Below are 55,742 nucleotides of genomic sequence, written 5' to 3'. Positions count from 1 at the left end.
TGCAGGAAAATCTGGCGGGGGAGCGGGGCCTTATGGCCCCGTTCAGTTGATCAGGTAGCGGGCGCCGATGCGGATCTCGTGCGCGCGCTGGTCGAAGTCGGGCAGCCCGTTGCCGAGGTCGATGCCGTCGAGCGAGAGATAGCGGTAGCCGACATCGAGCAGCCAGTTCGGCCCGAGCGAGACCGACACGCCCGCCATCACGCCCCAGGCGAGCCCCCACCCGTCGGCGTCACCGATCCGCGACCCGTTGAAATCGACATTGTCGAACGAGGCGAAGCCGGCGCCGACCCCTGCGCCGAGATAGGGCGTGAAGCCGTTCCAGGTGCCGAGGTCGATATAGGCGTTGGCGAGGAAGGTAGCGGCGCTGAAGTCGGCCGAGAGCCCGGCCGAGCCGTAATCGGCCTCGGTGCGGTAGTCGGCCGTGAGGTCGAGGCGCAGCCAGTCATTGAGCTTGAAGCCGCCGCCGATGCCGAGCAGCCACGCGTCGCCGAGGTCGGCGGCGGCGGAATCGAAGTTCAGCGACGACCAGTCCGGCGTCTCGTTGACGACATAGCCGACATCGCCGCGCAGGTACCAGCCGGTGCTGTCCTCGATCACCGGCGCATTGGCGAGCAGGTCGTCGGCGCCGTCGAGGTCGGCGGCCCTGGCCGAGGGGGCGAGAAGGCTCCCACCCATCGCCAGAAGAACCGCACCGATCCGGAAAGAGCACACGCCACGCATCGCAGAACCCGCTGAGAAACCCTCCGACGGGACGGTCGCCCGCCCCTGTCGGATTCGCAGTCTCTCAGCGATTCTTTAAGGAGCGCTTAACCTTAACGATCCGCTACCGGCCCCTCACCCCGCACGCTCAACTGCGCCCTCATCCGTCCTGTTTGGCGGCACGCGCGGCCGCCTCCAGGTGCGGCGTGAGCTGCGGGTCGAGACGCAGCGCCGTGGCCAGCCGGGCGAGGAAGGCGCGCTCGGCGCTGTTGTCGCCGTCGATCGCCAGCAGCGCGCAGATATAGACCTCGGCCGCCTGTTCCGGGCGCGTCACCGCCGCGGCGATCGCCTCCACGCTCGCCGGATTGGCGAGCTCGGCGGTAAGGAACGCTTCCGCCTCGCCGAGCGTCGCGCCGTCCGCGTCGAGCTTGGCCGAGATCGCCGTCCGTTCCTGCTCGTCGATATGCCCGTCGGCGAGCGAGGCCGCGATCATCGTGCGCAGCAGCACCACCGGCAGCTCGCTCGCGCCCGCATGCGCCGGGTGGAAGGGCGACTCCGGCGGCGGCAGCGCCGCCCCGGCCGCGGGCAGCGGCTCGGCCGCCTTATGCGGCGCCTGGCCCTGCTGGTAGTTCTGGTAGGCCTTGTAGGCGAGCGTGCCCGCGAGGGCGAGGCCGCCCAGCGCCACCACATTGCCGCCGAGCTTGCGCCCCGCCTTGCTGCCGAGCACTAGCGACATCAGCGCACCCGCCGCCGCCCCGCCCGCGAGCGCCCCGCCATTGCCGGCGAGATAGTCCTTCGCCCGCGCCATCATGTCGCCGCCGGAGGCCCCGGCGCCCGCCGGGCCGGCCCCGCCGAGGCCGCCAAGAAAGCCGCCGAGCGGATTGTCCTGCGTCGCGGGGGGCTGGCCGGCCGCTCCCTGCTGGGGCGACAGGAACATGTCGAGAAGCCGCCGGGCGTCGAAATTTCCGCTGTTCAGCATATCGGGGGTCCTTCCTTACGTATGGTCAAGTCCCCTAGGTGTGGATCATGGCCAGCGCAAGGAAACAGCAGGGCGGGCCGATCAGCATCAGGTGATGCACGGACCCGGCATCAAACGGGTGACACGGCGCCATGCGACGGCTTACCGGCGTCGCCGGCGGACAAGCCGTGTCGGATTCGTTCAACGCCGGCGCCGAAACGATGCTCGCTCCGGCCGACAGGGTGCGCGAGCATATCTCGTCATGGTCACGCGACGCTCCTTTGTCGGAGGCTCATCGTGCAGAAATTCTCCGGCTTCGAGCTGTTCCGCCGCGCCCTCTCCGGGCACAAGGGATGGCAGCCGCAATGGCGCAGCCCCGAACCCAAGCCCGAATACGACGTCGTCATCGTCGGCGCCGGCGGCCACGGCCTCGCGGCGGCCTACTACCTCGCCAAGGAGCACGGCATCACCAGGGTCGCGGTGATCGAGCGCGGCTGGCTGGGCGGCGGCAATACCGGGCGCAACACCACCATCGTGCGCTCGAACTACCTGTTCGACGAGAGCGCCGGGCTCTACGAGCACGCGGTGAAGCTGTGGGAAGGCCTCTCGGCCGACCTCAATTACAACGTCATGTATTCGGCCCGCGGCGTGCTGATGCTCGCCCACAACCATCACGACGTTCAGAGCTTCAAGCGCCACGTCCACGCGAACCGCCTCAACGGCGTCGACAATGAGTGGCTGGACGCGCAGGAGTGCAAGGCGTTCTGCCCGCCGCTCAACATCTCCAGCATGCGCTACCCGATCCTCGGCGGCGCGCTGCAGCGGCGCGGCGGCACCGCCCGGCACGACGCGGTCGCGTGGGGCTTCGCCCGCGCCGCCGACGCGCGCGGCGTCGACATCATCCAGAACTGCGAGGTCACCGCCATCCGCCGCGACGCCTCCGGCGCGGTCGAGGGCGTCGAGACCTCGAAGGGCTTCATCCGCGCGCGCAAGGTCGGCGTCTCCGCCGCCGGCCACACCTCGGTGGTGATGGCGATGGCCGGCGTGCGCATGCCGCTGGAGAGCTATCCCCTTCAGGCGCTGGTGTCGGAACCGGTCAAGCCGGCCTTCCCGACCGTGGTGATGTCCAACACCATCCACGCCTACATCTCCCAGTCCGACAAGGGCGAGATGGTGATCGGCGCCGGCACGGACGCCTATACGAGCTACTCGCAGCGCGGCGCGCTCCACATCACGACCCATACGCTCGACGCGATCTGCGAGCTGGTCCCTCAGTTCCGCCGCCTGCGCATGCTACGCAACTGGGGCGGCATCGTCGACGTGACGCCGGATCGCTCGCCGATCATCGCCAGGACCCCGGTGCCGGGGCTCTATGTGAACTGCGGCTGGGGCACCGGCGGCTTCAAGGCGACGCCGGGCTCGGGCCACGTGTTCGCCCACACCATCGCCCGCGACGAGCCGCACCCGATCAACGCCGCCTTCACGCTGGAGCGTTTCCGCGACGGCTTCCTGATCGACGAGGCGGCGGCCGCCGCCGTCGCGCATTGAGGAGACGGCCGATGCCCGCCGCCATCGATCTCGCGCAGAAGCTCTCGCTCTTCACCGAGCACTGGACGCCCAAGGTGGTGGCCGACTTCAACGGCCACGACGTCATGGTCGTGAAGGTGAAGGGGGAGTTCAACTGGCACTCCCATCCCGACACGGACGACTTCTTCCTGGTGTTGAATGGACGTCTCACCATCAGGCTGCGCGACGCGCAGGGTGCCGAGAGCGCCGTCATCCTCGGCCCGGGCGAGCTCTATGTCGTGCCCAAGGGCGTGGAGCACTGCCCCGTCGCCGAGGAGGAGACGCATCTCGTCATCATCGAGCCGGCCGGCACGCCCAACACCGGCGATCCGGCGACCGCCGTCGTCAAGACGAGGCTCTGAGCCATGCTCATCATCGATTGCCCCTGGTGCGGCGCGCGGCCCGAGGTCGAGTTCGCCTATGGCGGCGAGGCGCACATCGCCCGCCCGTCCGACCCGTCGGCGCTCTCCGACCAGGAATGGGCCGACTTCCTCTACAACCGCACCAACCCTAAGGGCCTGCACGCCGAGCGCTGGCGCCACCTCCATGGCTGCGGGCGCTATTTCAACGCCGTCCGCGACACGGTGAGCGACTTCTTCGTCGTCACCTACAAGGCCGGCGAGCCGCGCCCGGATGCCGGCACCGAAGGCGGGGACCGCTGAGATGACCAACCGCTTCCGCACCCCTTCCGGCGGGCGCATCGACCGCCGCGCCCGGGTCTCGTTCCGCTTCGACGGGCAGACCTATGACGGCTTCCGGGGTGACACGCTGGCCTCGGCGCTGATCGCCAACGGTGTCCACCTCGTCGGGCGCTCCTTCAAGTATCACCGCCCGCGCGGCTTCATCTCCGCCGGCTCGGACGAGCCCAACGCGCTGGTCGACGTGGCCCGCGACAGGGCCCGCACGGCGCCGAACCTGCGCGCCACGCAGGTCGAGCTCTATGAGGGGCTGAACGCCACCAGCCAGAACCGCTGGCCCTCGCTCGGCTTCGACGCCGGGGCGATGAACGACCTGTTCTCGCCCTTCCTGCCGGCGGGCTTCTACTACAAGACCTTCATGTGGCCGGCAGGCGCGTGGAAGCGCTTCTACGAGCCGAAGATCCGCGCCATGGCGGGCCTCGGTGTCGCCCCGACCCTGCCCGACCCGGACCGCTACACCCAGAACCACGCCTTCTGCGACGTGCTGGTCGTCGGCGCCGGCCCGGCGGGCCTCGCCGCCGCGCTGGCGGCGTCCGAGAGCGGGGCGAAGGTGGTGCTGTGCGACGAGCAGGCCGAGCTCGGCGGCTCGCTGCTGGCCGAGACCACCGCCACCATCGAGGGCCAGCCGGCCGCCGAATGGCTCTCGCAGACGCTCGCCACGCTCACCGCGCGAGACAACGTCACGCTGCTGCCGCGCACCACCGCCTTCGGCTATTTCCCGCACAATCTGATCGCGCTCGCCGAGCGCGTCACCGAGCATCTGGCGAGCCCGGACCCGAACCAGCCGCGCGAGCGGCTCTGGAAGGTCCGCGCCCGCGAGGTCGTCATCGCCGCCGGCGCGCTGGAGCGCCCGCTGGTGTTCCCGGACAACGACCGGCCGGGCGTGATGCTGGCCGATGCCGGGCGCACCTATCTCAACCGCTATGGTGCGCGCGTGGGCGAGCGGGTGGTGATCTTCACCGCCGGCGATTGCGGCTACCGCACCGCGCTCGACCTCAAGGCCGGCGGCGTCGCCGTCGTCGCCGTTGCCGACCTGCGCGCCGAGGTGACGGGCGACCTGCCCGCCCGCGCGCTCGCCGCCGGCATCGACGTGCGGCCCGCGACCGTCGTCACCGGCACCTCCGGGCGCCTGCGCATCTCCGCCGCCCATCTCGCCAAGGTGAAGGACGGCGCGGTCGGCCCCTCGGAAAAGATCGCCTGCGACGCGCTGCTGATGTCGGGCGGGCTCACGCCGAGCGTGCACCTGTTCTCCCAGTCGCGCGGCAAGCTCGTCTGGGACGAGGCGGCGGGCGCCTACCTGCCCGGCACCTCGGCGGAGCGCGAGCGTTCGGCGGGCGCATGCCGGGGCGTCTACGGCCTCGCGGCCGTGCTCGAGGACGGCTACGCGAAGGGCGAGGCCGCTGCCAGCGACGCCCGCACCCATGCCGCGCCGGGACGCGCCGCCGCCCCCGCCAGCGTCGCCAAGGGCCGAGCCTTCAACGCCGCCGGCGATCATGCGTCGGCCGATGGCTTCATCGGCGCCACGCCGCATGCCCGCAACCCGGCCTTCGTGAAGGCCTTCGTCGACTGGCAGAACGACGTCACAGTCAAGGACATCAAGCTGGCGACGCGCGAGGGCTTCCGCTCCATCGAGCATGTGAAGCGCTACACCACCACCGGCATGGCGACCGACCAGGGCAAGACCTCGAACATGAACGCCCTCGGCATCGTGTCCGAGGCGATCGGCGAGGCGGTGCCGAAGATCGGCCTCACCACCTTCCGCCCGCCCTTCACCCCGACCACCTTCGGCATCTTCGCCGGCGAGGCGCGCGGCGACCTGTTCGATCCGGTCCGCAAGACCGCGATCCACGACTGGGCCGCCGAGCACGGCGCGACCTTCGAGGACGTGTCGCTGTGGAAGCGCGCGCACTATTTCCCCAAGGCCGGGGAGGACATGCACGCGGCGGTGGCGCGCGAGTGCCGGGCGGTGCGTTCCTCGGTCGGCATGTTCGACGCCTCGACGCTCGGCAAGATCGAGATCGTCGGCCCGGACGCGGCCGAATTCATGAACCGCATGTACACCAATGCCTGGCTGAAGCTCGCCCCCGGCCGGCTGCGCTACGGCGTGATGCTGCGCGAGGACGGCTTCGTCATGGATGACGGCGTTGTCGGACGCATGGCGGAGGACCGTTTCCACGTCACCACCACCACCGGCGGCGCGCCGCGCGTGCTCGCCCATATGGAGGACTACCTCCAGACCGAATGGCCGGACCTCGACGTGTGGCTGACCTCGACCACCGAGCAGTGGGCGGTGATCGCCGTGCAGGGTCCGAAGGCGCGCGCCGTGCTGGAGCCGCTGGTGGAGGGCATCGACCTCTCGCGCGAGGCGTTCCCGCACATGAGCGTGCGCGAGGGGCGCATCTGCGGCGTGCCCACGCGGCTGTTCAGCGTCTCCTTCACCGGCGAGCTCGGCTTCGAGGTCAATGTGCCCGCGACCTACGGGCGCGCGGTGTGGGAGGCGATCTTCGCCGCCGGCGAGCCGTTCGGCATCACGCCCTACGGCACCGAGACCATGCATGTGCTGCGCGCCGAGAAGGGCTACATCATCGTCGGCCAGGAGACCGATGGCACCGCGACGCCGGACGATGTCGGCCTCGGCTGGGCGGTCGGCAAGGCGAAGAAGGACTTCGTCGGCAAGCGCTCGCTCGAGCGCGCCGCCTTCTTCCGGCCGGACCGCAAGCAGCTCGTCGGCCTGCTGACGAAGGACCCGAGGACCGTTCTGGAGGAAGGCGCGCAGGTCGTCGCCGACCCGAAGGCGCTGGTGCCGGTGCCGATGCTCGGCCACGTCACCTCGTCCTATATGAGCGCCACGCTCGAGCGCTCCATCGCCCTCGCCGTCGTCAAGGGCGGGCGCGCGCGGATCGGCCAGACGCTGGTCGTGCCGATGCCCGGCCGCATGATCGAGGTCGATGTGGTGGAGCCGGTGTTCTACGACCCCAAGGGAGAGCGCCTCGATGGCTGAGCTCATGCCGTCCCTGCCCCTCGACACGCTCGCCGCCGCGCCCCGCGACGTCGCCGTCGCCCGCCTCGTCGCGCTCGGCCCCGCCGCGCGCCTCGTCTTCCGCGGGCGCGAGGCCGCGATCGGCCCGGCGGGCGAGGCGTTCGGCGTCCCGCTGCCGCGCGAGGCCTGCCGCGTGAACGCCGCGGACGGGCGCTACGCGCTCTGGCTCGGCCCGGACGAGTGGATGCTGCTCGCCCTCGACACCGACCCGGCGCCGATCTTCGCCGCCATCGAGGCCGCGACCGCCGGCCTGCCGCACGCGCTGACGGACGTCTCCGCGCGCAGCACCGGCATCGAGATTGCCGGGCCGCAGGCCGCCTTCGTGCTGGGTCAGGGCTGTCCGCTCGACCTCTCCCCGGAAGCGTTCCCGGTCGGCATGTGCACACGCACGCTCTTCCACAAGGCCGAGATCGTGCTGGTGCGCACCGCACCCGATATCTTCCACATCGATGTCTGGCGCTCCTTCGCGCCCTATGTGTGGGAGTTGCTGGAGGAGGGCCGGCGCGAGTTCGCCTGACCGCGCCGCCTCCGAGTTACGCACCAGGGGAGCGCACCGCGCCTCTCTCGTGCACCGCCCGCGACTGCATCCGCCTGTTGCTTGTCCGCAACCGGGCAGGGATGCCAAAAACCGATCCCGTATCCGCACCGGTCCGCAAGGCCGCCGGGCGGAAGGAGGGGCGCCCCTCATTCGCAGTTGAAACGCCACGCCGGCAGCAGGGCATCCATGATCAGCGCCTTCGAGCTGTTCAAGATCGGTATCGGCCCCTCCTCGTCCCACACGGTGGGGCCGATGGTGGCGGCTTCACGTTTTGCCGCCGACCTCGCGACGCACGGCGTGCTGGCGCATGTCGCGCGCGTCGAGGTGGCGCTGTTCGGCTCGCTCGCCTGGACCGGCCGCGGCCACGGCACCGACAAGGCGGTGATCCTCGGCCTTGCCGGGGAGCGCCCCGACACGGTCGACCCCGACCATGCCGACGCGCTGGTGGCGCAGGCGGCGGGCGAGCGCCGGCTGGAGCTCGCCGGGCTGCACTTCATCGGCTTCGAGCCGGAGCGCGACATCGTGCTCGACGGCGTCTCGGCCACGCCCAAACATCCCAACACGCTCGCCTTCCGCGCCTTCACGGCCGAGGGCGCGCTGATCCGCGAGGAGCGCTGGTGCTCCATCGGCGGCGGCTTCGTGGTGCCCGAAGACGAGGTCGGCCGGCCCGTCGCCGCCGGCGACGTCGCCCTGCCCCACCCGTTCCGCAACGCCCGCCAGCTCCTCGACATGGCGGCCGCGGCCGGCCTCACCATCGCCGAGCTCGTGGCCGAGAACGAGCGCGCCGGCCGCCCGCAGGCGGAGGTGGACGCCCATCTAGACCGCGTCGCCGACGCCATGATGGCCTGCGTCGACCGCGGCCTCTCCACCACCGGCGAATTGCCCGGCGGGCTGAAGGTGAAACGCCGGGCCAAGGCGATCCGCGACAGCCTCACCGCCCGCAACGCGCCGACCCCGCACGAGGTGATGGACTGGGTCAGCCTCTACGCCATCGCCGTGAACGAGGAGAACGCGGCCGGCGGGCGGGTCGTCACCGCCCCCACCAACGGCGCGGCCGGCGTGGTGCCGGCAACGCTGCGCTACTACCGCGACCACTGCCCCGGCGCCTCGCGCGCGGGCATGCACCTGTTCCTGCTCACCGCCACCGCCATCGGCGCGCTGTTCAAGATGAACGCCTCCATCTCCGGCGCCGAGGTCGGCTGCCAGGGCGAGGTCGGCGTGGCGTGCTCGATGGCGGCGGGCGGCCTCGCCGCCGCGCTCGGCGCCAGCAACGCCCAGATCGAGAACGCCGCCGAGATCGGCATGGAGCATCATCTCGGCATGACCTGCGACCCGATCGGCGGGCTGGTGCAGGTGCCCTGCATCGAGCGCAACGCCTTCGGCGCGGTCAGCGCCATCAACGCCGCCTCGCTGGCGCTCTACGGCGACGGCACGCATGTGGTTTCGCTCGACAAGGTGATCGTCACCATGCGCGAGACCGGCCGCGACATGGCCTCCAAATACAAGGAAACCTCCCTCGGCGGCCTGGCGGTGAACCTTCCCGAATGTTGAGTGGCACGCTATCTTCGGATGAAACGGCATCATCTTTGCTACCCCAACCGGCCGATTAGGCTATGCTGTGACGAGGAAGATGACGCCATGAACGTGATGCGCACGCCCCTTCCCGGACAGGTTCCCGCCCCGGCCAACCCCGCGCCGGTGCTCAATGTCGGCTTCATCCTGACCGACAATTTCACCCTCTCCGCCTTCTCGCTGATCGTCGACCAGCTCCGCCTCGCCGCCGATGACGGCGACCGCTCGCGCCCCATCCTCGCGCGCTGGCAGGTGATGTCCTCGAAGGCCGAGCCGATCCGCGCGAGCTGCGGGGTCACGGTCTCGCCCTCCGGCCCGCTGCAGGACCCGGCGACGCTCAACTACATCGTGGTGGTCGGCGGCCTGCTGCACACCGGCCAGCAGCTCGACGACGAGACGGTCGCCTATCTCAAGCGGGCGGCGAAGGCGGGCGTGCCGCTGGTGGGCGTATGTACGGGCAGCTTCGTGCTCGCCCGCGCCGGGCTGATGACCGGGCGGCGCTGCTGCGTCTCCTGGTACCACTACCAGGACTTCCTCGAGGAGTTCCCCCACCACACCCCGGTCGCCGACCGGCTCTACGTGATCGACGGCGACCGCATCACCTGCGCCGGCGGCGGCGGGGCGGCGGACCTCGCCACCGCGCTGATCGAGAAGTTTCTCGGCCGCGCGGTGGCGCAGAAGAGCCGTCACGTGCTGCTGCTGGACCGCCAGCGCACCGGCTCGGAATCCCAGCCCCACCCGCCGATCGCCGACCTCGTCGCCGACGACCGGGTGCGCCGCGCGCTCCTGCTCATGGAGCAGCACCTCGCCGACCCGCTGCCGATCGCCAACATCGCCCGCCGGCTGCAGCTCTCCACCCGCCAGCTCGAGCGCCTGTTCCAGACCGTGATGGGCCAGCGTCCGGCCGAGTTCTACCGGCGCCTGCGCCTGCGCTATGCGCGCTTCCTGCTGGACACGACCGGGCGCTCGGTCACCGACATCGCGCTGGAATCGGGCTTTTCCGACTGCGCCCATTTCTCGCGCCAGTTCAAGGCGCAGCACGGCTTCACCCCCTCGGACGCGCGTGCACGCGCACCGGGCGCCCCGGCCCGCAACCTCGTCGGTCAGCGCCTGTTCGAGTAAGGCCGGCTACAGCCCGGTCGCGATCAGCATCGCCCCGGCACCGATCAGCGCCACGCCGAGCCATCCCGTCGCGCTCAGCCGCTCGCCGAGGAACAGCGCCGCGAACACAGCCACCAGCACCACGCTCAGCTTGTCGATGGGCGCGACGCGCGAGGCCTCGCCCAGCTTCAGCGCCCGAAAATAGCACAGCCAGGACGCGCCGGTGGCGAGGCCGGACAGCACCAGGAAGGTGCCCGAGCGCGCCGACACCGTGCCGAGGCCCTGCCAGCTCCCTGTCACGGTCAGCATCAGCGCCAGCGCGGCGAGGATGACCAGCGTGCGGATGAAGGTCGCGAAGTCCGAGCCGACATTGGCGACCCCGACCTTGGCGAAGATGGCGGTGAGCGCCGCGAAGGCGGCCGAGAGCACGGCCCAGAACTGCCAGGTCGACACAAGCGCTTTCATTCGTCATCCGCACGGCCGGAGGGTGCCCCCCGAGAGACATCGGGGTCGCGCCCATGCTGGCACGCGCGGGGCCGTCCCGCCATCGCGGTGTCCTCAGGGGTCTCGGACGCCGGCAAATGTCGTGTCCGGGAAAGCGATTGTCGCTTGCGTGAAAGTCAGGGCGCCGGTTCCGTCGAACAATTCCAGTCCAGACGACAGGCGGTCGCTCAGGTTCCGCCACGGAGACACGTCGATGCTGGACACCACCGATACCCCGCTGAAGTCGCTGATCCGTCGCCGCCAGCCCGGCTACAGCCTGGAGGCGCCGTTCTACACCAGCCCCGAGATCTTCGAGGCGGACATGGAGGTCATCTTCGCCCGGCACTGGATCTTCGTCGGCGTCGAGCCCGACATTCCCGAGCCCGGCGACGCGATGACGCTCGACATCGGCAAGTATTCGATCGCCATCGTGCGCGACGACGACATGAACGTGCGCGCGTTCCACAATGTCTGCCGCCATCGCGGCGCGCGCCTCGTGCTCGACTACAAGACCACGGTCGGCAACCTCGTCTGCCGCTACCATAGCTGGACCTACGGTCTCGACGGCAAGCTGCTCTTCGCCGAGCACATGGGCGCAGGCTTCGACCCGTCCTGCCACGGGCTGAAGCCGGTCAATTGCCGCTCGCTCGAAGGGCTGATCTTCGTGTGCCTCTCCGACGAGCCACCGGCCGATTTCGACCTCATGGCCGCGAAGATGGCGCCCTATCTCGCCCCGCACGACCTGAAGAACGCCAAGGTCGCGTTCGAGAAGGACATCATCGAGCCCGGCAACTGGAAGCTCACCATGGAGAACAACCGCGAGTGCTATCACTGCGCGGGCAACCATCCCGAGCTCACCGTGCCGCTGTTCGCCTACGGCTTCGGCTTCGCGCCGGAGGAGCTCGACGAGCACGGCCGCAAGGAGGCCGAGGACTACGCGAAGCTGGTGACGAACTCGCACCGCGAATGGGAAAGCTGCGGCTTCCCCTCCGAGATGATCGAGCATCTCGACGACATGGTCACCGGCTACCGCACCGAGCGCCTGCCGCTCGCCGGCGATGGCGAGAGCCACACCTCGGACACCAAGGCCGCGTGCAGGAAGCTGCTCGGCAAGATCAACGATCCCCGCCACGGCGCGCTGCACTTCTGGACCCAGCCCAATAGCTGGCATCATTTCATGTCCGACCATGCGGTGGTGTTCTCGGTGCTGCCGCTCGACGCCGAGCGCTCGCTGCTGCGCACCAAGTGGCTGGTGCACAAGGACGCGGTCGAGGGCGTCGACTACGACATCGAGAACCTCGTCTCGGTGTGGGACGCGACCAACGACCAGGATTCGACGCTGGTCGGCTACTGCCAGGAAGGCGCACGCAGCCCCGCCTACGAGCCCGGCCCCTACTCGCCGCACACCGAGATGCTCGTGGACAAGTTCTGCAACTGGTACATCGCCCGCATGGCCGAGCATGTGGGCCGCTGACGGGTCCTGACCCTCGCTCCCTTCCTCGTCCTCTCCCCGCCGGGGAGAGGACCGGCGCTGCCACGGCCGGACGCGGCCGGATCCCGAGAAACCGACACATGGCCTCCCTCCCCGCCGTCCCGCCCGATCCCGCCGCCGCGCGCCTTGCCGGCACGCTGCCGCCGTGGAACCCGGACCTCGACGACACGCTGATCGTGCGCGCCATCCGCGAGGAGACGCCGGACGTGAAGACCTTCGTGCTGGCGCCGGAGAAGCCCTGCACCTTCGCCTATGCGCCGGGCCAGTTCCTCACCCTCGATCTCGACATCGACGGCGAGAGCGTGAATCGCTGCTACACCATCGCCTCCACCCCCACGCGCCCGCACACGATTTCCATCACCGTCAAGCGGGTGCCGGGCGGGCCGGTGTCGAACTTCCTGCACGACCGGATATCGGTCGGCTCGATCCTGCGGGCGGTCGGGCCGATGGGCGAGTTCTCCTGCTTCATCGAAGGCCGGCCCTCGCCCGCGCCGAGCTACCTGTTCCTCTCCGGCGGCTCGGGCATCACCCCGCTGATGTCGATGGCCCGCACCTTCCACGACCTCGCCGAACCGCGCGACATCGTGTTCGTGCACGCGGCGCGTTCGCCGGTCGACATCATCTTCCGGGACGAGCTGGAGCTGATGGCGCGCAACCAGCCCGGCAATTTCCGCTTTGCGCCGATCTGCGAGGCCGACAGCCTGCGCGAGCCGTGGCACGGGCTGCGCGGCCGGCTCAATCTCGGCCTCCTCAACCACATCGCCCCGGACTTCCGTGAGCGCGAGGTGTTCGTCTGCGGGCCGGCGCCGTTCATGGCGGCGGTGCGCGAGATGCTCAAGGGCGCGGGCTTCGACATGAGCCGCCACCATGAGGAGAGCTTCGACTTCGCCACGCTGGCCGAGAACGCGCCCGAGGTTGCGGCCGAGGTCGTCTCCGCCGAGGCTCTGGCGGCGGTGCAAGAGGCGGTGGCCCCGCCCGTCACCACCTACACGGTCGAGTTCGTCCGGCAGAAGCGCAGCATCGACTGCCGCTCCGACATGTTCGTGCTCGACGCGGCGCGGCGGGCCGGGGTGCGCCTGCCCTCCTCCTGCTCGAAGGGGCTTTGCGGCACCTGCAAGTCCAAGCTGGTCTCGGGAACGGTCGACATGAAGCATGGCGGCGGCATCCGCCAGCGCGAGATCGACGCCGGCATGGCGCTGCTGTGCTGCTCGAAGCCCACCAGCAACCTGGTCGTCGACCGCTGAGCGGCCGCCGGCGGCGAGGCGGTCAGCGGAAGCGCTGGACCACCCCGCCCACGGCCTGCTTCAGCGTGTCGTAGACCGCGCTCGTGCCTTCCACCGCGCGGTCATAGACCTCGCCCGGCGCGGGCAGCGACGGCAGGTCGAACAGCCCGTCGTCGTCCGCCTCGGCCGGCCGGGCGGCTTGCGGTGCGGCTTGCGTGGTGGCGAACTCGGCCGGCGCGACCTGCGCCGGCGCCACCCGGACCGGATAGGACGAATGCAGCACCAGCGGATCGCGCGAATCGCAGCCGGGCCCGCAGGTGTCGAAGCGCTCGACCCCCGCCGGTATGGTCATGTCCTCGCCGGCATGGGTGGCCGTCCGCGCCGCGCCGGCGGCATGCTCGGCGCGGGGCCGGTACACCGCCCCGGGGTCGATCGCCATCACCAGGCTCGGCGCGGGGGCGTCATCCTTCTGGTGGCCCGCCCGCGCCGGGGCGGGCGTGTCGTCGGAAGCGGCGCTGATCACCCGCACTACGTCGCTCGGGGGCGCGGCCTGCGCCGTCTCCCCCTCCGCGCCGTGCCGGCCGGTGCCGACCGCGTAGACGCCAAGGGCGAGGATCGCGGCGAAGCCCACCGGCAGCATGACGCGGCCGGGAAGCCAGCCCTGGAACCGGGCGAGGCTCGTCGTCGGCACGGGCGCAAGTCGCATGTCGTCTCTCCACGGGGAATCCGCAATGTGCAGCGACCATTTCGCGGAGGAGCCGCGACCTTTTTGCGGCGGCAATCGTGCCGGCCGGTGACGAAGCCCGGGTAATTCTGCGTGACTTTTTCCCAATGTGGATGCTTCTTCTGAAGAAGGAGCGCTGCAACCTTCGGCAACGTCCACCCTTGAGATCGCCGCCGTGATCGACCCCGCCTCGCTGACGCGCATCGGCTTCCTCACCCTCGCCAACCACTCGATGATCGCCTGCGCCAACGCGCTGGAGGCGCTGCGCATGGCGAACTACGTGGCGGAGGCGCCGCTCTACTCCTGGCACGTGGTGACGCTGGACGGCACCATGGCCACCGCCAGCAACGGGCTCGGCTTCACGCCGACGCTCGCGCTGCACGAGGCCGGGCCGCTCGACCTGCTGCTGGTGTGCGGGGGCGTCGACGTGCGCCACGCGGCGACCCCGATCATCGCCGACGCGCTCCGCCGGCTGGCGCGCCGGGGCGTCGCGCTCGGCGCGCTGTGCACCGGCAGCTTCGTGCTCGCCGATGCCGGCCTGCTCGATTTCTACCGCTGCGCCGTGCACTGGGAGAACCTGTCCTCGATCCGCGAGGAATTCCCCGAGATCCACTTCGTGGAAGAGCCCTTCGTCATCGACCGCGACCGGCTCACCTGCACCGGCGGCATCGCCCCGCTCGACATGATGCTGGAGCTGATCGCCGCCCGCGGCGGGCGCAGCCTCGCCGACAAGGTGTCCGAGCAGTTCATCGTCGACCGCGCGCCGCGCGCACCGCAGGCGAAGGCGTCGGCACGCCCGCGGCCCGCCCTCCCCGACCCGACGCTCGCCCGCGCGGTGCGGCTGATGGAGGGCACCATCGAGCACCCGCTCGGCGTCGCCGGCATCGCCCGCCGCCTCGACGTCTCCCCCCGTCACCTCGAGCGGCTTTTTCGGCGCCACCTCGGCACCGGGCCGGCCAGCTACCAGCTCGGCCTGCGGCTGGAGCGGGCGCGCGAGCTGCTGCGCCTGTCCGTGCTGCCGATCACCGATGTCGGCCTCGCCTGCGGATTCCAGTCGGCGGCGCACTTCTCGACCGCCTATGCGCGCCGCTTCGGCCGCCCGCCCAGCACCGAGCGGCGCACCGCAGCACCGCCGAAGGCGAATGGCTGATACGCGTTAATCCGCTTGCAGCCGGGACGCCGAAGGCGCAAAATTTTCTATCAGTTCCCGCCCCACGATCGATATTTTCAATGACCACGCTGACACGCCCGCACGCGCCGAGCTTCGCCGACCTGTTCACTCCCAAGCTGATAACGGTGCTGCGCGAGGGCTACGGCCTTGCCGGCCTGCGCGCCGACTTCGTGTCCGGCCTCACGGTCGCGATCGTCGCCCTGCCGCTTTCCATGGCCATCGCCATGGCGTCGGGCACCACGCCGGAGCGCGGGCTCTACACCGCCATCGTCGGCGGCTTCTTCGTCTCCGCGCTCGGCGGCAGCCGGTACCAGATCGGCGGTCCGGCCGGCGCCTTCATCGTGCTGGTGGCGATGACGGCGGAGCAGCACGGGCTCAGCGGGCTGCTGCTCGCCACCTTCCTGTCCGGCATCTTCCTCGCCGCCATCGGGCTGCTGCGGCTCGGCACCTATGTGAAGTTCATCCCCTATCCGGTCACGGTCGGCTTCACCGCCGGCATCGGCGTCATCATCTTCTCGAGCCAGATCACCGACCTGCTGGGCCTTACCCTGACGGTGAAGGAGCCGGCGGCGCTGATCCCCAAGCTCCAGGTGCTGACCGGCGCGCTGTCGACCATCAGCCCCTCGGCCTTCGGCGTCTCGCTGCTGACCATCGTCACCATCGTCGGCATCAAGAAGGTCGCCCCGGCCTGGCCGAACCTGCTCATCGCGGTGGCGCTCGCCAGCGTCGCGGTGCTGGTGCTCGGCCTGCCGGTCGAGACCATCGGCACCCGCTTCGGCGGCATTCCTTCCAGCCTGCCGGCGCCGGTGCTGCCGGACCTCTCGCCCGCCAAGGTGATGGCGGTGCTGCCGAACGCCGCCGCCTTCGCCATGCTGGGCGCGATCGAATCCCTGCTCTCCGCCGTGGTGGCGGACGGCATGACCGGGCGCCGCCACCGCTCCAATTGCGAGCTGGTGGCGCAGGGCGTCGCCAACATGGCCTCCGCCATCTTCGGCGGCATCTGCGTCACCGGCACCATCGCCCGCACCGCGACCAATGTGCGCGCCGGCGCGCGCAGCCCGGTCTCGGGCATGCTGCACTCGCTGTTCGTGCTGCTGTTCATCGTCGTCGCCGCGCCGCTGGCCAGCTACATCCCGCTCGCGGCGCTGGCCGGCCTGCTGGCGGTCGTGTCCTGGAACATGGTGGAGAAGCACGCCATCGGCGCGCTGCTGCGCTCGGGCTGGGGCGATGCGCTGGTGCTGCTCTCCACCCTGCTGCTCACCATCTTCCGCGACCTCACCGAGGGCATCGTGGTCGGCTTCACCCTCGGCACGCTGCTGTTCCTGCACCGCATGTCGCAGGCGGTCGGGGTCGAGGCCGCCCCGCTCGCGGTCGAGGACGAGGCGGATGCCGACGTTCCCGCGCCGACCGGCCCGCAGGCCGATTCCGACACGCTGATCTACCGCCTGTCCGGCGCCTTCTTCTTCGGCGCCGCCTCGACCGTCGGCGCGGTGCTGGACAGCATCTCGCGGCTGCCGAAGCGCTTCGTGCTCGACTTCTCGGCGGTGCCGTTCGTGGATTCGACCGCCGCCGCCATGCTGGAGAGCTTCGCCCACAAGATGCAGCGGGCGGGCGTCCGCGTGATCGTCACCGGCACCACGCCGGCGATCCGCCGGGTGCTATGGAGCCACGGCCTGCGCTCGCCGCTGGTGCGCTATCGCCGCACGGTGGACGGCCCCTCGCGCACCGGCGGCTGAGGGCGGAAGACGCGCGCGCCGCGAACGGGTTGCGGCCGGGTCGCAACCCTACCGGCCCGATGGCGCAAATCTTCTGTTCGCCATAGGCGCATGCGACCTATCGTGCGACCATCCCGAAGGATAGGCCGGGCGAAGGAGCGCGCGCGACCCCCATGATCGCCAATGCCGAGGCACTGCTCAAACCGCTGACCATCAAGGGGCTCACCATCCGCAACCGGGTGATGTCGACCTCGCACGCGCCCGGCTACGGCAAGGACGGCAAGCCGCAGGAGCGCTACCAGCTCTACCACATGGAGAAGGCCAAGGGCGGCATCGGCCTCACCATGTTCGGCGGCTCCTCCTCGGTCGCCATCGACAGCCCGGCCGCGCCCTGGGCGCAGATCTCGGTCGCTGACGACAGCGTCATCCCCTATTTCCAGCAATTCGCCGAGCGGGTGCACGCCCACGGCGCCAAGCTGATGATCCAGCTCACCCATATGGGCCGGCGCACCAAGTGGGACACGGAGAACTGGTTCCCCACCCTCTCCGCCTCGGTGCGGCGCGAGCCGGCCTCGCGCACCATCCCGCGCGCCATGGACAGGAACGACATCCGCCGCGTGGTGAAGTCCTTCGCCGAGGCGGTGAAGCGCTGCAAGGAAGGCGGGCTCGACGGCTGCGAGATTTCCGCCGCCCACGGCCATCTCGTCGACCAGTTCTGGTCGCCGAGCGTGAACCAGCGCAGCGACGAATATGGCGGCTCGCTGGAGAACCGCATGCGCTTCGGCATCGAGGTGCTGGAGGCGATGCGCGAGGCGGTGGGCGAGGACTACGTCATCGGCATGCGCATGTCCGGCGACGAGATGATCGCCGACGGCCTCAGCCATGAGGAATGCGTCGCCATCGCCTCCGAATATGCGCGGCGCGGGCTGGTCGACTTCCTGAACATCCTCGGCGGGCAAGCCCGCGACCACATCGCCCACGCCATCTCGCTGCCGAACATGTCGTTCCCGGTGGCGCCGTTCCTGTTCCTGCCCAGCGCCATCAAGCGCGAGGTCGACGTGCCGATCTTCCACGCCCAGCGCGTGACCGACCTCGCCACCGGTGCGCGGGCGGTGGCGGAGGGCCATGTCGACATGATCGCCATGACCCGCGCCCACATCGCCGACCCGCACCTCGTGAAGAAGCTGACCGAGGGCCGCGAGGACGACATCCGCCAGTGCGTCGGCGCGGGCTACTGCATCGACCGCATCTATGTCGGCGGCGACGCCTTGTGCATCCAGAACGCGGCGACGGGGCGCGAGGCGACCATGCCGCACGTCATCCCGAAGGCGGAGACGCTGCGCAAGGTGGTCGTCATCGGCGCCGGCCCGGGCGGGCTCGAGGCGGCGCGCGTCAGCGCTGAGCGCGGGCACAAGGTGGTGCTGTTCGAGAAGGAGAAGGTGGTCGGCGGCCAGATCAACATCGCCGCCAGGGCGACCTGGCGCGAGGCGCTCTCCGGCATTCCGCGCTGGCTCCACGGCCAGGTCGCGAAGAAGGGCGTCGACATCCGGCTCGGCACCGAGGCGACGCCCGAGGCGGTGCTGGCGGAGGCGCCGGAGGTCGTCATCATGGCGACCGGCGGCCTGCCCAATGCCGGCCATGCAAAGGGCCACGAGCACGCCGTCACCACCTGGGACGTGCTGACCGGCCGGGTCGAGCCCACCGGCTCGGTGCTGGTCTATGACGAGATCGGCGGCCACAACGCCGCCTCGACCGCCGAGGTGCTGGCGCGCAGCGGCTGCCTCGTCGAGGTGGCGACCCACGACCGCATGGTGGCCGAGGAGGTCGGCACCACCAACCAGCCGATCCACCTGCGCGAGCTCTACCGGCTGGGCGTCGTCATGACGCCGAACATGGAGCTGATCGAGATCTACCCGGAAGGCAACCGCCTCGTCGCCGCGCTGCGCAACACCATGACCGACGCCGAGGAGGAGCGCGTCGTCGACCGCGTGGTCGTCGACTACGGCACGCTGCCGGTCGAGGGCCTGTTCGAGGCACTGCGCGGGAAATCGGTGAATGACGGCGAGACCGACCTCGACGCGCTGGTCGCCGGCCGCCCGCAGCGCTGGACCGGACAGCCCGGCTTCGCGCTCTACCGCGTGGGCGACGCCTGGGCGGGGCGCAACATCCACGCGGCGATCTACGATGCGCTGCGCCTGTGCAAGGACCTGTGAGGCGGCCATGGGCGCCGCGCGGACAGGGGCCGGAGCCATGGACACCCCCCCCTCCCGCACGCCCGTGCACGCCGGGATAGCATTCCGGCAGGGCCCCCTCGGGAGGCGCCGATGACGGAGGCCGCCTTCAGCCTTTCGCTGGCGATCCTCGCCCTCGCGGCGATCGCCGCCGTCATGGCCGGTGGACGGGCCCGGCTGTGGCGCGCGGGCCGGCCGGCGAAGGTCGACTGGATGCGCGGCCTGATGGCGCTGCCCAAGCGCTACCTCGTCGACGTCCACCACGTCGTCGGCCGCGACCCCTATGCCGCGCGCATGCACGCGCTCGCCGCCGGCGGCCTGCTGGGCGGCTCGGCCCTCGCGCTGCTGGCGCTGCTCCCCCCGCTCGGCGGCTCGCGGCTGTTCTGGGCACTGGTCGCGCTCGCCTTCGCGGTGGCGCTCGCCGGCGGCTTCATGGTCGGGCGGCGGCGCTATCCGGAAAGGCCGGCACGGCTGTCGGGCGGAAAATTCCAGCGCCTGCCGTTCCTGCTCGCCGCCTATGCCGGCGGCGCCTTCCTGGTCGCGCTCGACGCGGCGCTGGCGGGATCGGTCTGGCCGCTCGCCTGGCCGGGCCTGTGGCTCGCCGCCGCGGGCGGGCTCGGCCTCGCCATGCAGCTCGACCGCGGGCCGATGCGCCACGCCTTCGCCGGCGCGCTGCATCTCGTCGCCCATCCGCGCGCGGCGCGCTTCGAGGGGCGGCGCGAGACGGCGCTCGCCCCGCTGAACCTCGAGGCGCCGCGCCTCGGCGTCGCCACCCCGGCCGACTTCGCCTGGAACCGGCTCGCCGGCTTCGATGCCTGCATCCAGTGCGGACGCTGCGAGGTCGCCTGCCCGGCCTTCGCCGCCGGCCAGCCGCTGAACCCCAAGCGGTTGATCCAGGACCTCGCCACCTCCATGGTGCCGGGCGCGACCAACGTGGCCTATGCCGGCAGCCCCTACCCGCATGCGCGCGAGGTCGCCGGCATCGGCGGGCCGGACCTGCCGATCGTCGGCGCCGGCGCGATGATCCACCCGGACACGCTGTGGTCCTGCACCACCTGCCGCGCCTGCGTCGAGGAATGCCCGATGATGATCGAGCATGTCGATGCCATCGTCGCGCTGCGCCGCTTCCAGACGCTGGAGCTCGGCGCGCTGCCCGAAAAGGCCGCCGCCCCGCTCGCCGAGCTGCGCTATGCCGACGAGCCGCAGGGCCGCCCGCTTGCCGCCCGCACCGACTTCGCCGCCGGGCTCGACCTGCCGCTCATATCCGCCAGGGCCGGCGCCGAGGTGCTGCTCTGGCTCGGCGAGGGCGCCTATGACCTTCGCTACGGCCGCACGCTGCGCGCGCTGGTGCGGCTGCTGCACCTCGCCGGCGTCGACTTCGCCGTGCTGGGCGAGGAGGAGCGCGACTGCGGCGACATCGCCCGGCGCCTCGGCGACGAGGCGACCTTCCAGCGCCTCGCCCGCGCGAACATCGCGACGCTGGCGCGCCATTCCTTCCGCCGCATCCTCACGCCCGACCCGCATGCGCTGCACGTGCTGCGCAACGAATATCCCGCCCTGGGCGGCATCTACGAGGTGGTGCACCACAGCGCGTTCCTCGACGAGCTGGTTGCGGAAGGCCGGCTCGGCGTGGCGCCGCTGAAGGCGAGCGTGACCTATCACGACCCCTGCTATCTCGGCCGCTACAATGGCGAGATCGACGCGCCGCGCCGCCTCCTCGACCGGCTCGGCCTCGCGCGCCTGGAGATGGAGCGCTCGGGCCGGCGCTCCATGTGCTGCGGCGGGGGCGGCGGCGCGCCGCTGAGCGACATCGAGGGCGAGCGGCGCATTCCCGACATCCGCATGGACCAGGCGGCGCAGACCGGCGCCGGCATCGTCGCCGTCGCCTGCCCGCAATGCACGGCGATGCTCGAAGGCGTCACCGGCACCCGGCCCGAGGTGCGCGACATCGCCGAGCTGGTGCTGGAGGCGGTGGAGGCGATGCCCGCCCGCGCCCGGGAGCCGGCCACGTGAGCCGGCTCCGGCGCGATCCGCGCAGCGAGCGCTCCCGCCACCGGGTCGAGGGCGCGGCGCGCCCGCGCTTCGACCTCGCTGCCGCGCCGTCCGGCCTGCACGGACGGGCGCGCCGCGACCCGCGCGCGGAGTTCCGGCTGGCTCAGGTGCCCGGCACCGCGCGGCTCCGGCTCGACCGCACCCAGCGCGTCGCCGCCCTCGACCTCGCCCCGGCCGCCCGCGCGCCGGAGCCGCAGGCAGGCCCCCGCCTCGTCGCCATTCCCGAGCCCGCCTTCCTCGTCGCCGCCGTGCCCGACGCGCCCGGCGGACGTCTCACCCCGCACGACCGCCAGCTCCTCGGCGCCGCGCGCCTCTTGGCCGATGCCGGCGGCGGCGCGGTGCTGGTGCTTGCCGGCGCGCCGGCGGACGAGCTCGCCCGCGCCGGCGCCGACCGCGTGCTGGCCCTGCCCGTCACCGGCTACGATCCGGAAGCCCGGGCGATGGCGCTGCAGGCCGTGCTGGCCGGCCTCGACATCCGCCACGTGCTGCTGCCCGAGAGCCCGGAAGGCGGCGATCTCGCCCGCCGCCTCGCCGCGCTCACCGGCGAGCCGCTCTTCGCCGGCGCCGAGAGCCTGACCGCGCGCGCCGTTACCCGCCCCGCCGCCGGCCGGCGCACCGAGCAGCGCATGGTGCCGCCGCGCCTCCTCACCCTCGCCGCCGATGCTGCCGCGGCCCATGCCGGCACGCTGCACGAGGCGCTCGAGGTCGCCTTCGCCTTTCCCCCGCTGCCGCCCGGGGCGATCCTTTCGGCCGACGACGTGCCGGCCGACCCGTCGCGCGTGCCGCTCGCCGAGGCCGATTTCGTGGTCTCGGCCGGCAACGGCATCACCGACTTCGCCAGCTTCCACGACCTCGTCGAGGCGCTCCACGCCACCCCCGGCGCCAGCCGCGTGGTGTGCGACGCCGGGCTGATGCCGCGCGCCGCGCAGGTCGGTGCGTCCGGCACGGTGCTGGAGGCGCGCTGCTATTTCGCGCTCGGCATCGCCGGCGCGCCGCAGCACCTGCAGGGCGTGGCACGCTGCGAGCATGTGGTCGCGGTAAACACCGACCTGCATGCGGCGATGATCGAGCGGGCCGGGCTCGCCGTCGTCGCCGACGCGCAGAAGGTGATGCCGGCGCTGCTGAGCCTGCTCGCCGAGAAGGCCGCCGACGCGGAGACGCACGACGCGGGCGCGGGCGAAAGCGAAGCGGAGGCGGTCGATGCGTGAGCCGATGAACGTGGCCGTGCTGCTTTCCGCCGGGCACCATCCGGTCTCGGGCCGAGCGTGCCCGGTGCCAGTGGAAATGCAGGCGATCGGGCTCGGCAACGCGCTCGGCGCCGAGATGACCGGCCTTCATGCCGGCCCGGCATCCGAGACGATAGCGGACGCGCTCGGCCACGGGCTGGCGCGGCTCGTCCATCTCAAAATCGGCGAGGCGGACGACCCGCTGGCGAGCCTCATCGCGGCGCTAGGGACGGAAAAGTCCGCGCTCGTCCTCGCCGGCCGCGTCGGACAGGGCGGCGAGGACAGCGGCCTCCTGCCCTATGCGCTCGCCCGCGCGCTCGGCCTGCCTGTCGTCCCCGATGCGAGCGCGCTGCGCGAGGGGCCGGAGCCCAGCACGCTGCTGGTCGAACAGGCGCTGCCCAGGGGCGCGCGCCGCCGGCTCATGGTGCGCCTGCCCGCGCTCGTCACCGTTCATCCCGCCGCGCCCGCGCCGCTTCCCTTCGCCTATGCCGCGCGGCGCAGGGGCGTGGTGGAGGAGCGGGCGGGCATCGCCTCCCCGCGCGGCGAGCGGGCGATCGAGGAGCGCGCCTATCGCCCGCGCCCGAAGCTGATCGCGAAGAGCGCGGCCGGCGCCAGCGCGGCGGAACGGTTGAAGGCCGCGACCGAAGCCGCCAGCGGCGGCGGCCGGGTGCTGGTCGACCCGCCGCCCGAGGAGGCGGCGCGCGAAATCCTCGCCCATCTGCGCGATATCGGCGTGCTGCGCGGCTGAACGCGCGGGGCCGTCAGCGCTGCGCGGTCCGCCAGTTCGGCGCGGTGTAATAGGGCGCGTTGGACGGCGCCAGCAGCGACCGGCCGAGAATGTGGTCCGCCCCCTTCTCGCCGATCATGATGGTCGGCGCGTTGAGGTTGGCGTTGGTGATGGAAGGCATCACCGACGAATCCACCACGCGCAGCCCCTCCACCCCGATCACCCGGAGCTGCGGGTCGACCACCGCCATCGGGTCGGCGGGCGCCCCGATCTTGCAGGTGCAGGAGGGGTGATAGGCGCTCTCGCTGTGCGCGCGGACGAAGGCGTCGATGTCCTCGTCCGAGGTGCAGTCGGCACCGGGCTGGATCTCGCGCCCGCGATAGGGATCGAAGGCGGGCTGGGCGAAGATCTCGCGGGTGAGCCGCACGCTGGCGCGCATCTCCTCCATGTCGTCGGGATGGGAGAGATAGTTGAACCGGATTCGCGGCACCTCGAACGGGTCGGCGGATTTCAGCCGCACCCAGCCCCGGCTCTTCGAGCGCATCGGCCCGACATGGGCCTGGAAGCCGTGCTCGTTCGCCATGCCCTTGCCGTCATAGGTGACGGCGAGCGGGAGGAAGTGGAACTGGATGTCGGGCGAGGCGATGCCCGGGCGCGAGCGGATGAAGCCGCAGGTCTCGAAATGATTGGTGGCGCCGAGCCCCTGCCCGGTCAGCAGCCAGCGCGCGCCGATCAGCCCGCGCGCGAACAGCCCCATATGCGCATAGAGCGAGATCGGCTGCGTGCAGGCGAACTGGAAGTAATATTCGAGATGGTCCTGCAGGTTCTCGCCGACGCCGGGCCGGTGCGCCACCACCTCGATGCCGTGCGCCTTCAACTCGTCCGCCGGGCCGACGCCGGAAAGCTTGAGCAATTGCGGCGAGTTGATCGGCCCGCCTGCGAGGATGACCTCGCGCGCGGCGCGCACGGTGAAGCTCTGGCTGCCGCGCGCATAGGCGACGCCGACCGCGCGGCGCCCCTCGAACAGGATGCGCTGCACCCGCGCGCCGGTCTCGACCTTGAGGTTGGGGCGCTTGAGCGCCGGCTTGAGATAGGCATTGGCCGCCGACCAGCGCACGCCGTTCTTCACGGTCATGTCCATCCGGCCGAAGCCTTCCTGCCGGTAGCCGTTGACGTCCTCGCTCGCCGGATAGCCGGCCTGTCGCGCCGCCTCGACGAAGGCGCCGTAGAGCGGGTTCTTCAGCGTGCCGTAGCTGGTGCCGAGCGGGCCCTCGCCGCCGCGATACTCGTCGCCGCCCTCGCGCCGTCCCTCGGCGCGGCGGAAATAGGGGAGCACGTCGGCATAGGACCAGCCCTGCGCCCCCTCCTCCTGCCAGCGGTCGAAATCCTGCGGCGCGCCGCGCATGTAGACCATGCCGTTGATCGACGAGGAGCCGCCGAGCACCTTGCCGCGCGGGCAGTGCAGCCGGCGCCCGCCGAGCCCCGGCTCCGGCTCGGTCTCGTACATCCAGTTGTACTTCTTCATGTTCATCGGGATGGAGAGCGCGCTCGGCATCTGGATGAAGATGGAGCGGTCCGAACCGCCATATTCCAGCACCAGAACGCGGCGGCTGCCGTCCGCGCTCAGCCGGTCGGCCAGCACGCAGCCCGCCGAGCCGGCGCCGATGATCACATAGTCGAAGCTCTCGGCGGCGGCGCTCATCAGTAGGGCGCCTCGACGCGGCCGAGATTGACGTACACGCTCTTGAGCTGCGTGTAGTGCTCGATCGCGGCCCGTCCGTTCTCGCGGCCGAGGCCCGACTGCTTCACCCCGCCGAAGGGCAATTCGATCGGCGTGACGTTGTAGTGGTTGATCCAGCAGGTGCCGGCCTGGAGCTGCGCGATGACGCGGTGCCCGCGCGCCAGGTCGCGCGTGAACACGCCGGCCGCGAGGCCGAACTCGGTGTCGTTGGCGCGCGCGATCACCTCGTCCTCTTCCGCGAAGGAGAGCACGGCCATGACCGGGCCGAAGATCTCCTCGCGCACGATGCCCATCTCGTCCGCGCAGCCGTCGAACACGGTCGGCGCGACGAAGCAGCCCCTGTCGAGCCCGTTGGCGGTGACGCGCGCGCCGCCGGCGAGCAGCTTGGCGCCCTCCGCCCGACCGCGGGCGATGTAGGACAGCACCTTCTCCATGTGCTCGGGCGAGATCAGCGCACCGACCTGCGTCGCCGGGTCGAGCGGATCGCCGACCACCATCTTCCCGACGCGGGCGACCAGCTTTTCGAGGAAGGCCTCGCGCACGCGCTCATGGACGAAGACGCGGGTGCCGTTCGAGCAGACTTCGCCCGCCGAATAGAAGTTCGCCAGCAGAGCGCCGGAGACGGCGTCGTCGAGATCGGCATCATCGAACACGATCAGCGGCGACTTCCCCCCGAGCTCCAGCGTGACGTATTTCAGCGTGCCGGCCGCGTCCGCCATCACCTTCTTGCCGGTGCCGACCTCGCCGGTGAGCGAGACCTTGGCGATGGCGGGATGGCGGGTGATGAGGCGTCCGGTGTCGGCGAAGCCGTTCACCACGTTGAACACGCCGTCCGGCACCCCCGCCTCGGCCATGATCTCGGCGAGCTTCAGCGCGGTGAGTGGGGTCAGCTCGGCGGGCTTGAAGATCATGGCGTTGCCGCAGGCGAGCGCGGGCGCCGACTTCCAGCAGGCGATCTGCAGCGGATAGTTCCACGCGCCGATGCCAGCGACGATGCCGAGCGGCTCGCGGCGCGTATAGCCGAAGGCGGACGGGCCGAGATCGACATGCTCGCCCGAGAGCGAGGCGGCGAGGCCGGCATAGTATTCGATGCACTCGGCGCCCGAGAGCACGTCGACCACGCTGGTCTCCTGGATCGGCTTGCCGGTGTCGAGCGTCTCGAGCCGCGCCAGCTCGTCATTGCGCGCGCGAAGGATATCGGCGACCCGCTTGAGGATGCGCCCACGCTCGGCCCCGGTCATCGCCTCCCACAGCTTCTGGCCCTTGCGCGCCGCCTCGACCGCCGCGTCGATCTCGGCCTCGCCCGCGATCTCGATCGCGGCGAGCACCTCGCCGGTGGCGGGATTGCGGGTCTCGAAGGTCTCGCCGCCGGTCGGGCGGTAGCGCCCGCCGATATGGCCGGCGTGGATCTGAAGGGGCATGCTCATTCTGGGTCCATCAACTGGCGCGGCCGGCGCGGCGGCGGCGATCTGGGCGTCGACGAAGGCGCTCGCGACCTGCCGCGCGCTCACCGAATCGGTCTCGCCGGCGGCGGAAAGGCTGGAGCGCAGCCACAGCCCGTCGATCACCGCGGCGATGGTGATGGCGAGGCGGTGCACCTCGCCGGCGACGACGAGCTCGCGCAGATCGTGGCGCAGATTGGCGAGCATGCGCGCCTGATAGACGCGCTGGACCCGGCGCAGGCGCTCGGAATGCAGCACCTGCCCCCAGAAGGCGAGCCAGACGCTGGAGGTGCGCTGGTCAAACTCCTCGGGCGCCAGATTGGCGTCGATCAGCGCCTGGACGCGGGCGCGCGGGCCATGCGCGACACGCAGCCGGCTGGCGGTCGCACGGTAGAGGCGCAGCGAAAGCGAGCGCAGCGTCGCCTCCAGCAGCCCGTCCTTGTCGCCGAAATAATGCGCCACGAGGCCCGGCGAGACGCCGGCGCGGCGCGCGATCTGCGCCAGCGTCGAGGCGTTGAAGCCGATCTCGGCCAGCGAATCGATGGTCGCCTCGATCAGCTGGCGCCGGCGCACGTCCTCCGGCTCGCGCCGGCGCATCTCCTCGGCGCCGGACGCGAGGTAGCGCGGGCCCGACGGCTCGCTCGCGCGGGCGGGGTGATGGGTGGAGGGGTGAGTGGGCGAATGCGCATCGGTCGAGGCCACCATCGTCTCCCTGATCGGGCGGTCGCACCGCTGAATGGGCATTATTGAATGTCTGAACAATACATCGATTGCCCGAGGGCGCAAAGTCCCCTCATGTAGCCTCGCTCCTTGTGTCGCAAAGGTTCAAGCGCGCCGGCGCATCGGACCAAAATGCCCGGAATGAGCGCATGAATCAGCGGGTACGTGGGTAAAAATTACGCGTGACAAATGCGGAATAGGCGTATTGAATACTTATTCAAAAGAAGCCTCCAGAGGCCGCATCCGGTATCGGGCTGGTGCTCGCATCAGCCCTGCGATGCTGCCAGAGTCGTTCGCGTTCGCGTGCCGTCGGGGCCCGTCGCGGCGCCGCCCGGCGGAGCGGTTACCCCGCTCGACGCGACCGGCGTGCGGACTCCGACTTGTCGAGACGGGTCGTGGCGGGCTTGGCGTGATGGCCGCCCGGATCCAGGATCCCGCCAGGATGCAAACGGGAACAGCAACGATGCGCAGCTTGAAATTCGTATCCGCGGGACTCATGGCCGCCGCCGCCCTCAGTCTCACCCTCGCCCTTCCCACGCCCCGCGCCGCGGCCGCCGAGCCCGCGGCCTGCAAGACGGTGCGCTTCGCCGATGTCGGCTGGACCGACATCACCGCCACCACCGCCGTCACCTCGGCGATCCTCGAGGCGCTGGGCTACACGACCAAGACCCAGGTCCTTTCGGTGCCGGTGACCTACAAGTCCATGCAGACCAAGGACATCGACGTGTTCCTCGGCAACTGGATGCCGACCATGGAGGCCGACCTCGCCCCCTATCGCGAGGACAAGAGCGTCGACATCATCGGCGTGAACCTCGAAGGCGCCAAGTACACGCTCGCCGTGCCGACTTATCTCTATGACGAGGGGCTGAAGTCCTTCGCCGACATCGCCAAGTTCCGCGACAAGCTCGACGGCAAGATCTACGGCATCGAGCCGGGCAATGACGGCAACCGGCTGATCCTTGACATGATCAAGGACGACAAGTTCGGCCTGAAGGGCTTCGACCTCGTCGAATCCAGCGAGCAGGGCATGCTGGCCCAGGTCGAGCGCGCCACCAAGCGCAAGGAGGCCATCGTCTTCCTCGGCTGGGAGCCGCACCCGATGAACTCCAAGTACAAGATGAGCTACCTGTCGGGCGGCGACGACGTGTTCGGCCCCAACTATGGCGGCGCCACGGTCTACACCAACACCCGCGCGGGCTATGTCAGCGAGTGCCCCAATGTCGGCGCGCTGATCAAGAACCTGAAGTTCTCGCTCGACGCCGAGAACGTGGTGATGGGCTACATCCTGTTCGACGGCATGGAGCCGTCCAAGGCGGCGGCGAAGTGGCTGAAGGCCAACCCGACGGTGTGGGAGCCCTGGCTCGCCGGCGTGACCACGATCGACGGCAAGCCCGCGGTTCCCGCGGTGAAGGCCAGCGTCGGCCTCTGAACGCCGGCGCCCCCGTCCCCGGCGGGAGTGGCCCGCTTCGGGCCCGGCGCAGGCGCCGCGTACACGGTCGGGCACCCGGGCGGGCGCAGGCCACCTTGCGTTGACCCGTTCCGCCGGCGCTGCCGGCGGGCGGGCGGCTCCCGCGGTGACGGCCGAGCGGCCGCGCCCTTCGCTTCAACCCGCATTCGAGGCCGGACCCCATGTATGACTGGCTGACCGATCACAAGATCCCGCTGGGGCTCTGGCTGAGGGACTTCGTCGACCTGCTGACGACCCACGGGCAGAACGTCTTCGACTTCATCTCGCTGGTGCTCGGCGGGCTCATCGGCGGCTTCACCGCCGTGCTGCTCTGGGTGCCGCCGCTGCTGCTGATCGCGCTGTTCGCCCTCGCCGCGTGGCTGGTGCACCGCTCGATCGGGCTCACCGTCTTCATCCTCGCCGCGCTGCTGCTGGTGGCCAATCTCGGCTACTGGGAGGCGACGATGGAGACGCTCTCGCTCGTCATCTGCGCGACCCTCGTCTGCGTCATCGTCGGCGTGCCGATCGGCATCGCTGCAGCCCACCGCCCCTGGCTCTACACCGCCATCCGGCCGATCCTCGACCTGATGCAGACCATCCCCACCTTCGTCTACCTGATCCCGACGCTGGTGCTGTTCGGGCTGGGCGCGGTGCCGGGGCTGATCTCGACCGTCATCTTCTCCATCCCCGCCCCGATCCGCCTCACGCATCTCGGCATCTCCTCGGTGCCGCCAGCGCTGCACGAGGCGGGCAAGGCGTTCGGCGCCACCCCGACGCAGCTCCTGTTCAAGGTGGAGTTGCCCCATGCGCTGCCCACCATCATGGCCGGCGTGACCCAGTGCATCATGCTCAGCCTTTCCATGGTGGTGATCGCGGCGCTGGTCGGCGCCGACGGGCTCGGCAAGCCGGTGGTGCGCGCGCTCAATTCCGTCAACATCGCTATGGGCTTCGAGGCCGGGCTCGCCATCGTCGTGCTGGCGATCGTGCTCGACCGCGTGTGCAAGCGGCCTGAGCGCCGCTCGCGCAAGAACTGAGCGGGGAGGCATCCATGCCGGCCGTCGAATTCCGCAACATCGACATCGTCTTCGGCAACGACCAGAAGGGCGCGCTGAAGCTGATCGACGAAGGCCGCTCGCGCGAGGAGATCCTCAGCGCCACCGGCTCCGTGCTCGGCGCGGCCGGGGTGAGCCTCGCCGTCGAGCGCGGTGAGATCTGCGTGCTGATGGGCCTGTCGGGCTCGGGCAAGTCCACCATTCTGCGCGCCATCAACAGGCTGAACGAGGTGGCGCGCGGCGAGGTGCTGGTGGAGCACAAGGGCACGGCGATCGACGTCGCCCATTGCAACGAGGCGACGCTGCGCGACATCCGCATGCACACCGTCTCCATGGTTTTCCAGCAGTTCGGCCTGCTGCCCTGGCGCACGGTGCGCGACAACGTCGGCTTCGGGCTGGAGCTGCGCGGCACGCCGGCCGCCGAGCGCGCGCGCATCGTCGACGAGAAGCTCGCCATGGTCGGCCTCACCAACTGGGCCGAGAAATACACCAACGAGCTCTCCGGCGGCATGCAGCAGCGCGTGGGCCTCGCCCGCGCCTTCGCCACCGACGCCGAGATCCTGCTCATGGACGAGCCCTTCTCCGCGCTCGACCCGCTGATCCGCGACAAGCTGCAGGACGAGTTGCTGGACCTGCAGCGGCGCATCCACAAGACCATCGTCTTCGTCAGCCACGACCTCGACGAGGCGCTCAAGCTCGGCAACAAGATCGCCATCATGGAGGGCGGGCGCATCGTGCAGGCGGGCACAGCGGAGGACATCCTGCTGCGCCCGGCCAACGACTACGTGGCCGAATTCGTCAAGCACATGAACCCGCTCAACGTGCTGCGCGGCACGGCGGTGATGCGCCCGGCCGCGGGCCTGCCGCGCGAGGGCGACGCCGTGGTGCTGGACAAGGCCGGACGGGTGAAGGTGAAGGTCGATCCGGAAGGCCGGCCGATCGCCATCGACCTCGACGGCCGCGCCGGGCTGCTGGCGGTCGCCGACGGCGAGGCCGGGGCGATCGACGACAAGCTGGCCATCGCCAGCGACTGCATCATCGCGCCGGTCGATCTGAGGCTGAAGGCGGCGATCGAGCTGAAGCGCCACACCGACCTGCCGATCCTGCTGGTGGACGACCTCGGCCGGCTCGCCGGCCTGTGCGACGACGACGAGATCTATCGCGGCCTGCTCAGGCGGCTGGAGGGTTAGGCAGGTCCGCGACTGCGGGCTACCTCCCCGGCAGAACGGCGGCCGCGCCGCCGTCAGATCGCGGCGACGCCGACCGCCTCGACCACGTCCGCCACCACGGCCTCCACCAGGTCGCGGTCGTCGCCCTCGCCCATGATGCGGATCACCGGCTCGGTGCCCGAGGGACGGATCAGCAGCCGGCCATGGCTGTTGAGCTTGAGCTCGGCGGCGGCGATGGCCCGGATCACGCCGTCATCGTCGAGCGGGCGGCCCTTCTTGTAGCGCACATTCTTGAGGATCTGCGGCAGCGCGTCGAAGCGGTGGCACACCTCCGACACCGGACGCTGGTGGCGCTGCACCACGGCCAGCACCTGCAGCGCCGCCACGAGGCCGTCGCCCGTGGTCGAATAGTCGGACAGGATGATGTGGCCGGACTGCTCGCCTCCGACGTTGAAGCCCTCGGAGCGCATGCGCTCCAGCACGTAACGGTCGCCGACCGGCGTGCGCACCAGCGACAAGCCGAGCCCGGCCAGATGCCGCTCGAGGCCCAGATTCGACATCACGGTGGCGACGATGCCCTCGCGCGAGAGCCGCCCCTCCTCCTTGAAGCTTTCCGCCACCACGGCCATGAGCTGGTCGCCGTCGACCAGATGGCCCTTCTCGTCGACGATCAGCACCCGGTCGGCGTCGCCGTCGAGCGCGATGCCGATATCGGCCCGCACCTCGCGCACCTTGGCCATCAGGGCCTCGGGCGCGGTCGAGCCGACCTCGCGGTTGATGTTGAAGCCATCCGGCTTGTCGCCGATGGCGATCACCTCGCAGCCGAGCTCCCACAGCGCTTCCGGCGCGACGCGGTAGGCGGCGCCGTGGGCGCAGTCCACCACCACCCGCATGCCCTCGAAGGACTGGTTGCGCGGCAGGGTGCGCTTGGCGAACTCGATATAGCGCGCATGCACGCTCTCCAGCCGCTTGGCGCGGCCCATCTGCGCCGGCTCGACGAGCTGGGCCGACATGTTCTCCGCGCCGATCAGTTCCTCGATCTCGCTTTCGATGGCGTCGGACAGCTTGTAGCCGTCCGGCCCGAACAGCTTGATGCCGTTGTCGTCGAACGGGTTGTGCGAGGCGGAGATCATGACGCCGAGATCGGCGCGCATGGAACGGGTGAGCATCGCCACGGCCGGGGTCGGCATCGGCCCGAGCAGCAGCACGTCCATGCCCACCGAGGTGAAGCCCGCGACCAGCGCGTTCTCGATCATGTAGCCGGACAGGCGCGTGTCCTTGCCGATGACCACGCGGTGGCGATGGTCGCCGCGGTGGAAGACATAGCCCGCCGCCATGCCGACGCGCAGCGCCAGCTCGGGCGTAATGGCCCCGTTGGCCCGGCCGCGAATGCCGTCCGTACCGAAATAACTGCGTCCCATCTTCAGCCCCTCACGGATCGGCGGCCTCTGGGGGCGCCGACCATCGAACGAGGGCGGCCGCGCGGGGGGACCGCGCGCCGCCATGTCATCTGTCTAGCACCGACATTGAACGAAAGGGTTTCACAAAGTGTAAGCGCACCTTGCAATGCAACTCAGCCGTGCTCTGCGGCAGCCGCCGCCGCGGCCACCTCGCGCTCCGCCTCCTCGGCGCTGCGCACGCCGTTGAAGAAGGCATTCAGCAGCACCGCCGAGATCGCCGCCAGCAGGATGCCGGATTCGAGCAGCGGATGCAGGGCGTGCGGCAGGTTCCGGAAGAAGTTCGGCGCGACCTGCGGGATCATGCCGAAGCCGACCGAAACGGCGACGACGTAGAGGTTGAACCGGTTGTCGCGGAAATCGACCGCGGTGAGGATGCGCGCGCCGGTGGCGGCGACCATGCCGAACATCACCAACCCCGCCCCGCCGAGCACCACCTGCGGCACCGCCTCGACGATGGCGGCCATCTTCGGCAGCAGCCCGAGCGCGAGCATGATGACCCCGCCCGCCGCCGTCACATAGCGCGAGCGTACGCCCGTGACGCCGACCAGGCCGACATTCTGCGAGAACGAGGTGTAGGGGAAGGTGTTGAAGATGCCGCCGAACAGCGTGCCGACGCCGTCCGCGCGCAGGCCCGCCGTGAGGGCGGCGCGGTCGATGTGCCGGCCGGTCATCTCCCCGAGCGCGAGGAACATGCCGAGCGATTCGATCATCACCACGATCATGACGAGGCACATGGTCAGCGCCGGCACGAGATGGAATTCCGGCACGCCGAAATGGAACGGCACCACGACGCCGAACCAGGGCGCTGCGGCCACCTTGTCGAAGTGCATCACGCCGATGGCGCTCGCCAGCACGCAGCCGGCGACGATGCCGAGCAGCACCGCGACATTGGCGACGAAGCCCCTTCCCCACCGGGTCAGGGCGAGGATGGCGAGAAGCACGAACAGCGCGATGGCGAGCCCGCCGAGCTGGCCGTAGGCCGGATTGGGAAAGGCGCCGCGCTCGCCGTCCACCACCCGCGTCAGCGTTGGCAGCCCGCCGCCGGCCCAGTTGATGCCCACCCGCATCAGCGAAATGCCGATCACCATGATGATGGTGCCCGTCACCACCGGCGGGAACAGCGGCAGCAGCCGCGAGACGAAGGGCGCGATGACGATGCCGAAGATGCCGGCCGCGATGACCGCCCCGTAGATGCCGAGAATGCCGATGTCGCCGGTGGTGGCGATGGAGAGCATCGGCCCGACCGAAGCGAAGGTGACACCCATCATCACCGGCAGGCGGATGCCCACGCCCGGGAAGCCGATGCTCTGGATCAGCGTGGCGATGCCGCAGGTGAACAGGTCCGCGCTGATGAGGAAGGCGACGTCCTCCGGCGCCAGCTTCAGCGCGCGCCCGACGATGAGCGGCACCGCCACCGCGCCGGCATACATGACCAGCACATGCTGGAGACCGAGCGTGGTCAGCCGCGGCCAGGGGAGCCGCTCGTCCACCGGGTGCACTTTCGCCGTCATGCCGAACTCCTCCGCTGCTGTGACAGGGCGCGATGCCCGTTCCCGCTGCGGAAGCCATTCAACGATCATGCCATGGTGCTCCAGCACCCTTCAGACTGTCGGCGGGAGGTCAGGATTCAGGCGAATGAAGGGGCGTGTGTGCAAGCGCGAGGCACCGGCCTAGCTAGCCGGACCGCGTCCCATGGGTTGCGACCGGTGCATGTGCCCGATGTCGCCCGTGGAACTCTCCCGGCAGTGTCCGACAGCTTGGCCCGCTGGCGGCTGAGATAAGGAGAGCGGCATATCCGCTGCCGGATCCGCCCCTCGCCGCTCTCCCCCGCCCGCCAGCTCAAACGAAAAGAGCCCCGGACCGAGGCCGGGGCTCTTCAACTCGTTCGCTGCCGCCGGCTCAGGCCTGCGGCTGCGGCTCCATGCCGGCATCGGGGCGCGGCGGGCGGTTCTTGCCCGCGGTGGGCACCACCGAGCCGCGCGTATGGGCGGGCTCTATCGTGGTGTCGCGCACCGGCGGCTGGCCGTCGAGCAGGTTGACGATCTCGTCGCCCGAGAGCGTCTCGTACTCCAGCAGGCCGCGGGCCAGCGTCTCGAGCTGGTCCTTGTGCTCGGTGAGGATGCGGTTGGCCTCCCCATAGCCCTCGTCGACAAGGCGGCGCACTTCGCTGTCGATGGTCTGCGCCGTCGCCTCGGAGACGTTCTGCTGGCGCTGCATCGACATGCCGAGGAACACCTCGTCCTGGTTCTCGCCATAGGCGACCTGGCCGAGCTTGTCGGAGAAGCCCCAGCGCGTGACCATCATGCGGGCGAGGCGGGTGGCCTGCTCGATGTCGGAGGCGGCGCCCGAGGTGACCTTGTCGTGGCCGAAGATCAGCTCCTCGGCCACGCGCCCGCCCATCATGATGGCGAGGCGCGAGGTCATCTGCTCGTAGCTCATGGACAGCTTGTCCCGCTCGGGAAGCTGCATGACCATGCCAAGCGCCCGCCCGCGCGGGATGATGGTCGCCTTGTGCACCGGGTCGGTGGCCGGGACGTTGAGGGCGACGATCGCATGCCCGCCTTCGTGATAGGCGGTCAGCATCTTCTCGTCCTCGGTCATGACGAGCGAGCGGCGTTCCGCGCCCATCATCACCTTGTCCTTGGCGTCCTCGAAGTCACTCATCGTCACCATGCGCTTGTTGCGCCGGGCGGCCATGAGGGCGGCCTCGTTGCAGAGATTTGCGAGGTCGGCGCCGGAGAAGCCGGGCGTGCCGCGCGCGATGACCTTCAGGTTCACGTCCGGCGCGATCGGCACCTTGCGGGCGTGGACCTTGAGGATCTGCTCGCGGCCGACGACGTCCGGGTTCGGCACGATGACCTGGCGGTCGAAGCGGCCGGGACGCAGCAGCGCGGGGTCGAGCACGTCGGGACGGTTGGTCGCGGCGATGAGGATGATGCCCTCATTGGCCTCGAAGCCATCCATCTCGACCAGGAGCTGGTTCAGCGTCTGCTCGCGCTCGTCATTGCCGCCGCCGAGGCCGGCGCCGCGATGGCGGCCGACCGCGTCGATTTCGTCGATGAAGATGATGCACGGCGCGTTCTTCTTCGCCTGCTCGAACATGTCGCGCACGCGGCTGGCGCCGACGCCGACGAACATCTCGACGAAGTCCGAGCCGGAAATGGTGAAGAACGGCACGTTGGCCTCGCCGGCGATGGCGCGCGCCAGCAGCGTCTTGCCGGTGCCGGGCGGGCCGACCAGCAGCACGCCGCGCGGGATGCGCCCGCCGAGGCGCTGGAACTTCTGCGGGTCACGCAGGAATTCCACGATCTCAGTGAGATCGCTCTTGGCCTCGTCGATGCCCGCCACGTCCTCGAAGGTGACGCGCCCATGCGCCTCGGTCAGCAGCTTTGCGCGGCTCTTGCCGAATCCCATGGCCTTGCCGCCCGCGCCCTGCATCTGGCGCGAGAGGAAGATCCACACGCCGATCAGCGCGATGAAGGGCAGCCAGGAGATGAGCAGGCTGACGAACCACGGGACATTGTCCTGCTGCGGCTTGGCGGTGATCGACACCCCCTTGCCGTAGAGCCGCTGCACCAGCGAGGGATCGTTCGGCGCGTAGGTCTGGAAGGCGCGGCCGTCGGTGAAGGAGCCGGTGATTTCCGGGCCCTGGATCACCACGTCGCGCACGCGGCCCTGATCGACCTCATTGAGGAGCTGCGAGAAGCTGATGTCGTTTGCCGTCTGACGCTGCGCCGGGTTCTGGAACAGCGAGAAAAGCGCCAGAAGCAGCAGAACGATGATCACCCACAGGGCGAAATTCCGGATATTGGCGTTCATCTCGTTCCTTTCGGCGTCGGATAAGCCCGACGCTCGGGTTCCGCCGGCGCTGGCGGACCTCCCTTGTCGCACCGTAATTTAGGTCCGCCATTGATCGTTGCCAAGATGCAGCAAAAAAAGCGGCTAACGGCAAGGCGCACATTCACGTCAGCGGGCGTTCTCCCGGGCGCCTGACGACGCCCCGCCGGGACGCCCGGTTCCCGGCCGGCGCGCCGGCGCCTGCCGCACCGTCACTCGCACCTGCCCGGCCCGGATCAGCGCGCCCGCGAGGGTGCGCGCTCCGCCCGTGCCGGCCGGCAAAGCGGAAAGCCAGGCCTGCACCGCCTCCAGCTTGGCGAGCTCGGGCGCCCGCCCGCCCGCCCGCTCGACCGCCCGGCCAATGAGTCGCAGGCCGATCTCCGCCGGCTGGGCGAGCAGGCCCGCGCGGTCGAAGGTGATTCCCTCCCCCTGCTCGCGCCACAGCGCGGCGGCAGCCTCATCGGTCGCCGCCTCCAGCGCGGCATCGGCCCGCGCCATCCGCGCCGCGAGACGGGCGAGCCGGGCGGCGTCGAGCCCCTCGTGCGCCAGCTCGGGCATCAGCGCGCGAAGGCGCGCGCGAGCGAAGCGTGGATCGGCATTGGAGGGATCACGGGCGAAATCGACCCCGGCCGCGGCGCAGACGGCGATCAATTCGTCCTTGGCCCAGCCGAGCAGCGGGCGCAGCAGGACGATGCCCTCGAGGTCGCGCTCGGCGGGAATCGCGGCGAGGCCGGACAGGCCGGAACCCCGCATCAGCCGGAACAGCACCGTCTCGGCCTGGTCGTCGCCGGTATGGGCGGTGGCGATGGCGTCGGCCCCGATCGCCCGGGCATGGGCGAGGAGCACGTCGTAGCGGGCGTTGCGGGCCATCTCCTGCACGCCGGTCGCCGGCAGGCGGCGCGGCAGGCCGAGCACGGCATGGTCGAGCCCGAGCGCACCGGCCAGGCGGCCGACCGCCTCGGCCTCGGCCCGCGCATCGGGCCGCAGCCCGTGGTCGACCGTAGCGACGGCAAGCTCCGGCACCTTCGCCGACGCCTCGGCCATGGCCGCGCGCCAGCGGCTGGCGAGCAGCATCAGCGCGGTGGAATCGGGGCCGCCGGAGACCGCGAGGAGTACCTTGCGGTGCCGCTCGAAGGGCGCGAAGGAAGTTGCGAGCGCGGCGTCGCCGGGCCCGCGGGAGCGTGGGGCTGCCTCAGCAGCCGGCACGCTTCTGCTCCTGCGCCACACCCTGCTTGATGGTGGTGGAGGCGCGCGGATACTTGTTGTTGACGGCGTTGAGCGTGGCGCAGGCCGCGTCCTTCTCGCCGATCGCGGCGAGCGACTGGCCGAGCCGCAGCAGCGCGTCCGGCGCCTTCACGGCGTTGGGATAGTCGGTCGAGACCTTGAGGAAGCTCTGCGCCGCCTCCTTGTAGGACTTGCGCAGGAACTGCGTCTCGCCGAGCCAGTAATAGGCGTCCGGCGCGGCCCGGTCGTTGGGATAGAGCTGGATGAACTGCTCGAAGGCCTGGCCCGACTGGCTGTAATCCTGCTGCAGCATGTAGCCATAGGCGCGGTCGTACAGGTCCTTCGGGCTCTCCGAGCTCGGCGCCGGGGCCGCCGCGACGGAGCCCGACAGGGCGCCGAGGTCCATCGGCGCGCCGGGCGGGGTGCCGGCCGAGGCGCCCGGAGGCGGGCCGGAGGGCGCGGTGGTGCCGAGCGGGCGCGGCGCGCCGGCGGCGCCCGGCTGGCTCGACGGGTCGAACGCGTCCGAGCCGCGGCCGGCGCCGGGCGCGGCCGGCGGCATGCCGGCCGGCGCCGCGCCGCCCTGCACGCCGCGGAGCTGGTTCTCGAGCTGCTGGTTGCGGTACTGAAGCTGCTCGATCTGACCGGTCATCATCCGCATCTGGTTCTCGAGCCGGTCCATCCGCGCCGACAGCGAGTCGGGTGAATCGCCCTCATTGGCGTTATTGCCCTGGCGCACCTGGCCCGGCGGCTTGAACAGGTTGCCGAAGAAATCGTTGTTCGCCTGCGCCTGCGCGCCCTGCCAGGCAGCGGGCACCGCCGCAGTGAGACCGGCGAGCAGCAGAAGGGCGGAAAATCGCGAGATACGGAACATCATGACAACTGGGGCAGGCTTCGGCGCGAGCGGCAGCGCAAGCTTGGATGGGATTGAGGCGGCCCGGAACGGGCGGCCGGCTTCAGGCGGCGACGGGAGCCGCAGCATGATAGCCGAACATACCGGGCCGATCGCGTCCAAAGTGTGGCCCGCCGGTCCCGGCACGCCGGACATGGCAAGGCCCGGCCCGCCGTGAAGCGGACCGGGCCCCGAAGCTGCCCCAGCGTGCGTCAGGAGTTGGTGGCGTTCAGCACCGTCACCGCGCGCCGGTTCTGCGACCAGCAGGAAATGTCGTTGCACACCGCGACCGGGCGCTCCTTGCCGTAGGAGATGGTCCGCATGCGGTTGGCGTCGACACCGCGCGCGACCAGATAGTCGCGCACGCTCTGGGCGCGACGGGCGCCGAGCGCGATGTTGTATTCGCGTGTGCCGCGTTCGTCGGCATGGCCCTCGATGGTGAAGGTGTACTGCCGGTAGTGGTTCAGCCACTGCGCCTGCTTGTCCAGCGTCGCCTGCGCCTGCGCCGACAGGTCGGACTGGTCGCTTTCGAAGAACACGCGGTCGCCGACCGAGACGATGAACTCCTGAGGGCTGCCGGGAGGGGCCGAGCCAAGCTGCTGGCCTGCACCATCCATCGGGTTCTTCGCGCAGGCTGCCGCGAGCATGGCAAAACCGATGATGAAGGCGGCGCGCGCTCCGCCCAGATGGCGCAACATACCGATCATAACCGCTGACTCCTGATTCCCCTGACCGGGCGCCCCGATCTAGCGTGATGACGTTTATGGATGGTCCGTCAACCTTTACGGAACCTTGCTCAAATGCGTCGATTCCAAGACCATCGCCTCAACGATCTCTTATGGTTAACCGTTCCCTACCGGCTCACGAACGCAGCGGCGACCATGCCGGGTCCGACGCGTAGCTCGGCGTCGGCACCCGCTGCTCGTTATAGCCGGTGATGTCCACGGTATAGAGCTGGGGCCCCGATTCGCCGCCCGGATCGCGGAAGAACATGATCACGCGTCCGTTCGGGGCGAAGGTCGGCCCCTCATTGTGGTAGCCCTCGGTCAGGATGCGCTCGCCCGAACCGTCCGGGTTCATCAGCCCGATGGCGAAGCGCCCCTGCGCCTGCCGGGTGAAGGCGATGACGTCGCCGCGCGGCGACCAGACCGGGGTCGAATAACGCCCTTCCCCGAACGAGATGCGGTGCGGGTTCGAGCCGTCGGGATTCATGACGTAGATCTGCGAGGAGCCGCCGCGGTCGCTCTCGAAGCAGATCTGCGAGCCGTCCGGCGAATAGCACGGCGCGGTGTCGATCGCCGCCGTGTCGGTCAGCCGCGTCGTCGCCTTGGAGCGCAGGTCCATGACGAAGATGTTGGAATCCCCGCCCTGCTGGAGCGAGAGGATCACCCGCTGCCCGTCGGGGGCGAAGCGCGGCGAGAAGCTCATGTTCGGGAAGTTGCCGACCACCTCGCGCTGGCCGTTCTCGATGTTGAGCAGGTAGACGCGCGGCTCGCCCTGCCCGTAGCTCATATAGGTGATTTCCTGGCTGGTCGGCGAGAAGCGCGGCGTCAGCACGAGGTCGTCGCCGCGCGTGAGATAGGTCACGTTGGCGCCGTCCTGGTCCATGATGGCGAGGCGCTTGACCCGCTTCTCCTTCGGCCCGCTCTCGTCGACGAACACGATGCGGGTGTCGAAATAGCCCTTCTCGCCGGTGAGCCGCTCGTAGATCGCGTCGGCGATGATGTGGGCGACGCGGCGCCAGTTCTCCGGCTGGGTGAAATATTGCTGGCCGATGAGCTGCTGGCCGGCGAACACGTCCCACAGGCGGAACTCGGCCTTCACCCGCCCGTCGGGCTGGCGGGTCATGCGGCCGGTCACCAGCGCCTGCGCGTTGATCACGCGCCAGTCCTGGAAACGGGGCGAGGTGTCGGGGTTGGTGATCTTCTCGACGAAGGCGGCCGGGTCGATCGGCGCGAACAGGCCGGAGCGGCGCAGGTCGGCGGTGATGATCTGCGTCACCCCCTTGCCCGCTTCCACGTCCTGCGGGCTGCCGCCGCCGACGAAATCGGTGATGGCGATGGGCAGCGGCTGCACCGTGCCGCCGGTCACGTCGAGCTTGAGCACCGCCTCGGCCGGGCGCGAGAGCAGGCTGAGGCCGGTGAGGGCGCCGGCCCCTGCAATGAGACTGCGGCGACCGATGAGGAGGCCGGAACGGCCCGGACGGACAATGTGACTCATAATATCGATCTCGAATCTAATCCCTGATGGCGAATGCCCGCCCCAATTGTCTTTTGTCGAATCACATCACGCATAGGTTCCGCAAGGTCATACTCCGCCATCGGCCTCCCGCCCGTCCTGCCGGCGCCGTGCATTGTCAGTTGATCCATGAGGGATCGAAGGTGAGCTGCATCTCCCGCCAGACGTCGTATTTCTCGGCCGACAGCATCGGGAACGGGTTGGGCTGCTGCGCCGCAGCGTAGATGGCGCGCAGCACGCTCTCCCTCATCTGCGGCGCGTAGGGGTTCGACGCGTTCTCCATCCCCACGACCTCCGGCCGGCCGATCAGGGTGCGGTTCGGGCTGAGCCGCAGTACCACCATCACCTTCACCCGGCCGACGTCGGCGGCGCCGGTCGGCATGTGCCAGAAGCGGGCGAGATAGGCCCGCAGCGCGTCGAGCTCGGTCAGCGAGAGCGTCGGGGCGTAGCCGGTCGAGGCGCCGAGCGAGCTGGTGTTGTTGATGGTGTCGCCGATCGAGGCCATGCGGCGCGCGTCCTGCTTGTTCAGCAGCGCGGCGATGTCGTTCGGGTTGAACTCCTTCTGGTCCTTCGGCGGCGCCTGCACCACCTTGGGCGGGATGTTCTTCGGCTTGCTCGGCGGCACCGGCGCGGGGGCCGCCTGCGCGGTCTCCTCGGGCTTGGGCTGCTGCTCCTGCTTGGGCTCGGGCGGCTTGGCGGCGAGCGATTCCGCGTCCTTCGGCGGCGCCGGCTCGGGCTTGGCCTCGGCCTTCTCGGCCGGGGGCTTCTGCTCGGCGGGCTTGGCCTGCTCCTGCGGCGGGGGCGGCGGGGCGGCGGCCTCGCGGCTCGCCTTGATCTCCGGCTTGTCCTCGACCTTGGCCTCGAGATTCTCGGCCGGCTTCGGCTTGTCCTCGACCTTCTCGACCACCGGCTTGGGGTTTTCCTTGCGCGGCGCGTCCTTCTTGCCGGCCATCATCTGGCTCATCTCCGCGTCGGAGATGATGTCGATCGGCATGGCCTCGCTCGGCGGCACCTCGAAGGGCGAGGGCGAGGCGAACGAGATCACCATGAAGCCGATGATGCCGAGATGAAGGGCGGTCGAAGAGACGATGCCGACGCGCATGGCTCAGCTCCCCTGCTCGACTTCGGAAACCAGGGCGACGTGCTTGAAGCCGGCACCGGACAGGCGGCCCATGACGCGCATCACGGTGCCGTAGTCGAGGCTCTTGTCGGCGCGCACGAAGATGCGCTCCTCATAGCCCGCCTTGCCGATGGCCTGCAGCTTGGGAACCAGCTCGTCGACCGCGATCTCCGTGTCCTGGAGATAGACCTTGCCGTCCTTGGTGATGTTGACCACCAGCGGCTCGTTGTCCTGGGGCACCGCCTGCGCCTGCGTCTGCGGCAGGTCGAGCGGCACGCCCACGGTGAGCATGGGCGCCGCCACCATGAAGATGATGAGCAGCACCAGCATCACGTCGACCATGGGCGTGACGTTGATCTCGGACATGACGCCGCCGCCGCCGCGCCGGCGCGAGCGCCGCGACGTCCAGCCGCCTCCGCCTCCTGCGGACATCCCCATTCGTCAGCCCCGCTCGTCGATCTGCCGGGACAGGATGGCCGAGAACTCGTCCGCGAAACCTTCCAGCCTCAGCGCCTGTCGATTAACCTGGGAAACGAACTTGTTATAGAAAATCGTCGCCGGGATGGCGGCGAAAAGGCCGATCGCTGTCGCAAACAGGGCTTCTGCGATGCCCGGCGCCACCACCGCGAGGCTGGTGTTCTTCGACGCGGCGATCGACTGGAAGCTGGTCATGATGCCGACCACCGTGCCGAACAGGCCGATGAACGGACCCGCCGAACCGACCGTCGCCAGCACCAGCAGCCCGCGCTCCAGCCGCTCGACCTCGCGGGTGATGGTCACGTCCATCACCTTGTCGAGACGCTGGGTGAGCCCGGAGAAGGAGCGCGCCCCGCCTTCATAGGAGCGTTTCCACTCCCGCATCGCGGCGACGAAGATGGCGGCCATGGCGTGGTTCGGCCGCGAGGCGAGCGATCGGTAGAGCTCCTCGAGGCTCTGGCCGGACCAGAAGGTCGACTCGAAACGGTCCATCTGGCGCTTCATGCGGCCGAACAGGATCGTCTTGTCGATGATGATCGCCCACACCCAGACCGAGGCGAGGATCAGCCCGACCATGATGATCTTCACGACGATGCTGGCCTGGAGGAACAGCCCGATCAGCGTCAGATCCGCGGTTGGGGCTGCCATGGCGGTCTGCGCCACATCGGCAGGATTCATGTGTGTGTTAACCTCAGCACGATAGGCCGGCCACGCCCGGATGGACGGCCGGAAAGCACGACGCGGCAACGCCCTGCGGCAATTTCCAGCAGGGCGAACCGGCCCGGACGCGGTGTCCTGGGTCCATGCCGCCCTCTTTCCGTCCGCCCGTGTTCGACGGCGAATCCGACGAAACTAGGGCGTGCAAAGGGTTGCGCCGACCCGATTAAGCAATCGACAAGGTTAATGCACCGTTAGCGTGACCGCCTCGCAACAGCGGCGGGCCCGCGCCGGTGCTCCCTAGCCGCGCGGAGCCCCGTCCGTTGCGGCGCCGTCCCTCGGCGCCTCCTCCTGCGCCGCCTTCATGGCGAGGCGCAGCGCGTCGGGGATGCGCCGGGCCCGGCCCTGGGAGACGAAGGCGACCTTCACCTTGCCCTCGACCAGCAATTCCGTGCCGCGCATCACCTTCTGCTGCAGCGTGATCGAGGCGCCCGCCACCTCGAGCGGGGCGGTGTGGATCTCCAGCACGTCGTCGATGCGGGCCGGGCGCACGAACTGGAGATCCATCGAGCGCACCACGAAGGCGAAGCCCGGCGCCTCGGCCAGCGCCTCGCCGAACAGATCGCCCTGCACCACGCCGATCAGCCGCAGATGGTCGGAGCGGGCGCGTTCCATGAACTTCAGGTAGTTGGCGTGGTAGACGATGCCGGAGAAATCCGTGTCCTCGTAATAGACGCGGACCGGCAGCACATGCCCGCCCGGCACCAGCCGGCCGGCGAGGTGCAGGAACGGATCGGCCTTCAGGACGTCCGGCGACAGCGGTTCGGGGCGCTCGTTCATAGTCGCCCTCATAGCCGAGCGCGGCCGCGTTGTGAACAAAGCCCGCGCGGGTCCCGTCCCGCCGTGGCGACAAAGAAAACGGCCCGGCGCAGGGCCGGGCCGTCTCGATCAGGCGTGGAGGTCAGCGCCGGATGGTCAGCCCCCGTTCTGGGGCTGGTTCCAGGGCTGGGACGGGGGCACGTCCGAGGGGGGCGGCGTGGGACGGTCGCGGCGCTCGGTCATGAACTGGTCGAACTCGGCCTTGTCCTTGGCCTGGCGCAGACGGTCCAGGAAGTCCCGGAAGTCCTTCTGTTCGTCCTCGAGGCGGCGCAGCGTCTCCTCGCGATACTCGTCGAAGGCGCGATTGCCGCTCGAGGCGAAGCCGCCGCGCCGGCCGCAGCGGCCGCCAAATGCGCTGCGCATCATCTCCGCGCCGTCTTCCTGCCAGCGGCCGAAGCCGCGCCTGCCGCCACAAAACATCCGTCCACTCCCTATGGTGAAAGCCAGGATCGCCAGACCCAGGGGCCACCAGGCCATGAAGCCGAGGACCGTGAGTGCGATCCAGGCGGGCTTGCCGTAGTAGTCGAGCTTCTGTGCGAGCTCCATGGCATCCGTTCCTGGGTTAATGTTAATCACATTTACATAGGTAGAGACGGCCCGGCTCGTTGTCAAGGATCGCCCCTTCCGATTTCGCGGACGGCTCAGTTTGTCGGGGCGCCGAGGCCCTTCAGATAGACCAGGAAGGCCGCTTCCAGCAGCTCTTCGGGCGACATGGGCAGCTTGCGCCGCGCCCCGTCCGCGCGACCGAACAGCGAGGCGACGCCATGGGCGAGCGCCCAGGTGTGCAGCGCCACCATCAGCGCCGGCGGGCGCCCCTGCCCCGGCATCGAGGCGACCAGCACGTCGGCCGCCGCGCGCAGCACCCCGAACGCGTCCTGGCTCGCCTGCGCCAGCGCCGGATGCGCCTCGGCCGACAGGCCGGATTCGAACATGGCGACGTAGTCGGCAGGGTGGGTGCGGGCGAAGTCGAGATAGGCCCGGCCCATGCGCTCATAGGCTTCGACCGGGGTCGGCCGGCCCTCGCCCCACGACGCCTGCAACGCCGCGGCGAAGCGCTCGAAGCCTTCCGTCGCCACCGCCGCCAGCAATTCGTCGCGGTCGCGGAAATGGCGGTAGGGCGCGGCGGGGCTGACGCCGGCGCGCCGCGCCGCCTCGGCGAAGGTGGCGCCTGCCGTGCCTTTCTCCGCGATCAGCTCGAGCGCCGCCTTCATCAGGGCTTCCCGCAGGTTGCCGTGATGATAGCCGCGGGATTCGCCGTTTCTCGACCAGCTCATGTGAATGGCACTTACATCACCGCGCGATCCGCGTCGATTGCGCCGATGCACGCCGCCCCGTGCGCGTCATTCGTCGCCGTCGTCGAAGAGCGGCATCTGGTTGGTGCTGGTCGGCACGGCGAGGCCGAGATGCTTGAACGCATGGGCCGTCAGCATGCGCCCGCGCGGGGTGCGCTGGATGAAGCCCTGCTGCACCAGATAGGGCTCGATGATCTCCTCGATCGCGTCGCGCGGCTCGGACAGCGCCGCCGCGATGGTCTCGACCCCGACCGGCCCGCCGCCATAGTTCACCGCGACCACGGTGAGGTAGCGCCTATCCATCTGGTCGAGCCCGGCGGCGTCGACCTCGAGATGCCCGAGCGCATGGTCCGCGGCGGCGCGGTCGATCACCTCGCGGCCGGCGACCAGCGCGAAGTCACGCACCCGGCGCAGCAGCCGCCCGGCGATGCGCGGCGTGCCGCGCGCACGGCGGGCGATCTCGCGCGCGCCGTCCTTCGAGATCGGGATGCCGAATACCCGCGCACCGCGCGAGACCACCAGCTCCAATTCGTCCACGGTGTAAAAATTGAGCCGCACCGGGATTCCGAAGCGGTCGCGCAGCGGCGTGGTCAGCAGCCCCGAGCGCGTGGTGGCGCCGACCAGCGTGAATTTGGAGAGCTGGATCTTCACCGAGCGCGCCGCCGGCCCCTCGCCGATGATGAGGTCGAGCTCATAGTCCTCCATCGCCGGATAGAGGATTTCCTCCACCGCCGGGTTGAGGCGGTGAATCTCGTCGATGAAGAGGACGTCGCCCTCCTCGAGATTGGTCAGCAGCGCCGCGAGGTCGCCCGCCTTGGCGATCACCGGGCCGGAGGTGGAGCGGAAGCCGACGCCCAACTCGCGCGCCACGATCTGCGCCAGCGTCGTCTTGCCGAGCCCGGGCGGGCCGACGAACAGTACGTGGTCGAGCGCCTCGCCGCGCGCCTTCGCCGCCTTGATGAACACGTCGAGATTGGCGCGCGCCTGCTCCTGCCCGACGAAATCGGCCAGCGTCTGCGGGCGCAGCGTCGCCTCCGCGAGATCCTCCTCGCGCTTGTCGGGCGTGATGAGGCGCTTGGTGTTCATGCCGGCGGGCTCCCGCGACGCGAGGGAAACACGCCGCCGACGATCAGCGCGCCGGTGACGATCACGATCGTCGCCGCGAAGATCGGCGCGAGGATGATGGCGCGGTGTTCGAACAGCGCTTCGTATTCCTTGAAATCGATCGACAGGAAGACCACGGCGAGCGGCAGCAGCGACACCACGAGCACGGCCACGAGCACGAACAGCCGCGAGCGCGGCGTGAAGGACAGCGCGAAGGCGCAGATCCCCGCCGCCAGCCCGCCCGGCACCACCGCGATGGCGGCGTAGTTGGCCGACATGAGGCTGTGCATCAGGCGCTCGATCATCAGAACGGCGATGATCGCGCCGCCATAGGCGAAGATCATGGCCGGGATACGCGACGGCCACGGCCAAACGGCCGGCTCGCGCCGGTCGGCGCCGCGCAGGCGCGAGAGCAGGCGCAGCATCATCGCGCCAGCTCCTTCAGCCCGAGCCGGATCAGCCGGGCGGCGTCGGCCCCCTCCCCCGCCTCGCGCAGCGCGGCCGCCACGGCGGCGCTGGCCTGGATCTGCGCGTAGCCGAGATTGACCAGCGCCGAGACCGCGTCGCTCACCGGCGCGGGGGCGCTACGCTCCTCGATCTGCCCGGCGAGCTGGGCCAGCGCGGGGTCGACGTCGGCAAAGCCCGGCGCCTTGTCCTTGAGCTCGGCGACGATGCGCGCGGCGACCTTCGGCCCGACGCCGTTGGCACGCGCCACCATCGCCCGGTCGCCCATCGCCACCGCATTGGCGAGCTCGGAGGGCGAGAGGGTGGAGAGCACGTTGAGCGCCACCTTGGAGCCGACCCCCTGCACGTTCTGAAGCAGGATGAACCAGGATTTCTCGGCCTTGGAGATGAAGCCGTAGAGCCGGATCATGTCCTCGCGCACGAAGGTCTCGATGAACAGCGTCGCCGCCTCGCCCGCCGGCGGCAGCGCCTGCAGCGTGCGCCCGGAGCAGTGCACGAGATAGCCCACCCCATGCACGTCGAGGATGACGTGATCCTCGCCATAGGTATCGACCACGCCCTTCAGCTTGCCGATCATCGCGCCGCCATCCGGGCCTTCATCTGCGCCATGCCCCTATGCTGGGCGTGGGTGACCGCCACCGCAAGCGCGTCGGCGGCGTCGTCGGTCTCGAAATCGGCCTGCGGCAGCAGCACCTTCATCATCATGCGGATCTGCGCCTTCTCGGCCCGGCCGGCGCCGACCACGGTCTTCTTCACCAGCAACGCGGCATATTCCGACACCGGCACGCCGGCAAGGGCCGGGGTGAGCATCACCACGCCGCGCGCCTGGCCGAGCTTCAGCGTCGAGGCCGGGTTGACGTTGACGAAGGTCTCCTCCACCGCCGCCTCGTCCGGGCGATAGGCGGAGAGCACGCGCGCGAGCTCGGTATGGAGCGCGGCGAGGCGGTCCGCGAGCCCGCCCTCCTCCGGCGGCAGCACCGTGCCGCAGGCGACGAAGGTCAATCGAGTCCCGGCGGCCTCGATCACCCCCCATCCGGTGCGGCGGAGGCCGGGGTCGAGCCCGAGGATGCGAATCGCAGGTGGCGCCATATCATCGGCGTACCCGAACAAAGGACGAACGTGAAGGCCGCGGGCGCCGCCGGCCCGCCCGCCGGCCGGTTATGGTTAACGCAAGGTTGATATCGCCGACGCCCGTTGACGCCGGTCAAGACCGTGACGCTGCGCCGGGCGCATGCTGGCGCCTCCGGTCCCTCGGGGGTGACGGCGATGAACGCGACGACCGACGGCGGGAAGATCGACCCGCTTCTGCGCGAGAAGATCCTGAAGGTGCTGGACACGCACCGCATCTGCACCGTCGCCACGCTGCGGCCGGACGGCTGGCCGCAGGCGACGACGGTCGGCTATGTGCATGTCGGGCTGGCGATCTACTTCCTGTGCGCGCTCGATAGCCAGAAGGCGGCCAACATCGCCCGCGACGACCGCGTCTCGCTCACCATCGACCACGACACGGCCGACATCATGGCCATCAGCGCGCTGTCGCTGGCCGGCCATGCGCACACCGTCGAGGACCGCGCCGAGGCCGAGCGGGTGATCACGGCGATGATCGCCGCCTATGCCGACGCGCCAGCCCCGGTGCCGATCGTCCGCCCGAGCCCGGACGACATCCGCATCTTCCGCGTCACGCCGAGCGTGATCTCGCTGCTCGACTACTCGAAGGGCTTCGGCCACACCGACCTGGTGCGGCTGTAGCGCCTCAGCGCGCCTTGCGCTCGCTGTCGAGATCGGCCATCGCCATGGCCGGATAGCGCTCGCCGGCCGCGGCGCCCTTCGGCACCGCCGTCTCGATCGCGGCGAGATCGTCGGGCGAGAGGCGGATATCCGCCGCGCCCAGCGCCTCGGCGAGGCGGTCGCGCCGGCGCGCGCCGACCAGCGGCACGATGTCCGCGCCCTGCGCGTCCACCCAGGCGATCGCCGCCTGCGCCACCGAGATGCCGCGCGCCTCGGCGACCTTTCTCAGCGCCTCGACCAGCGCGAGGTTGGCGGCGGCGTTCTCGCCCTGGAAGCGTGGGCTGGCGCCGCGGAAATCGCCCGCGCCCTGCGTGCCCTGCCAGTGGCCGCTGATGAGCCCGCGCGAGAGCACGCCATAGGCAGTGACGCCGATGCCGAGCTCGCGCAGCGCCGGCAGGATCTCGTCCTCGATGCCGCGCGAGACCAGCGAATACTCGATCTGCAGGTCGCAGACCGGGTGCACGGCGGCGGCGCGGCGGATGGTCTCGGCCCCGACCTCGGACAGGCCGATATGGCGCACATAGCCGGCCTTCACCATGTCGGCGAGCGTGCCGACCACCTCCTCCACATCGGTGCCCGCCGGCAGGCGCGCGGGGCGGTAGATGTCGATGTAGTCCACCCGCAGCTTGCTGAGCGACTGGGCGAGCGCGTTGCGGATCGCCGCCGGGCGCAGATCGTAGCCGCCCCAGCCGCCGGCCGGGTCGCGCAGCGCGCCGAACTTGACGCTGAGCTGGTAGGCCTCGCGCGGCACGCCCGTGAGCGCCTCGCCGATCAGCACCTCGTTGTGGCCCATGCCGTAGAAGTCGCCGGTGTCGATCAGCGTCATGCCGGCGTCGAGCGCGGCGTGCAGCGTGGCGAGGCTCTCCTCGCGGTCGGAAGGCCCGTACATGCCGGACATGCCCATGGCGCCGAGGCCGAAGGTGGAAACCTCCGGGCCGGTGGCGCCGAGCTTGGTGCGGGAAAGGGTCATGATGCGTCTCCATCGCGGCCGCCGGCAGTCCCGGCGGGATGGGACAGATATGGCGCGGGGGAACCTGTTCGATAATCTATTCTTATCTGAATGAACCGTTCGGAAATCCGCACAATGCATTCTGCCGATCTCGCATTGCTGGACGCCTTCGCCGCCGTCGCGCGCCACCGCAGCTTCCGCCGCGCCGCCAAGGAGCGGGGCGTCTCGGCCTCGACCTTGAGCGAATCCATGAAGCGGTTGGAGCACCAGCTTGGCGTGCGCCTTCTCAACCGCACCACCCGCAGCGTCACGCTGACCGAGCCGGGCCGGCGGCTCTATGAGCGGCTGAACCCGATGCTGGACGAACTCGGCGAGGCGCTGGACGAGGTGAACAGCTTCCGCGACAGCCCGGGCGGCCTGTTGCGGCTCAACGTCCCCGGGCCGGTGGCGCGGCTGGTGCTGGCGCCGATGCTGGCGGAATTCCTCGCCGCCTATCCCGACCTCACTCTGGAAGTGCATCTGGAGGAGCGCCTCGTCGACGTGATCGAGGCCGGCTTCGACGCCGGCGCGCGCTATGGGGAAAGCCTGGCGCAGGACATGATCGCGGTGCCGCTCGGCCCGCCGCAGCGCTATGGCGTCTATGCCTCGCCCTCGTATCTGGAGCGCCACGGCGTGCCCTCGACGCCGCACGACCTGCTCGCGCACCGCTGCATCCTGCTGCGCTTCGCCGGCGGCGCGGTGCGGCCCTGGGAATTCGAGAAGGACGGCCGCACGCTGATGATCGAGCCGCGCGGGCCGTTCATTAGCAACAATTCGGACATGATGATCCGCGCCACCATCGACGGCATCGGCATCGGCATGAATTTCAGCGAGTTCGCCGCCCCCGCCGTCGCGCGCGGCGAACTGGTCTCGCTGCTGGAGGACTGGTGCCCGCCCTTCGAGGGACCGTTCCTCTACTATCCGAGCCGGCGCCACATGCCGGTCGCGCTGCGGGTCTTCCTCGACTTCGTGCGCGCCCGCAACGCACGGAGCGGGAATGCCGGCGCCGTCTAGCGGGACCGGCTGAACGCCCCGCTCGCCAGCGCCACCCCGACCCCGGTGCCTATGACGCCGATGATCGCCGCCGTGTCGGGATGCTCGCCCAGTACCGGCACCGCGATGAGCGCGGCGAGCGCGGGCACGAGGCCGGTGAACGCCGCCGCGCGCGAGGAGCCGAGCCGCTCGATGGCGATGCCGAAGGCGACCAGCGCCACCACGCCCGAGAGCAGGCCCTGCATCAGCAACTGGAACAGCACCTCGGCGCCGTAGCCCTCGCGCACCGCCGTCACCACGCCGGGCAGGCCGGTGGGGGTGAGGATCAGCACCGACCACAGGCCGATCAGCCCCACCACCTCGGTCGCCTTCATTCCGGTGCGGCGGAAGGCGAGCGTGTAGCCCGCCCACATCGTCGCCCCGCACAGCAGCAGCAGATGGCCGCGCCAGGCACCGTCCTCGGGCTCGAACAGGCCGCGCCCGCTCAGCGTCACCACGCCGAGCGCGATGCAGATGAAGCCGACCGCCCGCGCCGTGCCGAGCCATTCGCGGAACACCAGCACCGAGATCACCGCCACCACGAGCGGCATGGTGCCCGGCAGCAGCGGGCCGACATCGGCCGCCGGCACGAAGCGCATCGCATTGGCGACGACGAGGAAGAAGATGCCGCCGGCGCCGAAGAAGCAGAAAAGAAACGGCACCAGGCCGCGCTTGGGCCACGGGCCGACCCTCAGCCAGGCTGGGGCGAGCATGGTGGCCGGCACGATGAAGCGCAGCCAGCCGACCGTGGCCGGCGGCAGGTGGCCATGCACGGCGTGGCGGGTCGAGACGATCCACGCGCCCCAGATGGTGACGGCAAGGAGCGCGCAGCCATAGCCGACGAGGCGCCCGTTGAGAGGCGCGGCGTCGGCGGCGCCGGTCGCGCGCGGAGCAAGAGGCTTCTGCATTGATCACATCCGGCCGCTCGGCGGCCAATTCGAAGGGTGGTGCCGCAGCGGCGGCAAAGTTGAGACGAATGTGGCGCGAGCGATCTTTGTTCGCAAACGAGTTTTGCCGATAAGCCCGTTCACGAAAGCCGATGGAAGCTCGCATTGACGCGCCGGACCGGCGGGACTACCACCTGACGGCACCGCGCCCTGCGGGCATGCGCCTTTACATCGGTCTTCCCATGAGCTTCGATCCGGTTCTCGCCGGAGCCCTTCTTACCGCGCTGGTCGCGGGAACGACACGTGGCTTTGCCGGCTTCGGCGGCGCGCTGATCTTCGTGCCGCTGATCAGTGCCGCCTACGGGCCGCGGGTCTCGGCGCCGACGCTGCTCATCGTCGACACCGCGCTCACCCTGCCCTTCGTCATCCGGGCGTTCCGTGACTGCGTGTGGCGCCAGGTCGCCCCGCTCGCCATCGGCGCGGTCGTCGCCGTGCCGGCCGGCGTCGCCATCCTCAGGCATGCCGACCCGCTGGCGCTGCGCTGGGCGCTGGCCGGGCTCGGCCTTGCCATGCTGGCGCCGGTGATGGCCGGATGGCGCCATTCGGGGCAGCAGCGGCTGCCCTCCAAGCTGGCGCTCGGCGCCTTCGCCGGCGTGCTCGGCGGTGCGGCGCAGATGTCCGGCCCTCCCCTCGTCGCCTACTGGCTCGGCAGCAACCAGCCGCCGGCGCTGGTGCGGGCGAACATGTTCGGCTTCTTTGCGCTGGTCACGGTCGCCAGCGCCACCGCCTATGCCGCCAACGGAATGCTGACGCGCGAGGTCGGCTGGCTGGTGCTGGTGCTCGGGCCGGCCTATGCCGCCGGCCTGTTCCTCGGCGCCCGGGCCTTTCGCGGCACCTCGGACCGGAACTTCCGCTTCATCGCCTACTGGATCATCACCCTCGCGCTGCTACTCAGCCTGCCGGTGTTCGACACGCTACTGGGACGCTGAAGGCGACGCTCAGGGTCCTCGCGGAAGGAGGAGCGCTCACGCGCTCGGATGTCCTCGCTGACGATGAGCGCTCAGGCGCTCAGAATGTCTTCGCTGAAGATGAGCGCTCAGGCGCTCATCTTGGCGATCATCTCGTCCGAGATCTCGAAATTGGCGTAGACGTTCTGCACGTCGTCATTGTCGTTGAGGTTGTCGACGAGCCGGATCAGCTTCTCCGCCACCTCGTCGTCCACCGCCACCGTATTCTGCGGACGCCAGACCAGCGCCGACTTGCGCGGCTCGCCGAACTTGGCTTCCAGCGCGCCGGCGACCTCGTGCAGATTCTCCATCGAGCACACCACCTCGTGGCCGTCCTCACTCGAGGAGACGTCGTCGGCGCCCGCCTCGATGGCCGCTTCCAGCATGTCGTCGGCGGAAGCCTTGTCGGCGTCGAACTCCACCACGCCGACACGGTCGAACATGAAGGCGACGGCGCCCGTCTCCGCCAGCGAGCCGCCGGACTTGGTGAAGTAGGAGCGCACCTCCGAGGCGGTGCGGTTGCGGTTGTCGGTCAGCGCCTCGACGATGACGGCGACGCCGCCCGGCCCGTAGCCCTCGTAGCGGATCTCGTCATAGGTCTCCGCGTCGCCGCCGGCCGCCTTCTTGATGGCGCGGTCGATATTGTCCTTGGGCATGTTCTCGGCGCGGGCCGCCAGCACCGCCGCGCGCAGGCGCGGGTTCATCGCCGGGTCCGGCATGCCGAGCTTCGCCGCGACCGTGATCTCGCGCGCGAGCTTGGAGAACAGCTTGGAGCGCACCGCGTCCTGCTTGCCCTTGCGGTGCATGATGTTCTTGAACTGCGAATGCCCGGCCATGGCCGCCTCCACGTCGCGCGGCCGGGCGCCCTGGCCTGCCGCGTCTGAATTCCGGAAAACTGAGTGCCGGCTTATAGGCGACAGGGCGTGCGCGCGTAAAGCCGGGCCGCGTGCGTCGCCCCTCAGGGCGCGCCCGCCCCGCGCGCCAGCCCCTCTTCGATCCGCGCGGCGATCTCCGCCTGGAGAACGGCGCGCGGCCGGGCGCCTTCGCGGCAGATCGCCTCGTCCTCGCCCTCCTGCTTCAGGATCGCCGCCGCCCGCCCGGTGCAGGCGCCGAAGGCGGTGAAGGCGTCGGCATCCGCGATCGTCTCCGCGTGGGCGCCGGGGATGAGCGCCGGCTGCGGCGACGGGCTATCCGCGGCGAGACGCAGCAGCGTCACCGGAACGGCGATCGCCGCAAGGCTCGCCGGGTCGAAGGCGTCCATCAACTCGGGATCGACCGCGACCATGGCGCCGATGCGCGGGTCAGTCCGGTCCGTCCCGAAAGCCTCGTCCACCGCCCGGTGCAGGTCGATGCCCGAGGCCGCGAACCAGCGGCAGTCCGGCCCGCGCGCCGGCGTATCGCAGGCGGCACGAAGGTGACCGACGTCGAAACGCGCGCCGGCGAGCGCCAGCACCGAGGTGCCGCCGAGAAAGAAGCCGACCGCCCCCACCTTGCCCGGTACGCGATGGGCGGCGACTTCCGGCAGCGCCTCGGCGGCGGAGAGTGCCGCGCGCAGATCCGCCGGCCGCAGCCGGAACTCGTCGACCGCCTCGCCCGCCTGCCGCGGCCCGAGCGCGGGAGGGTGCACGCTGACGACGATGCGCCCCGCACCGGCGAGACGCGCAGCAATCCAGCCGGCGAGAGAAGGGTTCGAGCGCAGCCCGCCATGCGCCAGCAGCACGAGCGGAAAGCGCCCCGCCGCGACCGGCGCATCGCGCACGGCCTTCACCCCGACGAAGAGCGGCGACGCGCCATAGGCCTCGATCGTCCCGCCCGGCGCGGCCGGATACCACAGCTCCACCGTCACCGGCGCGCCGCGCTCGGGCACCCCGACGTCGAAGCTTCTCACCCCGACGGGAACGTCGTCAGCGGCGCGCGCCGCCAGCGCGCCCGCAACCGTGAGGAGCGCGGCCAGAAGGATGGCGAGCGGAATTCGGCCGGTCGGCATCATCACGGCACCCAGCATTCGCGACGCCCTGCCCGCCGGTGGCGGCAAGGGTCACCAGAAATCCGGCAGCGCCGGCTGCAGCGAACCGCCGATGCGCACCGGCGCGATCTTGATCGCTTGGCCCGCCCCGTCCGTCTCCACCGCGAGGCCCGACAGCGTGCCCTCGCCCATCGCCGGCTCGAAGCGCGAGGAGCCGATCTTGCGGGTGAAGCGGCGCAGCGGCTCCTCCTTGTCCATGCCGATGACCCCGTCATAGCAGCCGCACATGCCGACATCGGTCATGAATGCGGTGCCGCCCGGCAGGATGCGGTGGTCGGAGGTCGGGACATGGGTATGGGTGCCGATGACGAGGCTGGCGCGCCCGTCGCACCAATGGCCGAAGGCCTGTTTCTCGCTGGTGGTCTCGGCGTGGAAGTCGACGATCACCGCGTCCGCGACGAGGCCGAGCGGACCGGCCTCCAGCTCGCGGTCGATGGCGGCGAAGGGATCGTCCATCGGGTCCATGAAGGCGCGGCCCATCATGTTGACGACCAGCACCCGCTCGCCGCCGCGCGCCTCCACCAGCGCCGCCCCGCGCCCCGGCGTGCCGGCGGGATAGTTGGCGGGGCGGATCAGCCGTGGTGCGCGCTCGATGAAGACGAGCGCCTCGCGCTGATCGAAGGAATGGTTGCCGAGCGTGACGACGTCGGCGCCCGCCTCGACCAGGTCGTCATGGATCGCCTCGGTGATGCCGAAGCCGCCGGCCGCGTTCTCGCCGTTCACCACCACGAAATCGAGCGTCCATGCCTCGCGCAGGCGCGGCAGGTGGTCGAGCACGACCTGCCGTCCCGGCCGGCCGACGACATCGCCGAGAAAAAGCAGGCGCATGCACTAATCCTCCGCCGGGCAGATGATGCCGGCATCGGTAGCGATGGCATCGAGGCGTTCGTCATGGGGTTCCGCCGGCACGGCGGGAAGCTGCTGCACCGAGAAGGCATAGCCGATCGCCTCGATGCGCTTGGCCCGCCGCAGCCCGGCGAGGGTGCGGTCGTAGAAGCCGGCGCCGTAGCCCAGCCGGTGCCCGTGCGCGTCGAAGGCCGCGAGCGGAACGACCAGCACGTCCGGCTCGACGATCCGCGCGCCGTCCGGCGGGGCGGGAATGACGATCAACCCGGGCCCCGCGCTCGGCACCAGCTCGACGCCCTCCTCCCACAGCCGGAAGGAGAGCGGCTTGTTCTTGGCGATCACCACCGGCAGCGCGATGGCGGCGCCCGCGGCGCGCAGGCCGCGCACCAGCGGGTCGGTCGAGATTTCGGTGCCGATGGGGGTGAAGACGGAGACCGTCTCGCCGGAGACGTCGCCCAGCCATTTCAGGGCGAAGCGGGCGGCGGCCGCAGCCGCGACCTCGCGCGCCGACGGGTCGAGCGCCGCCCGCCGTCCCAGGGCGACGGAGCGGAGGCTGGCCTTGTCGGTGAGCGCGTTACTTTCGGACATAATGAATGAACTGTGCGGAGCCGCGATGGCCGTTGGATGATCGATCCCGGGAACCTACAACGTAGGTGGGCGCCGTTTATCCGGACCCAGGGGTCCAGTCAGGGACAGCTCCCTTTGAGATCGATAAGGCCCCGGGGAATATGTTCTCCTG

General features: G+C 70.2%; 50 protein-coding genes and 1 other RNA gene (1 of these 51 running past the window's edge). 21 read left to right on the top strand and 30 right to left on the bottom strand.

Annotated features, from left to right (window positions below; genetic code table 11):
* Positions 1 to 42 precede the first annotated feature (42 nt).
* Both NVS89_RS21320 and NVS89_RS21315 read right to left on the bottom strand, forming a co-directional pair.
* The gene (locus NVS89_RS21320) at positions 43 to 675 is read right to left on the bottom strand and encodes an outer membrane protein (RefSeq protein ID WP_258734780.1); all 633 of its coding nucleotides are present in this window, start codon (positions 673 to 675) and stop codon (positions 43 to 45) included.
* A 184-nt stretch (positions 676 to 859) separates the two neighbouring features.
* A complete protein-coding gene (locus NVS89_RS21315) occupies positions 860 to 1,678 on the bottom strand; it encodes a tellurite resistance TerB family protein (RefSeq protein WP_258734779.1) in 819 nt (272 codons plus the stop codon).
* A 276-nt stretch (positions 1,679 to 1,954) separates the two neighbouring features.
* Between NVS89_RS21315 and NVS89_RS21310 the strand changes: the two genes are divergently transcribed.
* The 7 genes from NVS89_RS21310 (at position 1,955) to NVS89_RS21280 (ending at position 10,193) form a co-directional block, all read left to right on the top strand.
* Positions 1,955 to 3,205, top strand: a complete 1,251-nt coding sequence (locus NVS89_RS21310; protein ID WP_258734778.1) for a sarcosine oxidase subunit beta family protein — start codon at positions 1,955 to 1,957, stop codon at positions 3,203 to 3,205.
* Positions 3,206 to 3,216: 11 nt separating this feature from the next.
* The gene (locus NVS89_RS21305) at positions 3,217 to 3,585 is read left to right on the top strand and encodes a cupin domain-containing protein (RefSeq protein WP_258734777.1); all 369 of its coding nucleotides are present in this window, start codon (positions 3,217 to 3,219) and stop codon (positions 3,583 to 3,585) included.
* A 3-nt stretch (positions 3,586 to 3,588) separates the two neighbouring features.
* Positions 3,589 to 3,885, top strand: a complete 297-nt coding sequence (locus NVS89_RS21300) for a sarcosine oxidase subunit delta (RefSeq protein WP_258734776.1) — start codon at positions 3,589 to 3,591, stop codon at positions 3,883 to 3,885.
* Between the two features lies 1 nt (position 3,886).
* A complete protein-coding gene (locus NVS89_RS21295) occupies positions 3,887 to 6,922 on the top strand; it encodes a sarcosine oxidase subunit alpha (RefSeq protein WP_258734775.1) in 3,036 nt (1,011 codons plus the stop codon).
* Positions 6,915 to 7,478, top strand: a complete 564-nt coding sequence (locus NVS89_RS21290; protein WP_258734774.1) for a sarcosine oxidase subunit gamma — start codon at positions 6,915 to 6,917, stop codon at positions 7,476 to 7,478. Before NVS89_RS21295 ends, NVS89_RS21290 begins: the two co-directional genes overlap by 8 nt.
* Positions 7,479 to 7,685: 207 nt before the next feature.
* Positions 7,686 to 9,050, top strand: a complete 1,365-nt coding sequence (locus tag NVS89_RS21285) for an L-serine ammonia-lyase (protein ID WP_258734773.1) — start codon at positions 7,686 to 7,688, stop codon at positions 9,048 to 9,050.
* 87 nt (positions 9,051 to 9,137) lie between these two features.
* On the top strand, positions 9,138 to 10,193 hold the full coding sequence (locus tag NVS89_RS21280) for a GlxA family transcriptional regulator (RefSeq protein ID WP_258734772.1): 1,056 nt from the start codon (positions 9,138 to 9,140) through the stop codon (positions 10,191 to 10,193).
* Positions 10,194 to 10,199: 6 nt separating this feature from the next.
* Here NVS89_RS21280 and NVS89_RS21275 read toward each other — a convergent pair whose 3' ends face one another.
* Entirely contained in the window at positions 10,200 to 10,637 is a 438-nt protein-coding gene (locus tag NVS89_RS21275) for an EamA family transporter (protein ID WP_258734771.1), read from the bottom strand.
* A 232-nt stretch (positions 10,638 to 10,869) separates the two neighbouring features.
* On the opposite strand from NVS89_RS21275, the gene NVS89_RS21270 reads away from it, so the two are divergent.
* Together NVS89_RS21270 and NVS89_RS21265 are read left to right on the top strand one after the other, a co-directional pair.
* Positions 10,870 to 12,129, top strand: a complete 1,260-nt coding sequence (locus NVS89_RS21270) for an aromatic ring-hydroxylating oxygenase subunit alpha (RefSeq protein WP_258734770.1) — start codon at positions 10,870 to 10,872, stop codon at positions 12,127 to 12,129.
* A 98-nt stretch (positions 12,130 to 12,227) separates the two neighbouring features.
* A complete protein-coding gene (locus NVS89_RS21265; protein WP_258734769.1) occupies positions 12,228 to 13,391 on the top strand; it encodes an FAD-binding oxidoreductase in 1,164 nt (387 codons plus the stop codon).
* A gap of 22 nt (positions 13,392 to 13,413) precedes the next feature.
* Here the strand turns inward: NVS89_RS21265 and NVS89_RS21260 are convergent, their stop codons facing one another.
* Positions 13,414 to 14,076, bottom strand: a complete 663-nt coding sequence (locus NVS89_RS21260; RefSeq protein WP_258734768.1) for a hypothetical protein — start codon at positions 14,074 to 14,076, stop codon at positions 13,414 to 13,416.
* Positions 14,077 to 14,269: 193 nt separating this feature from the next.
* On the opposite strand from NVS89_RS21260, the gene NVS89_RS21255 reads away from it, so the two are divergent.
* The 6 genes from NVS89_RS21255 (at position 14,270) to NVS89_RS21230 (ending at position 23,237) form a co-directional block, all read left to right on the top strand.
* A complete protein-coding gene (locus tag NVS89_RS21255; protein WP_258734767.1) occupies positions 14,270 to 15,244 on the top strand; it encodes a GlxA family transcriptional regulator in 975 nt (324 codons plus the stop codon).
* An 80-nt stretch (positions 15,245 to 15,324) separates the two neighbouring features.
* Complete coding sequence (locus tag NVS89_RS21250; protein WP_258734766.1) at positions 15,325 to 17,001, top strand: SulP family inorganic anion transporter; 1,677 nt, start codon at positions 15,325 to 15,327, stop codon at positions 16,999 to 17,001.
* A gap of 152 nt (positions 17,002 to 17,153) precedes the next feature.
* A complete protein-coding gene (locus tag NVS89_RS21245) occupies positions 17,154 to 19,193 on the top strand; it encodes an NADH:flavin oxidoreductase (RefSeq protein ID WP_258734765.1) in 2,040 nt (679 codons plus the stop codon).
* Positions 19,194 to 19,304: 111 nt separating this feature from the next.
* Complete coding sequence (locus NVS89_RS21240; RefSeq protein ID WP_258734764.1) at positions 19,305 to 21,224, top strand: DUF3483 domain-containing protein; 1,920 nt, start codon at positions 19,305 to 19,307, stop codon at positions 21,222 to 21,224.
* On the top strand, positions 21,221 to 22,471 hold the full coding sequence (locus NVS89_RS21235; protein ID WP_258734763.1) for an electron transfer flavoprotein subunit alpha/FixB family protein: 1,251 nt from the start codon (positions 21,221 to 21,223) through the stop codon (positions 22,469 to 22,471). Before NVS89_RS21240 ends, NVS89_RS21235 begins: the two co-directional genes overlap by 4 nt.
* A 4-nt stretch (positions 22,472 to 22,475) precedes the next feature.
* The gene (locus NVS89_RS21230; protein ID WP_258734809.1) at positions 22,476 to 23,237 is read left to right on the top strand and encodes an adenine nucleotide alpha hydrolase family protein; all 762 of its coding nucleotides are present in this window, start codon (positions 22,476 to 22,478) and stop codon (positions 23,235 to 23,237) included.
* A 13-nt stretch (positions 23,238 to 23,250) separates the two neighbouring features.
* Here NVS89_RS21230 and betA read toward each other — a convergent pair whose 3' ends face one another.
* On the bottom strand, positions 23,251 to 24,918 hold the full coding sequence (betA, locus tag NVS89_RS21225; protein WP_258734762.1) for a choline dehydrogenase: 1,668 nt from the start codon (positions 24,916 to 24,918) through the stop codon (positions 23,251 to 23,253).
* Complete coding sequence (gene betB / locus NVS89_RS21220; RefSeq protein ID WP_258734808.1) at positions 24,918 to 26,996, bottom strand: betaine-aldehyde dehydrogenase; 2,079 nt, start codon at positions 26,994 to 26,996, stop codon at positions 24,918 to 24,920. Before betB ends, betA begins: the two co-directional genes overlap by 1 nt.
* 619 nt (positions 26,997 to 27,615) lie before the next feature.
* Here betB and NVS89_RS21215 point away from each other — a divergent pair.
* The 3 genes from NVS89_RS21215 (at position 27,616) to choV (ending at position 30,808) form a co-directional block, all read left to right on the top strand.
* On the top strand, positions 27,616 to 28,548 hold the full coding sequence (locus NVS89_RS21215) for a choline ABC transporter substrate-binding protein (RefSeq protein ID WP_258734761.1): 933 nt from the start codon (positions 27,616 to 27,618) through the stop codon (positions 28,546 to 28,548).
* 200 nt (positions 28,549 to 28,748) lie between these two features.
* Positions 28,749 to 29,600, top strand: a complete 852-nt coding sequence (gene choW, locus NVS89_RS21210; protein WP_258734760.1) for a choline ABC transporter permease subunit — start codon at positions 28,749 to 28,751, stop codon at positions 29,598 to 29,600.
* Positions 29,601 to 29,614: 14 nt separating this feature from the next.
* Positions 29,615 to 30,808 carry a choline ABC transporter ATP-binding protein gene (gene choV, locus NVS89_RS21205; RefSeq protein WP_258734759.1) on the top strand — a complete coding sequence of 398 codons (1,194 nt, stop codon included), beginning with the start codon at positions 29,615 to 29,617 and terminating at the stop codon, positions 30,806 to 30,808.
* A gap of 53 nt (positions 30,809 to 30,861) precedes the next feature.
* Here choV and glmM read toward each other — a convergent pair whose 3' ends face one another.
* The 17 genes from glmM to ruvC all read right to left on the bottom strand — a co-directional run bounded on the left by glmM (position 30,862) and on the right by ruvC (position 47,518).
* Positions 30,862 to 32,208, bottom strand: a complete 1,347-nt coding sequence (gene glmM, locus NVS89_RS21200; protein ID WP_258734758.1) for a phosphoglucosamine mutase — start codon at positions 32,206 to 32,208, stop codon at positions 30,862 to 30,864.
* Between the two features lie 152 nt (positions 32,209 to 32,360).
* Positions 32,361 to 33,758: a nucleobase:cation symporter-2 family protein gene (locus NVS89_RS21195; RefSeq protein WP_258734757.1), complete on the bottom strand. Its 1,398-nt coding sequence runs from the start codon at positions 33,756 to 33,758 to the stop codon at positions 32,361 to 32,363.
* A 388-nt stretch (positions 33,759 to 34,146) separates the two neighbouring features.
* Positions 34,147 to 36,066, bottom strand: coding sequence for an ATP-dependent zinc metalloprotease FtsH (gene ftsH / locus NVS89_RS21190; protein ID WP_258734756.1), 1,920 nt, complete (start codon positions 36,064 to 36,066; stop codon positions 34,147 to 34,149).
* 147 nt (positions 36,067 to 36,213) lie between these two features.
* Complete coding sequence (gene tilS / locus NVS89_RS21185; RefSeq protein ID WP_258734755.1) at positions 36,214 to 37,290, bottom strand: tRNA lysidine(34) synthetase TilS; 1,077 nt, start codon at positions 37,288 to 37,290, stop codon at positions 36,214 to 36,216.
* On the bottom strand, positions 37,277 to 38,182 hold the full coding sequence (ybgF, locus tag NVS89_RS21180) for a tol-pal system protein YbgF (protein WP_258734754.1): 906 nt from the start codon (positions 38,180 to 38,182) through the stop codon (positions 37,277 to 37,279). Before ybgF ends, tilS begins: the two co-directional genes overlap by 14 nt.
* Positions 38,183 to 38,409: 227 nt before the next feature.
* Positions 38,410 to 38,895 carry a peptidoglycan-associated lipoprotein Pal gene (gene pal / locus NVS89_RS21175; RefSeq protein WP_374114619.1) on the bottom strand — a complete coding sequence of 162 codons (486 nt, stop codon included), beginning with the start codon at positions 38,893 to 38,895 and terminating at the stop codon, positions 38,410 to 38,412.
* A 163-nt stretch (positions 38,896 to 39,058) separates the two neighbouring features.
* On the bottom strand, positions 39,059 to 40,417 hold the full coding sequence (gene tolB / locus NVS89_RS21170) for a Tol-Pal system beta propeller repeat protein TolB (protein WP_258734752.1): 1,359 nt from the start codon (positions 40,415 to 40,417) through the stop codon (positions 39,059 to 39,061).
* A gap of 136 nt (positions 40,418 to 40,553) precedes the next feature.
* The gene (tolA, locus tag NVS89_RS21165; RefSeq protein WP_258734751.1) at positions 40,554 to 41,537 is read right to left on the bottom strand and encodes a cell envelope integrity protein TolA; all 984 of its coding nucleotides are present in this window, start codon (positions 41,535 to 41,537) and stop codon (positions 40,554 to 40,556) included.
* Between the two features lie 3 nt (positions 41,538 to 41,540).
* Positions 41,541 to 41,993 (bottom strand): protein TolR, encoded by a 453-nt coding sequence (gene tolR / locus NVS89_RS21160; RefSeq protein ID WP_258734750.1) that lies wholly within the window; start codon positions 41,991 to 41,993, stop codon positions 41,541 to 41,543.
* A 3-nt stretch (positions 41,994 to 41,996) separates the two neighbouring features.
* The gene (tolQ, locus tag NVS89_RS21155; protein ID WP_258734749.1) at positions 41,997 to 42,710 is read right to left on the bottom strand and encodes a protein TolQ; all 714 of its coding nucleotides are present in this window, start codon (positions 42,708 to 42,710) and stop codon (positions 41,997 to 41,999) included.
* A 279-nt stretch (positions 42,711 to 42,989) separates the two neighbouring features.
* Positions 42,990 to 43,529: a tol-pal system-associated acyl-CoA thioesterase gene (gene ybgC / locus NVS89_RS21150; RefSeq protein ID WP_258734748.1), complete on the bottom strand. Its 540-nt coding sequence runs from the start codon at positions 43,527 to 43,529 to the stop codon at positions 42,990 to 42,992.
* Positions 43,530 to 43,664: 135 nt separating this feature from the next.
* A complete protein-coding gene (locus NVS89_RS21145) occupies positions 43,665 to 44,114 on the bottom strand; it encodes a DUF2852 domain-containing protein (protein ID WP_258734747.1) in 450 nt (149 codons plus the stop codon).
* Between the two features lie 95 nt (positions 44,115 to 44,209).
* Positions 44,210 to 44,842 (bottom strand): TetR/AcrR family transcriptional regulator, encoded by a 633-nt coding sequence (locus NVS89_RS21140; protein ID WP_258734746.1) that lies wholly within the window; start codon positions 44,840 to 44,842, stop codon positions 44,210 to 44,212.
* A 66-nt stretch (positions 44,843 to 44,908) separates the two neighbouring features.
* On the bottom strand, positions 44,909 to 45,946 hold the full coding sequence (ruvB, locus tag NVS89_RS21135; RefSeq protein ID WP_258734745.1) for a Holliday junction branch migration DNA helicase RuvB: 1,038 nt from the start codon (positions 45,944 to 45,946) through the stop codon (positions 44,909 to 44,911).
* Positions 45,943 to 46,392, bottom strand: a complete 450-nt coding sequence (locus tag NVS89_RS21130; protein ID WP_258734744.1) for a hypothetical protein — start codon at positions 46,390 to 46,392, stop codon at positions 45,943 to 45,945. Before NVS89_RS21130 ends, ruvB begins: the two co-directional genes overlap by 4 nt.
* Positions 46,389 to 47,006: a Holliday junction branch migration protein RuvA gene (gene ruvA, locus NVS89_RS21125; protein ID WP_258734743.1), complete on the bottom strand. Its 618-nt coding sequence runs from the start codon at positions 47,004 to 47,006 to the stop codon at positions 46,389 to 46,391. Before ruvA ends, NVS89_RS21130 begins: the two co-directional genes overlap by 4 nt.
* Positions 47,003 to 47,518 carry a crossover junction endodeoxyribonuclease RuvC gene (ruvC, locus tag NVS89_RS21120; protein ID WP_258734742.1) on the bottom strand — a complete coding sequence of 172 codons (516 nt, stop codon included), beginning with the start codon at positions 47,516 to 47,518 and terminating at the stop codon, positions 47,003 to 47,005. Before ruvC ends, ruvA begins: the two co-directional genes overlap by 4 nt.
* A gap of 177 nt (positions 47,519 to 47,695) precedes the next feature.
* Between ruvC and NVS89_RS21115 the strand changes: the two genes are divergently transcribed.
* Positions 47,696 to 48,178: a pyridoxamine 5'-phosphate oxidase family protein gene (locus NVS89_RS21115; RefSeq protein ID WP_309486576.1), complete on the top strand. Its 483-nt coding sequence runs from the start codon at positions 47,696 to 47,698 to the stop codon at positions 48,176 to 48,178.
* Positions 48,179 to 48,182: 4 nt separating this feature from the next.
* Here the strand turns inward: NVS89_RS21115 and NVS89_RS21110 are convergent, their stop codons facing one another.
* On the bottom strand, positions 48,183 to 49,187 hold the full coding sequence (locus NVS89_RS21110; RefSeq protein ID WP_258734741.1) for an aldo/keto reductase: 1,005 nt from the start codon (positions 49,185 to 49,187) through the stop codon (positions 48,183 to 48,185).
* A gap of 114 nt (positions 49,188 to 49,301) precedes the next feature.
* On the opposite strand from NVS89_RS21110, the gene NVS89_RS21105 reads away from it, so the two are divergent.
* Positions 49,302 to 50,219: a LysR family transcriptional regulator gene (locus NVS89_RS21105; RefSeq protein WP_258734740.1), complete on the top strand. Its 918-nt coding sequence runs from the start codon at positions 49,302 to 49,304 to the stop codon at positions 50,217 to 50,219.
* On the opposite strand, the gene NVS89_RS21100 is transcribed toward NVS89_RS21105, so the two are convergent.
* Positions 50,216 to 51,145, bottom strand: a complete 930-nt coding sequence (locus tag NVS89_RS21100) for a DMT family transporter (protein ID WP_258734739.1) — start codon at positions 51,143 to 51,145, stop codon at positions 50,216 to 50,218. The genes NVS89_RS21105 and NVS89_RS21100 overlap by 4 nt on opposite strands.
* A 131-nt stretch (positions 51,146 to 51,276) precedes the next feature.
* Between NVS89_RS21100 and NVS89_RS21095 the strand changes: the two genes are divergently transcribed.
* On the top strand, positions 51,277 to 52,113 hold the full coding sequence (locus NVS89_RS21095) for a sulfite exporter TauE/SafE family protein (RefSeq protein ID WP_258734738.1): 837 nt from the start codon (positions 51,277 to 51,279) through the stop codon (positions 52,111 to 52,113).
* Positions 52,114 to 52,220: 107 nt separating this feature from the next.
* Here the strand turns inward: NVS89_RS21095 and NVS89_RS21090 are convergent, their stop codons facing one another.
* The 5 genes from NVS89_RS21090 to ssrS form a co-directional block, all read right to left on the bottom strand.
* A complete protein-coding gene (locus tag NVS89_RS21090) occupies positions 52,221 to 52,967 on the bottom strand; it encodes a YebC/PmpR family DNA-binding transcriptional regulator (protein ID WP_258734737.1) in 747 nt (248 codons plus the stop codon).
* Positions 52,968 to 53,089: 122 nt separating this feature from the next.
* A complete protein-coding gene (locus NVS89_RS21085) occupies positions 53,090 to 54,136 on the bottom strand; it encodes an alpha/beta hydrolase family protein (protein WP_258734736.1) in 1,047 nt (348 codons plus the stop codon).
* 33 nt (positions 54,137 to 54,169) lie between these two features.
* Positions 54,170 to 54,985 (bottom strand): TIGR00282 family metallophosphoesterase, encoded by an 816-nt coding sequence (locus NVS89_RS21080; protein ID WP_258734735.1) that lies wholly within the window; start codon positions 54,983 to 54,985, stop codon positions 54,170 to 54,172.
* A gap of 3 nt (positions 54,986 to 54,988) precedes the next feature.
* Positions 54,989 to 55,591: a 5-formyltetrahydrofolate cyclo-ligase gene (locus NVS89_RS21075; RefSeq protein WP_258734734.1), complete on the bottom strand. Its 603-nt coding sequence runs from the start codon at positions 55,589 to 55,591 to the stop codon at positions 54,989 to 54,991.
* 13 nt (positions 55,592 to 55,604) lie between these two features.
* Positions 55,605 to 55,742, bottom strand: a non-coding RNA gene (gene ssrS / locus NVS89_RS21070) — 6S RNA; it runs 19 nt beyond the window's last position.

The organism is Ancylobacter mangrovi (assembly GCF_024752355.1).
In the GTDB taxonomy this organism is placed as follows: domain Bacteria; phylum Pseudomonadota; class Alphaproteobacteria; order Rhizobiales; family Xanthobacteraceae; genus Ancylobacter; species Ancylobacter mangrovi.
The sequence above is the reverse complement of the archived record's forward strand: the minus strand, read 5'-3'. Positions and strand labels throughout refer to the sequence as shown.

Excerpts from the sequence above, each read along its gene's own strand:
- NVS89_RS21320 (WP_258734780.1), bottom strand. The coding sequence starts at position 675 with ATGGGTGGGAGCCTTCTCGCCCCCTCGGCCAGGGCCGCCGACCTCGAC.
- NVS89_RS21315 (WP_258734779.1), bottom strand. The coding sequence starts at position 1,678 with ATGCTGAACAGCGGAAATTTCGACGCCCGGCGGCTTCTCGACATGTTC.
- NVS89_RS21305 (WP_258734777.1), top strand. The coding sequence starts at position 3,217 with ATGCCCGCCGCCATCGATCTCGCGCAGAAGCTCTCGCTCTTCACCGAG.
- NVS89_RS21300 (WP_258734776.1), top strand. The coding sequence starts at position 3,589 with ATGCTCATCATCGATTGCCCCTGGTGCGGCGCGCGGCCCGAGGTCGAG.
- NVS89_RS21295 (WP_258734775.1), top strand. The coding sequence starts at position 3,887 with ATGACCAACCGCTTCCGCACCCCTTCCGGCGGGCGCATCGACCGCCGC.
- NVS89_RS21290 (WP_258734774.1), top strand. The coding sequence starts at position 6,915 with ATGGCTGAGCTCATGCCGTCCCTGCCCCTCGACACGCTCGCCGCCGCG.
- NVS89_RS21285 (WP_258734773.1), top strand. The coding sequence starts at position 7,686 with ATGATCAGCGCCTTCGAGCTGTTCAAGATCGGTATCGGCCCCTCCTCG.
- NVS89_RS21280 (WP_258734772.1), top strand. The coding sequence starts at position 9,138 with ATGAACGTGATGCGCACGCCCCTTCCCGGACAGGTTCCCGCCCCGGCC.
- NVS89_RS21275 (WP_258734771.1), bottom strand. The coding sequence starts at position 10,637 with ATGAAAGCGCTTGTGTCGACCTGGCAGTTCTGGGCCGTGCTCTCGGCC.
- NVS89_RS21270 (WP_258734770.1), top strand. The coding sequence starts at position 10,870 with ATGCTGGACACCACCGATACCCCGCTGAAGTCGCTGATCCGTCGCCGC.
- NVS89_RS21265 (WP_258734769.1), top strand. The coding sequence starts at position 12,228 with ATGGCCTCCCTCCCCGCCGTCCCGCCCGATCCCGCCGCCGCGCGCCTT.
- NVS89_RS21260 (WP_258734768.1), bottom strand. The coding sequence starts at position 14,076 with ATGCGACTTGCGCCCGTGCCGACGACGAGCCTCGCCCGGTTCCAGGGC.
- NVS89_RS21250 (WP_258734766.1), top strand. The coding sequence starts at position 15,325 with ATGACCACGCTGACACGCCCGCACGCGCCGAGCTTCGCCGACCTGTTC.
- NVS89_RS21245 (WP_258734765.1), top strand. The coding sequence starts at position 17,154 with ATGATCGCCAATGCCGAGGCACTGCTCAAACCGCTGACCATCAAGGGG.
- NVS89_RS21240 (WP_258734764.1), top strand. The coding sequence starts at position 19,305 with ATGACGGAGGCCGCCTTCAGCCTTTCGCTGGCGATCCTCGCCCTCGCG.
- NVS89_RS21230 (WP_258734809.1), top strand. The coding sequence starts at position 22,476 with ATGAACGTGGCCGTGCTGCTTTCCGCCGGGCACCATCCGGTCTCGGGC.
- betA (WP_258734762.1), bottom strand. The coding sequence starts at position 24,918 with ATGAGCGCCGCCGCCGAGAGCTTCGACTATGTGATCATCGGCGCCGGC.
- betB (WP_258734808.1), bottom strand. The coding sequence starts at position 26,996 with ATGCGCCGGCGCGAGCCGGAGGACGTGCGCCGGCGCCAGCTGATCGAG.
- NVS89_RS21215 (WP_258734761.1), top strand. The coding sequence starts at position 27,616 with ATGGCCGCCGCCGCCCTCAGTCTCACCCTCGCCCTTCCCACGCCCCGC.
- choW (WP_258734760.1), top strand. The coding sequence starts at position 28,749 with ATGTATGACTGGCTGACCGATCACAAGATCCCGCTGGGGCTCTGGCTG.
- choV (WP_258734759.1), top strand. The coding sequence starts at position 29,615 with ATGCCGGCCGTCGAATTCCGCAACATCGACATCGTCTTCGGCAACGAC.
- glmM (WP_258734758.1), bottom strand. The coding sequence starts at position 32,208 with ATGGGACGCAGTTATTTCGGTACGGACGGCATTCGCGGCCGGGCCAAC.
- NVS89_RS21195 (WP_258734757.1), bottom strand. The coding sequence starts at position 33,758 with ATGACGGCGAAAGTGCACCCGGTGGACGAGCGGCTCCCCTGGCCGCGG.
- ftsH (WP_258734756.1), bottom strand. The coding sequence starts at position 36,066 with ATGAACGCCAATATCCGGAATTTCGCCCTGTGGGTGATCATCGTTCTG.
- ybgF (WP_258734754.1), bottom strand. The coding sequence starts at position 38,182 with ATGATGTTCCGTATCTCGCGATTTTCCGCCCTTCTGCTGCTCGCCGGT.
- pal (WP_374114619.1), bottom strand. The coding sequence starts at position 38,895 with ATGTTGCGCCATCTGGGCGGAGCGCGCGCCGCCTTCATCATCGGTTTT.
- tolB (WP_258734752.1), bottom strand. The coding sequence starts at position 40,417 with ATGAGTCACATTGTCCGTCCGGGCCGTTCCGGCCTCCTCATCGGTCGC.
- tolA (WP_258734751.1), bottom strand. The coding sequence starts at position 41,537 with ATGCGCGTCGGCATCGTCTCTTCGACCGCCCTTCATCTCGGCATCATC.
- tolR (WP_258734750.1), bottom strand. The coding sequence starts at position 41,993 with ATGGGGATGTCCGCAGGAGGCGGAGGCGGCTGGACGTCGCGGCGCTCG.
- tolQ (WP_258734749.1), bottom strand. The coding sequence starts at position 42,710 with ATGAATCCTGCCGATGTGGCGCAGACCGCCATGGCAGCCCCAACCGCG.
- ybgC (WP_258734748.1), bottom strand. The coding sequence starts at position 43,529 with ATGAACGAGCGCCCCGAACCGCTGTCGCCGGACGTCCTGAAGGCCGAT.
- NVS89_RS21145 (WP_258734747.1), bottom strand. The coding sequence starts at position 44,114 with ATGGAGCTCGCACAGAAGCTCGACTACTACGGCAAGCCCGCCTGGATC.
- NVS89_RS21140 (WP_258734746.1), bottom strand. The coding sequence starts at position 44,842 with ATGAGCTGGTCGAGAAACGGCGAATCCCGCGGCTATCATCACGGCAAC.
- ruvB (WP_258734745.1), bottom strand. The coding sequence starts at position 45,946 with ATGAACACCAAGCGCCTCATCACGCCCGACAAGCGCGAGGAGGATCTC.
- NVS89_RS21130 (WP_258734744.1), bottom strand. The coding sequence starts at position 46,392 with ATGATGCTGCGCCTGCTCTCGCGCCTGCGCGGCGCCGACCGGCGCGAG.
- ruvA (WP_258734743.1), bottom strand. The coding sequence starts at position 47,006 with ATGATCGGCAAGCTGAAGGGCGTGGTCGATACCTATGGCGAGGATCAC.
- ruvC (WP_258734742.1), bottom strand. The coding sequence starts at position 47,518 with ATGGCGCCACCTGCGATTCGCATCCTCGGGCTCGACCCCGGCCTCCGC.
- NVS89_RS21115 (WP_309486576.1), top strand. The coding sequence starts at position 47,696 with ATGAACGCGACGACCGACGGCGGGAAGATCGACCCGCTTCTGCGCGAG.
- NVS89_RS21110 (WP_258734741.1), bottom strand. The coding sequence starts at position 49,187 with ATGACCCTTTCCCGCACCAAGCTCGGCGCCACCGGCCCGGAGGTTTCC.
- NVS89_RS21105 (WP_258734740.1), top strand. The coding sequence starts at position 49,302 with ATGCATTCTGCCGATCTCGCATTGCTGGACGCCTTCGCCGCCGTCGCG.
- NVS89_RS21100 (WP_258734739.1), bottom strand. The coding sequence starts at position 51,145 with ATGCAGAAGCCTCTTGCTCCGCGCGCGACCGGCGCCGCCGACGCCGCG.
- NVS89_RS21095 (WP_258734738.1), top strand. The coding sequence starts at position 51,277 with ATGGAAGCTCGCATTGACGCGCCGGACCGGCGGGACTACCACCTGACG.
- NVS89_RS21090 (WP_258734737.1), bottom strand. The coding sequence starts at position 52,967 with ATGGCCGGGCATTCGCAGTTCAAGAACATCATGCACCGCAAGGGCAAG.
- NVS89_RS21085 (WP_258734736.1), bottom strand. The coding sequence starts at position 54,136 with ATGCTGGGTGCCGTGATGATGCCGACCGGCCGAATTCCGCTCGCCATC.
- NVS89_RS21080 (WP_258734735.1), bottom strand. The coding sequence starts at position 54,985 with ATGCGCCTGCTTTTTCTCGGCGATGTCGTCGGCCGGCCGGGACGGCAG.
- NVS89_RS21075 (WP_258734734.1), bottom strand. The coding sequence starts at position 55,591 with ATGTCCGAAAGTAACGCGCTCACCGACAAGGCCAGCCTCCGCTCCGTC.